We start from the raw sequence: 56,996 nt of genomic DNA, 5'->3' as shown, positions 1-56,996 counted from the left end.
GACTTATTTCACCGTCTAAGCAGGAAAATAATTTATATAGAAAGTTTACAGAAAAAGAAGTATGGCGGTTACAAACGATTATTTCGCTTCGGGAAGCAGGCATGTCCGTTGCCGATATTCAAAAAGTATTCCTAGAAATTGATGCAGAAGACAAAGAGCAGCTTCAATATTATTTAGAAATGCAACGTTCTGTTGTTTTTGCTCAATGGCTGGAATTCAAACAAATTATCGAAACGACAGATACCATGATTGACCTTCTGAAACAGAACAACTCACTTCCGTTAGATGATATTTTCACACTCGCTGAGGGTTCTAAACGACTTCGAGAAATGCGCAAAAATTGGAAAGATTCTTGGAACTTCGATCAACAAGCTTTGACTCATGATGAACGGGTTTTACATAATGACAACGAATATAATGGGTACGAGCAAGTTCTTGATCTAACACTTCAATGGGTAAAACCGAGGGTTGGTGAAAAGGGACTCGATATTGGCACAGGTACAGGTAATTTAGCACAACGTTTTCTGCAAAATGGCATTCTCATGGCTGGTGTAGATCAATCCAAAGAAATGATGAAACAATGTCAAAGTAAACATCCGCAAATGGAAATTAAACTCGGGAATTTCCTGGCCATTCCCTACATGGATAACCAATTTGATTTTGTCGTTTCATCGTTAGCTTTTCATCATATTTCCAACGAACAGCAGCTGCTAGCGCTGGATGAAATGCGCCGCGTACTTAAATCCCACGGAAGAATTTGCATTGCAGATTTAATGTTCGAGGATGAGTTAGCCAAAGAACATTACTTGAATAGACAGCATGAGAACAGGGGAAAAGATCTCTTAACCACGATGCAAGATAAGCATTATGCTTTCTGCACCTCCCTGCTAACTTGGTTTGACGAAAATGGTTACATTACAAAGCATGCGAAACTCAACGATTTGCTGTATATCGTATATGCGGTTCCCATTAAACCTAAGTAAACGATGTCTTGACCTTCTCCTTACGTTACACATTATGATGACAATGTCTAACATTATCTTAAGGAGGAAATAACCGTGCCCCATCATGCAGACATTTATGCCAATCAAGCTGAGATGTATGAACGACTCGTTTCCAAGCAAGCAAGCTTATTTGAAACTATCCAAGCAATCATCCCCGTTGAAGGTCTAGACATCATAGACATGGGAGCAGGGGCGGGGAGATTAACCCGTATTCTCGCTCCACAAGCAAAGTCCATAATAGCTTTAGATGAATCCGAATCCATGCTGCGAATTACGGCAGATCATCTTCAAGAGGCAGGACTACAAAATTGGCGAACACAAGTTGCCGACCATAGGAAATTACCTATCGAAGATCAAAGTGCCGATTTAATCGTTTCAGGATGGAGTATTTGCTATCTTGGAAATTCTGATGTCGATCATTGGGAAGCCAATATTCACCAAATTATGGGCGAAATCAGACGAGTTCTACGCCCTGATGGTACGATGATTATTCTCGAGAACTTTGGAACAGGCTTCGAATCACCCAATCCGCCTGATTTCTTGTTGAATTATTATAGGCTATTGAAGACCGAATATGATTTTTCTCATACATGGATACGGACCGATTATACGTTTGAAAGCGTAGATGAAGCGGAGATGCTTACGAGATTTTTCTTTGGAGACGCGATAGCCGATAAGGTTGTCAGTGAGCAATTGATTGAGTTGCCTGAGTGTGCCGGTGTTTGGTGGCTAAAGGTGTAGCCGTCGTTGGTTCCCTTTGCTCAACTTATAGTTGGAAAATGGCTCAGCATTGAGAAAAACCTTCTGAACTTGTGGGTGTGTTTACCACACCCACAAGTTCAGAAGGTTCATTTTACTTATTTTTATGCCTCGACCTTATCATCACACGGCTCAGGTGTTCCTTCATAATCCGCTGGCTTGAAGGAAGATCCGCACCCACACGATGCTACTGCATTCGGGTTGTTGATGGTAAAACCGCCGCCCATGCCTTTGTCTTCAAAGTCGATTTGGACGCCGTATAAATACTTAGCGCTTTCCTCGTCTACAACGACCTTCAGGCCGTGAATGGTAAATTCTTTATCGTCAGACTTTTGATCATCATCAAAGCCCATTCCATAGGAAAAGCCGCTGCAGCCTCCAGCTTTCACGCCAAGACGTAAGAATAGCTTTGGTGATTCTTCAGAAGCCAAAAGTTCTTTAATTTTCTCACTTGCTGATTCACTTATGTTAATCATAATGGAAATCCCTCCTTGGTTTTTCCCTACATATTTACATACTTAGGAAAACTGGCATTGGTATACGAAGTGCTTGCTATAAGTATACTCCTAATCCAACCGATGCTCAAGGGCAGCTGTTCACTGTTTAGTACGTCCTGTGGCATAATACTGCAATAGCAGCTGGTCCAGATCACGACTGCATTTCTGCACGTCAGGATGTTGGAAACCATAGGAGGTTCCCAAACTAACCATTTTGCCTCGAAGCTGTTCAATTTTGATATGAAGTCGTTCCTGCGGTTCGGTCACGAATAATGGTAGCACGATTATTATCACCTTTAGCCCTTACGTAATCACATTGCAACAGTATACAGGAATTTGCTAATATTGGGAATAACATTTCGCCAATTTCATCGAAAAAATATTGCACACGCATAAGATTGTCGATTTATCTTCAATGTTCCGATGTTGCCCCTCCTAACTAGGAGGTTTATAATAAGAGGGATAGATAGCTTGTATCGTTATAAAACTAGGTGTGAATTCCTTAACCGAACTGGTTGACAGGTACGCGAGCAACTCACACCACCAACGCAACTGCTTATAGATTCTGGCTGCGTCGTTTCATTATGCAGTTAATTATATGTTCATAGGAGGCATGGGAGCATGAGTATTACGACAGTAGACCCGCTCAAACGGATGGCTGAGATTGCTGATAAAGTTGAGAACGGCGAACGTCTGACCATGGAAGACGGGCTGTTCTTATATGAATCTGACGACCTCTTAACCATTGGTCAATTAGCTAATAAAGTGAATACACGTTTGAATGGAAACAAGGTATATTTTGTACAAAATATGAGTCTGTACTTCACGAATGTATGCGAAGAGCATTGTTCTTTTTGTCATTTCCGCCGCGACGAGGGCGAAGAAGGTTCCTACACGCTAACGCCTAGTCAAATGTTAGATTATATTGCTGAAAATTTTAACCCTGAAATTAAAGAATTCCATATCAGTCAGGGGCATAACCCTCATCTGCCTTTCGAGTATTATGTCGATTGCATTCGTCAATTGAAACAAGCCTATCCGGACGTTACGATTAAAGCTCATACGGCTGCTGAAATCGAATTTTTCTCCCGTATTAGCGGCTTAAGCTACCGTGATGTGCTCAAAACATTAATGGATGCTGGACTTTCCACCCTTCCTGGCGGCGGTGCAGAAATTCTAACGGAGCGTTACCGTGCCAAAATGAAGGTTGAAAAAGCATCAACGGAAGAATGGTTGGATGTTCATCGCCAAGCTCATCTTCTTGGTATGAAAACACATGCAACGATGCTCTACGGTTCGATTGAAACGAAGGAAGAACGGATTCGCCATATGATTCTGCTGCGTGAGCTGCAAGACGAAACAAACGGTTTCCTTGTATTCATTCCGAATTCCGTACAGCCAGCAAGTAAGAATGCTGGTCTTAAACGACGTGTTCCTGCTTGGGACGAGCTGAAAACCATAGCAATTAGCCGCTTAATGCTGGATAATTTCCCGCACATTAAAGCTTATTTTATCAATATCGGAACCAAGCTTACGCAGCTATCCTTTACTTTCGGCGCTTCAGATGCACACGGTACGATTGTGAAAGAAAAAATTTCACATGCCGCTGGCGCACTTTCCCCAGAAGGTCTTACGCGCGATGAGCTCGTATGGCTCATTCAAGGTTCCGGCCGCGTCGCGGTTGAACGCGACACCTTTTATAATGAAATCAAAGTGTATGAGAGATAATAGAGAATAGATCAGATCATCGTTCAGAAGAAGGGATATTGGTTGGCTATGAAAAAGTTTGTCATTCTAGGAGGAGGCTATGGCGGTCTGACCATAGCTTTAAATTTGTTGGAAAAAGATTTACCAGACGACACAGAACTTATTATGATTGATCGAAGTCCATTTCAAGGCTTGAAAACCGAATATTATGCGCTCGCTTCTGGCACAATTGCTGAAACTCATATTCGTGTTGCCTATCCGGATGATTCGCGACTCCAGATTGTGTATGGTGAGGTTGCTGGCGTTGATCTCGGGACGAAACAAATCAACTTTCACGACAAAGAACCCCTTTCCTATGACTGGCTAGTCATTGGACTTGGTTGTGTGGATAGTTATCATGGCATTGTCGGCGCACAAGAGTTTTCCTCCAGTATCCAAACACTGGCGCAAACGCGTGCAACCTATCAGAAAATTAATAATATAAACCCTTATGGGCAAGTTTCCATCATTGGCGGAGGACTTAGCGGCGTTGAGATGGCTTCAGAGCTGCGCGAAAGCCGCCCTGACCTGAACATCCGATTAATTGATCGTGGTCCAAGTCTACTCTCAGCTTTCCCAACGAATCTACAGCAGTACGTGCGTGAATGGATGATCGAGCATCATATCGAGCTGCGAACACAAGTAACCTTAGTTCGATTAGACGGTGGCGATTTGTACAATCAAGATGAGATTATTCGCACAGATGCGACGATCTGGACGGCCGGTATTCAGCCAACACCTATTGTGGAAGCTTTGAATGTACCAAAAGATCGCCAAGGGCGTATTCTGTTAAATGAATACCATCAAATTCCAGACTTTGAGGAAGTTTTCGTAGTTGGTGACTGTGCATCATTACCCTTCTCACCAAGCGCTCAAGCTGCACAAGCGCAAGGTAAGCAAATTGCAGAAGCGATTCAGGCCATTTGGAAAGGCGATACACCTCGACTTGGCAAAATCAAGCTAAGAGGCACGCTCGGTTCACTTGGTAAAAAGAGCGGCTTCGGCATTATGGGAAAACGTACGTTAATGACAGGTAAAATTGCTCGTATGCTGAAAAGCGGCGTGTTATGGAAATCCAAACGCCACTTCGGTTAGGATTACGTTATCTGCTTATTCACTAAGTAAGTCGTACATGGCTTCGATCTCTTTGATTTTTTCTAAAATGCGAATATGGAGGCTCTCCGCGCTTTCTGCGGCAATGATTTCGCCGTTAACTAAAGCGTAAGGCTCCATGTAGCATTGGCCGCAGTTGCCCAGACAGCCGTATTCCATGACATCGAATTCCGGATTTTGTTCGAGGTCTTTCATCACTTTATCTGTTCCTGTGTGCATGTTGCTGGCACAAAATTCAATAATTGGTCTCATGTAAAAATTCCACCCCATGTTGATAGTTTCAAGCCCTTAACCATTTTCATTTAATGCGTATTGTACTATAATAGTTAAAGAAAGGAGATGAATCAAATGACAGAAAAAACCAAAGAAGCGATTTACGATGAAGTTCTTGAGGTTTTAGATAAACTTCGTCCTTTTCTACAACGTGATGGCGGTGACGTCGATCTAGTTGATGTGGAAGACGGAATTGTTAAGCTGAAACTTATGGGTGCATGCGGAAGCTGCCCAAGCTCAACAATCACACTGAAAGCTGGTATTGAGCGTGCATTGGTTGAAGAAGTAGAGGGCATAACAGAAGTCGTACAGGTATTCTAGTAACGACTATATCATAAGAAAGAGCTTACCTCTAGGGTAAGCTCTTTTTGCTGTTTAAGGTTCTATGTCGTTCTTACGTTGTTTGAGAACCGGCAGAGGCTGAATGGGATCCAATGCGCCTGAGATATCCATAATATTGCCTGTGATGAAATCAGAATTCGGTGAGCAGAGGAAATCAATAACTCGTGCCACATCCTCCCCCGTTCCTGGTCTTCCTACCGGCGTTTCCCCGTCTACTTCTAAGCGCGCTTCTTCCATCGTGCGTTCTTTGTTCTGTCCGCGAATATCACCTGGACAGATCATATTCACCGTAATGCCATGCGCGGCTTCTTCCTCGGCTAATGTTTTGGTAAAGGAGACCAACCCTACCTTGGCAGCCGCGTAAGCAGCCCGATGCGTCCATCCTCTCGCTTCAGCTGCTTTGCCGAAGCCGAAATGAATAATGCGCCCCCATCGATTCTTTCTCATATGCGGCAGCACGAGATGATCTAGCTCCATTACACCAAGCAGATTCCCACGCACTAAATAGTCAATTTCGTCCATATTATAGTCTGCGAAAAAGCGACGTTCACGAACAAAAGGCCCTGCATTGTTCACAAGTATATCAATCGGCCCTAGCTTTGAGACCGTTTCTTCCACCATGCGGATAATATCCTCGCGTTTAGCTACGTCCCCTTGTACAGCGATGCTGCGAACACCCATTTCAGTCAATTGATGAACGAGCTCAGCAGCTTCCTTCTCACTTGTTACATAATTGACAGCGACCTGACAGCCCTTCTTGGCTAGGGTCAATGCCGTCATTTTGCCTAAACCCTTGGCACTGCCTGTAACAAGCACTGTTCGACCTCTTAATGGCATGGTCCCCTACCCCTTTGTCACATATGCCGTAATATAAGTAAATGCTATTGTTAAGGTTCGGCATACCATGTCAAATCCCTGCTGCAAATCGGACAAATTAAGCTTCACATTCTCAATATGAATGCGTTCTCCAAGCATCGGTTCTTTCTGCAAAAGATCGTCCAGCATCTCAGCATTAATATAATGAATTTCCATATTACGTAAATTACGCAGTCGATCTAGCGGAGCTTTATAGTCCATTTTGAGCGTATAGAGCTGCAGCTCTAACGAGCCATGGATTTGCTTCTCATGCATGTAACGGAGCACGGTGAAATACGAAAATCGCGATTTTAATGTTTCCGTTTTTAATCCGAAGAGATCATTCATGAAGGTCCCTAGTTTATCTAAAATGGAAAATAAGCGAATAAACGCATTTTTGTAGAAATACACAAATCGTTGATAAGCCTCGGTCTCTTGGGGATTCATTTCCTCCAAAAAACCTTTTACAATGAGCTCACCGTATCGCTCACAGCAATATTTACTCTGCTCGAGTTCATCTAAAGCGTCGATAAACCCCTTACTCCATATCGCTTGACGATGGAAGATCGAATATCTCGTGGAGAGGTGACTCTGTTCGGTCTCGATGTGTTTCATATAGGCTCTTACTGCATTGCCTGCTTCCAGCAGGAGTCCGCTGTCGATCCGTTTCGGCTCATTAAATAACACACGAAGCATAAGATCACCTCCCTTTATACAATCATGAACTGGTCGTGGTCATAGGCACGGGTGCTCTCTTTGCCCCTGATGAACGATCACGCTGGACGAAATACATCGCGGCCAACACGCCAATGCCGCCAAGATACTGGCTCAGCGAGATCGATTCACCGAGGAAAACAAATCCTCCTAGCGCAGCTGTAACTGGAAGCAAATAGCCATAGGCCGATGATTTGAAAGGCCCTAGCTTAGCCAAACTCCAATTATGCAAGGAGAAACCAACTGCTGTTGCCAGCAAAGAAGTATAGATTAAGCTAATCCAACCCGTCTGCGAGATCGCTGCGAAGTACGCACCATCCGCCCGCAATAGCACGAACGGTAGTAAGGATAGGGCACCCGCTGTCATTTCAAGTGAGATTAAGATGGGAAGAGGATATTTCACGACTAATCGATTCATCCCAATGAGATAAATGGCTCCCATAAAACTGCGCATAAGCAGCAGGATATCGCCTCGAAATGTCTCACTGCCCAAGTGAAAGCCTTCAGCTCCCCCTGAGACAATGAGGATCACACTGCCAAGCGCTAGAGGAATTCCGATTAAGATTCGCCATGATACCCTCACCTGGCCTGCAATGACGGCTATGAGCACCGTGATAACGGGCATAAAGCCTCGCCCGAGCACGGCACCATTCGCAGCGTTGGAGAACTGTAAAGCATACTGTAGCAGTGCCTCCATCCCTACGGCATTAAGTATCCCTAACCCACAGATGAGCAGCAGATCTCGACCCGCAATTTGGAAGCGAAGCGACCGTGAACGATAATAAAAGTAAGTATAGACCCATAGAATCGGAATCATACTTGCGAAGCGTAGACCATTAAAGACGAGACTATCCCATTCTCGGCCCCCAATTTTGAGTGAAGCTAAATTAATCCCCCAAAGCAGGTACACAAGAACAAATCCGAGATGCGGATAAATAGCTCGCAAACGTCCCGAGCTCATCACGCGAAGTATTCCTTCCATCTGCGGTCAACTAGCTCTACTATATCTTCGCGTGGAAATAACTCATCTGGGTAGCCTGGCTTCATACGCGCGTCGATCACAATCGGAACTTCATACGCAATATGATGACGATTCACATTAGACTGCGCGTACATATCACTTGCAGGGTTAAAGCGTGTGAACACCGTCCATAGGAATTTCGTTTGGTCATTCGCAATGTCGCTGGCATCATCGACAAGGATGACCAGCGGCCATTGCTTCAATCGGTCAGCAGCATTCGCAAGCAGACGCTGTGGCAGCTCAGGCTCAGCTGCATAGGAAGCCCCAGAGACGAGCAGGCAGCCGCCACAGTACACAGCGATATCATGGATCTCAGGCAGTTCGCCTTCCGTGTAAGCCCTTGGCAGCTCGCGTACAGGGTCGCCTGTGCCGAGCAGAACGGCTTTGGAGCCGTGGTTGAGCTGACCACCGGTATAATCCAGCGTATCATGTGATGTTTTATTGAAAATAAATAGATCCCGAGCCGGATCGAAACGTTCTAATACGGTTTCTAGCAACTGCGAGAAATTCGCTAAGGTTGTTGGCTTGTCCGTCACGATCAGGAACTTCGTGAGGGACAGCTGTCCCTCGCCGAGGATACGGAACGCCGTACCGAGCGCTTCACGGCTATAGCTTTCGCGGACGACAGCGGCTGCGAGCGGGTGAAACCCGGTCTCGGCATACGTCCACAGGTCTTTCACCCCTGGCATCGCCATCGGGAACGCGGGCTCTAGCAGTCTTTGCAAGAATTCGCCAAGGAAGTAATCCTCTTGGCGGGGTTTGCCGACGATCGTCGCCGGATAGATCGCGTCTTTGCGGTGCCACACATGATTCACGTTGAAAACGGGGAAATCATGGATGAGTGAGTAATACCCGAAGTGGTCGCCGAACGGCCCTTCGGGACGTCTCAGATGCGGCGGTACGGAGCCGCATATCGCGAACTCCGCCTCGGCCACGAGGCGGTGCCCCCCATGGGGATTCTCCACCATGGGCAGCTTCTGCCCGAGGATGAGCGAAGCGAGCATCAGCTCGGGCAGGTGCTCGGGCACCGGCGCAATCGCCGAGGCGATGAGCGCAGGCGGGCCGCCCAGGAACACGGTGACGGGCAGCGCTTGGTTGCGTTTCTCGGCTTCGTGATAATGGAAGCCGCCGCCTTTGTGGATTTGCCAGTGCATGCCGGTCGTGAAGTCATCATACACCTGCATGCGATACATGCCCAGGTTATGATGACCGCCGTCGGGATGCTCGGTGTATACGAGCGGCAGCGTGACGAACGGGCCGCCGTCTTCTTGCCAGCTCGTCAGGACGGGCAGTCCTGCCATGGGGTTGTCCTTCTTCAAGCCGCCGAGAATCGGCGCTTGATTCGGCGCAATCTTCTTCGTCCCGACCTTCATCAGGTCGAGAATGAGACCTCTTTCGCCCCACAGCGCTTTGGGTGTAGGGGGCATCAATGTGCTAGTTGCATTGATAACCGCTTTCATGAATTGCTCCGGCTTCGGACCGAAAGCCAGATCAACCCTTCTTGTTGTGCCGAACAGGTTCGTCACGACAGGGAATGCGCTGCCTTTTACATTGGTGAAAAGTAAAGCTGGTCCTTGCTCGTCGATGACGCGACGATGTATTTCCGCAAGCTCGAGATTCGGATCCACCGGAGCGGTTATTTCGATCAATTCATTTTCGCGGCGTAAAATCTCAAGAAATGCTCTTAAATTTGTTGGTACCATAGGAAATTCCACCTTATCTGTAAAATATATAGTCATCATTCGTTAGGATGAAAAAGAAAAAGGAAATGGCCTTCCGTCAGAAGGCCTTCTTGTGCCACAGTTAGCTGCTAGGCTTTGCGGTCATATAGGGTAAGCACACACAAATAACATAAGAATCCAAACATACAAGCCACAATAATGGCATGAATCATACCTGTAAATAGATAAGCGACTTCATTTCCTAACGACCATGTGACCACAGCACCGCTAATGACTTGAAGCGAAACGAGAATAAGCGCCCATTTGCTCCCAAACCACAGCTTGTCTGTACGCTGATAATGACGTCGCGCTTGGAGATACAGAAATAATATACAGATAAACAGCAGCAAAGCAGCGATTCGATGGGTAAAAACAATACCTGTGGCACCGCTGAGCTCTGGAATCACTTCGCCATTACACAAAGGCCAGCCCGAGCAACCGCCTGAAGAAACGGTATGTCGAACGAATGCCCCAAGATAAACAACCACATAGCTGTAAATGGCGGTAAACCAGACAATCACTTTAAAGCTTAAGTGGATCGACGTCGTCCGCACAAATTGTCCCCAAGGCGTAAACACGAGAGCAAGCAACAAGGAAAAAGCAAAAGCAAGTAAGGATAAGCCGAAATGTAGTGCCAAGACAAGTGAGGATTGCGGCCAAACAACGGCTAAAGCGCCCATGACTGCTTGAATCAGCGTCATCACCACGGTTGCTGTGATAAAGAATTTAGCATCTCTACGTTTCACATAGCGAAAAACTAAGAAAAATGTTGCTACAAGAATGAGCGTTACAATACCTACAACTAAGCGATGACTATACTCAATAAAAGAAGAAATGGTATGCGCCGGAATGAATTTACCATTACACAACGGCCATTCATCCCCGCAGCCTCGACCTGCGTCAGCCTTGGTGACTAAGGCACCCATTGCAAGAATAAGAAACATGCCGATGGCGGATAAATTAGCGAATCTTTGGATCCATTTTTGCATGATTGCACCTACTTTATGTCATATCTATTGAGGATCATGTCGAATACTGTTGTTCTGCTTTCAATTATAGCTTTATTATGAAGGCATTTCCATTCGCAAATGTTACAAAGCTCCGAAACCACATGGAATCAGCTGTTCGCTCCTATGCTAATGGCCTCTCCAACACTTGGAAAAAACATTATAGTGTGTGCAGTGTTGGCGCATTTATTCGGAAATTATTTGCTCAAATTCAGGGGATTTGAATATCTAACGAACATAGACGCTTCTATTTTTTAGAATTCAGACAAATTTGGCGTCATATTGCCCAAATAACGGCTCAAATGTCCGTTAGACGATGGGATTGGCTTTGCCTGGAACGCAATGCGAGCCTCCCTTTTGGGGAGGCTCACCAATGCAAAGTGGAGTTGATCTATTCATTCTAAGGAGCTAGCGCGTTCGAAACTTCAAGCGCACGATCGAGGAATTGCTCGATTTCTTCACGGGTTTTGCGCAGCTTACTTACGAAGCGAACCAGTTCTTGGCCGCCACGGAAAGCAATAAAGCTTGGAATGCCTAAGATGTTCAATTGTTCACACAAATCCGGGAATTCATCGCGATCTAGTTCAATAAATGTGATACGACCATCGTAGGCTTGCTCCACTGCAGGCATAAAAGGATCAATATAATGGCAATCCTTACACCATGTTGTTTTGAAAACAGCAATCGTCACGCCTGGTTGGGAAATTTGTTCTTGATATTGTTGTTCAGTTGTAACTTTACGCATAGGGACACCTCTTCACTTCTGGAATTTACTCTCTTATAGCATGCGTGAAAATGAGTGTCAAGCGTTGACCGTTCTAGCGTACGTTTTATGACAGAGTTCATTTACAATTAAAGTAAAAAGTGATATCATATAAATATCAAAATAATATACTGGTTAGGGAGGCTTTACACCCATGAACGAAATTAAAGCATGGTCATTCAATGGCTTTATTGGCTTACTCTTATTTTTCTCCGCTCTTGGACTAGGCATTTACAGTCTCACACAAGAGAACTTTTTGATTGGTTTTATTTTGATCGTGGTTAGCATCATCTCTTTGTCGACAACGACTGTCGTTCAGCCGAATCAAGCAGCGGTCATTACTTTTTTCGGGAGCTATCTAGGGACGATTCGCAAAAGTGGTATGTGGCTCGTTATTCCCTTCTCTTCGAAGAAGAAAATATCGCTGCGGGTTCGGAATTTTAACAGTGTCAAATTAAAAGTGAATGATATCAATGGGAATCCAATTGAAATTGCTGCTGTGATTGTGTTTAAAGTCGTAGATACGTACAAAGCATTGTTCGATGTAGATAGTTATGAGAAATTCGTTGAAATTCAAAGTGAGACTGCGCTTCGTCATGTGGCCAGCAAGTATCCCTATGATCATTTCGATACGGAAGGCTACTCCTTAAGAGGAAATGCCGATGAGGTTGCAGCCGAGCTTAGCACGGAGCTTCAGCATCGTCTTTCTGTGGCTGGTGTTGAGGTGATTGAGTCACGCCTGACTCACCTTGCCTACTCCACGGAAATTGCCAGTGCGATGCTGCAGCGTCAGCAAGCCTCTGCGATTCTATCCGCCCGTTCAATCATTGTAGAAGGCGCCGTTGGCATGGTTCAATTGGCTGTCGAGCAATTGGAAGCCAAGGGTTTACAGCTTGACGAGGAGCGTAAAGCTGCCATGATCAACAATCTCCTAGTTGCGATTGTATCTGATCGTTCAGCGACTCCGGTCATTAATACCGGTACGTTGTACTAACGGAGCCATGGTATGGCTCCTAAGAAAAATTTTCCACTTCGACTGGATCCCAAGCTGCATCAAGCTTTGGAGCAGTGGGCTGAGGATGAGTTCCGAAGTGTTAACGGTCACATTGAATACTTACTCCGCGAAGCGCTCCTCCGTTCGGGAAGGCTCCCCAAATCTAATGCCACTCAGCTTACGAAGGAAGACTTGGACACATGAAAAAACATCTTACATGGCACTTATATCGCCTGTAAGATGTTTTTTTTCATTACACAGTAATCGTAATTACCGGCGCTGAAATTGTTGGTTCTACGGTAATCGAGGAACTCGTTGTTGAGAAGTCAGCAACTTCAACTTCGCGAGAATCAGGGGTTGTACATTCTTTTATTTCTCCAACTCAATTCCTTGCACAATTAAATTGACAATTCCATTCTGATCCTTTCGCTGAACCTCAGCCTGATAGATCACATTCCCCGATTGCAGTTCAACAATCGCAGCGGAAATATTTTGGCTACCAAACAGTAGATGTATACGATCATTCTCCAACAAGGTATACCGCGCTCCGCCCCATTCCTTTTGAATGGCATGGAGGGGGAGTTGAACATCCCTAATCACTTTATTCTCTGCTATGTTTACAAGCATGACATGCGAATCTAATTTTTCGGAGATTGCGACTAGGGATAACTCTTGATTGGCGTGCCTGATCCGCATTCCCATCTGATGATCCTCCATCAGAAACGTATGCAGAGGCTCACTCTGAAGGGTCTGCCATTGTCCGCTCCAAATATTGTATACAAGAAGCTCACGATTGACTAAACCTTCTTCTACCTTATCGCCCTCTTTATCACCCTTATCTTTGATCTTATGTTCAGTTCGATCGAAGATCGCAAACCCATTAGGCCCGAGGAGATCACTCCCCCACACATATGTTGTTTTTGTTCGCATGGCACTTGCTTGTGTAGTAGCAGGCATAAGCTCCTCTACCGTCAACAAGCTTTTACTCACTAGATCAATGGTATACATATCGTATCCCGTATCCTGAAACTGCGGGTACTTGAAAGCTTGCTGACGATTCACAAGCACTTTCATGACACTATCTTTCACCTGCACATCGTCGATACGCATAAATTCATCGCTTCTCTTCTCAGCACGAAGCTCGAAGGTAACATTCTGTGTGCTAAGCTTCTCCTTGAATGAAATCGTTAGGAGATTCGATTGCTCCTTGGCATCATTGCGAGGCTCAGCTGCCACATAGGCCAGGACCTTGTCATCCTCGTAAAAGGCATTAACTTCCCTTTTTCCTCGCATGAAAGAACGATGCTCCTTAAGTAATTTGTTATACTCCTCCTGAAAATACATATTCACATCGAGCTTTTCGAAATAGGACAGGTGATCCGCTTCGGATTCACTTCCCTTTGTAGATATCTTGATGGGATCTACATCCATTTGCCCCAGAACACGCAACCCTGCTCCATCGCTTTCTTGCCCCTTGATCGTTTTCAGCACAAAGTCTGGCTTCTGAACACCTACACCTGACACATAGTACGCACCTATGGCTAACACACAAAAGAGTATCAGCATGGCTAGCAGCCAGTATCGTTTCATGTGCGCACCTCCTTTGCAATGTATTTAAAAACTTTATACCGTCACTTTTTTTCGCAGCAATAATGAGCTAAACCCTACTGAAATTGCAATGATACAGAGGCCGATAAAAATCCGGAGCAGTACTATTTCACTTGGAAATAACGGAAAAGACAACCAGAGTCCACTTATTTCACTTACTAAAGGCGGCGAATTAACTAAAAGTAGAGCAGATCCACTATACAAAACTCCGGCAATAATACCTCTCCATCGATAGCTTCTTTCTAGCAGTATCCCGGTAAACACCACAATCACGCCCATGATTCCCGCTCCATAGTTCAAAATAAATTGGATAAATGACGGGGGCAGAAACAGATTCAGTAAAGAATCACTACGAATCAACTCTACCATAGTCACTGCTTGTCGTAGCTCTTCCGGAATCATCGCACGAAAAGCCGCTAATTGAAGAGGTATCACCACGAGCTGCAATGCGACAAAACCGAATACAAACAATAGGATTGCACTTAATTTAGCCATATACACGTTCATCCGCGATGTTGGTAGCATGAGTAGTCGGTATGCAAACGTATTGCGGCCGAACCACTCTTTATACCAAATCATAAAAACATACAGCACCAGCACGATCGCACATAAAGAGATGACGCCCTCGAACCAAACCGAATTGTACATTTGAATAAGATTTGCTCTATGATAGCCATCAGGGTATCCCCCCTCCGTCCCGCCATTTCTGTCCATCCACGTACGAACGGCGCTGAGATAGGATTGAGAAGAGAGCCAAATTCCTGCAAATTGTGTTACCAAAAGTAAGAGTGCTAAGGCACCATATAACTTAGAGAAGCGCACAACTTCCCAATTCAAAAGCTTTCCGAAGGATTTCAATTCGCATACACCTCTCTCATGACATCCACGACTGATTTACCTTCTAGTGAGCGAAGCTCCTCCGGAAGGAACTGCTTCCGAACCCGACCCTCATCCAGCAATATCACCTTATCAATTAAATGTTCAATATCTTGAATTTCGTGGGTGGTTATGAGAACACCGCGATCTTCCATGAGATGACTAGTAAAAACACCCGTAATTTGTTCACGACTGAACATGTCGATACCAGAAAAGGGCTCGTCCATTAGCAAATAGTCGGCATCCAGGGAAAGTCCAAGCAGCAGATTGGCTTTGGCCGAATTTCCCTTCGACAAGGAGGAGAGTCGGTCTTCTCCCTTCAATTTGAAAAAGGTCAGGAGCTCTTCTGCTCGAGCTTCATTCCAATTCGCATAGAAATCATTCATAAACTGCATGGCTTCCCTTATCTTCATGTGCGAGGGCATCGTCAAGGTGTCTGGAATGAACACAACCTGCTCGTACGCTTTCGTTGTCAAGGGCTGTCCATCCACTTGAATCTTCCCGCCGTGAATTGGTGTGAGCCCCATGATGGCTTTCATAATGGTTGACTTCCCAACTCCGTTAATTCCAATCAAGCATGTGATTTGGCCTTTCTCTGCCGTAAAAGTAACCTTGTCTAACACATTCTTCCTGCCATACTTCTTAACGAGCCCCTCCACTTCGATCATCTGGAGACCCCCTTCGCACGTTCCTCTTCATACTTTTCTTTAACAAAACGTAACAATTCATCGGTTGGCAAGCCAATATTGCTTATCGATTGAACGAATACCCCAACCGCTTCTTGAATAAGTTCTTCACGAATGGTATTCAAAATTTGCTTATCCGTCGTTATCCGACTCGGGGAATTACCTGCAGTTGTGATCAAATTCTGCTCCTCCATTTCTTTATAAGCCTTTTGTGCGGTGTTTGGATTAATCTGGAGTAATCCTGCTAGCTCACGCCTCGATGGGATTTCTTGCCCACCTTCAAGTCGACCAGTGGCAATTTCTTCCTTGAAATAGCGAACAACCTGCAGATAAACGGGATCGCGATTATTAAATGTTATGTTCATCTTCCCATCTCCTATGTTCCTTTCTAGGTAAAACTGGAATTATTTAGTGTGTGTACTAACTGGTTCATACACAATATGTGTACTATACTACTCATACACTATTCCTGTCAATATTTGGTTTTTTAAGAACACTCCCTACATTTTTATTCCAGCCTTTGTCATACCCGAAAGCTAAGAAGCAAATAATAGAAGGATGGAATTCGCTCTAATAAGGAGGCCGTGATGAGAGTCAATCTGCCACCAGAAGACAAAGACAATACGGGATTTTACGGAAGAATGAGGGGATTGCCCGGTGCGATTGTTCAGTTTGTTAAACAGCAAACCACTAAGTTGATTACTTCCTCTGAGCTAGCTCATCACGGATCGTCGCCACAGAGCATTGAAATCTCCCCTATCGCGAAAGTGAGAATTGAAAAAGCTCTACACCAACAGCTAGCTTTGCAGCAAGGAGGCGTCATTCCCCCCTCCCCTACCGCTCTGGAACAACAGATTCTTCAACAGATCATCGCCAAAACCCAGACAGATAATCGCAATAATGTGACACGGACACAAGCCTATTGGAGGTGCTATCGTCACTTTCCGGAGCTGCATTGGGCGTTATTAGCTCATATGGTATCACGCAATGGGGGGTGGTGTATGACAGACTTACGCGGGGAACTGTTGCCTCACTTAATGAGCAATAAAGCCACAGATCACTTATTTTCCTTTCTGGAGCGTGCAAATGCCCTTATTTTCCAAGATGCTTACCCTCAAATGCTGCTATATGCCGAAAGTAAACGGAGAAAGGTTAGTTTATTTCATCTTCTCCCTCATTTGCATATATCCGCTTGGATGCTCCCGATCTGGCAGGACTTCTGGCATTTCCAAGATGCCGGCCTTCTTACCCTAGGTCTGATTGTCAATGAGCAGAGCTACGTCGAAGAACGTATTGTTCACAATCCTATTTACCGACAAACCGTATTAGACACGCCTCTGTTCAAAACACAGGCTTGGCTGCAGCTTAATCATGTTGGCTTCCCCTTTCAATCCACCGCGATGGATGCACCTTTCCCTCAACCGCATCTTGCTGGCCTTATACTTGAAAATTTCAAGAATCTAACTGAACGCATTGAATTCGGCAAAAGCTTGTATGCGATCCTGTATAGGGCTCCAGGTGTGCTTCAAGGCGTCCTAGCTTATGCAGCTTCAACTCCCCATACGGGATCACGTTCCGACTATTGGCCGCATCTATATGCACCCATACGAAAAACCCCTCCTGATCGCAAGTATCAGGAGAGGCTCGATGGCTACAGCCTTAAGAAAGGTGCAGCGCCGTTCTATAGTCCTCCGCTTCACTCGGCTTGGCCTGACAGGCCGCTAGCGCCGGTAGAGCGAGGAGACTGGTTCACAAGTGTGGAGGAACCGCTAACGCATATGCAATCCATTACGGTTCCGTATGATTACGATTTGACTCAGGACATGTGCCTAGGTCTGAGCAAGGTTGAATTAGCTGTCATTGGCGCTCAAGCGATTAAGAAATTCATCCCCTGAAGGGTGAATGGTTTCGTGCTAGTTGCTGCTCACTAACTTTTTAGGATCGTTTCAACACACGACTCACTCTACCAATCAGCTTCTGAACCGGTGACGGAAAGCTTTTCACATCATCCTTCGTCACCACACGTGTTACCATCAGCAAGATTGGATACAACGCCACCGTAAATCCGCAAATCAACACCGCTTGGATGCCTTGATTTAAGCGGAACCAAGGCGTTGGCAGCACATACGTATGTGTCAGCCATTCCGCTGCAAAGCCAAGAACACCAATGACAATGATCGTAACAATGAGCCCACCGAAACGACGTCCCAGAATCGTGAATGTTACTTCTTTACGAAGCGATCGAAGGTTCAGCCATGACATTGCGATGAAGCATAGCCCCGTAGAGATTATGATGCCATAGATGCCCAACCATTGCCCTAACACGAAGCTGCCTAGCAGCTTGATAGCGATGCCGACAGCCACATGTGCCATCAATGGCTTCATTCGCCCCATGCCCATGAGAACAGCTCCTGAGGTCTGCATGATGATCTGGAACATCGCACCTGCTGTCAGCAAGGAAATCATGGCAGGTCCATGCGCAATCCCATAGGCGGAATCCTCAAGGCCAAACAAGAAGAAGTCGAGCGGCCTAGCAGCTATGCTGATCATCAACACCGCAGGGAGACCAGACAGAATCGCGAGTTGAAGCACACGTGTCGTCTGCTGTCCTACAGCTTTGAGATCTTTGCGCGAGTATGCTGCCGAGATAATAGGCACGACAGATTGACTTAACGCAATGGCCAAAATGATGGGAATTCCCGCGAGCGGTTGCGCGCGTCCGCCAATGACCCCAACCAAGCCTAAGGCTTCTATGGCTCCGATTGAATCTTCAAGCAATGGGATAATCATCGAGGTATCGATGGCGTACACGAGCGTAACCGTAACCGAGAAAACGACGATTGGGATCGAGAGCTTCAGCAAGCTTCGATAAATATCCCGGTATCTGAACATTTCCGTTGGTTGATCTCCAATCCGAGTAGCACCGGTCTGCTCTGCAGCGGCTTGCGAAACGGCTGTGACTGCTTGGCGCGTTTGCGCATCATTTCGTTGCAGCTTCCTAGCGTAGTATAGCATCACAGCAAGTGCAGCAATCCCCCCGACAACACCACCAAAGGAAGCACCCGCTACACCCCAACCAAGCGAATAATTGAGCAAGAAAAACGCCAATGCAATCGATGTGATCAATCGGAATATTTGTTCCACAACTTGCGAGATCCCGTTCGGCATCATATGTTGTCTACCTTGGAAGTAGCCGCGCATGATGGCGATAAGTGGGAAGAACAGCATCGCGGGTGCAATCGCTCTTGTAGCTAGCGTAGCATCTGGTCCACCGTGCGAAATATGTTCCGCATAAAGGGGTGCGAAAACAAATAACAGTAACGTCATCCCAACCCCAGCAATGACAGCGAACCAAATCGCAGCCCGATAGATCCTTTGCGCTTCATGCGGTCGACCGATGGCGTACTTCTCGGCAACCATTTTACTTAATGCACTCGGAATACCCGCTGTTGCGATCACAAGCAGGATCGAATATAAATTAAAAGCAATGGAATAACTGCCCATTCCTTGCTCCTCAAGCAAGTGAACCAGCGGTATTCGCTGGAAAACGCCGAGAAACCGCGCTACAAGCGCGGCCACGGTGAGAATGAGCGTCCCTTTTACAAGGGAATCTTTGGTTACCTTCGTCAAGTCCGTTCCTTCTCTCTCTTACAATTTACAAACGTCCTTCTAGGCCTTAAAAGACCCAGATGAAAAAAATAATAATCATGGCCAGCTGTAAAGCAATTTTCACGACAGAGCTGGCAAAAAAACCGAGCACAGAACCTATTCCTGCGCGTACGGCATTTTGCCAGGAGGTTCCGATTATCAATTCGCCCAATATAGCACCAATGAACGGACCCAGGATGATCCCGAATGCTGGTATTACGAAAGGGCCAATAATCAGACCAACGGTGCTGCCGATGATTGCCGCTTTGGAGCCGCCAAACTTTTTGACCCCTAATGCACTAACCGCATAGTCCGCCACGATAATAATGATGACGATCAGGGTTTGGATCAACCAAAACCAGAAGCCGAAGGGCTCCCAGCTGATCAGCCAGCCATAGATGAAAAAAGCAGCATAAATGGCCAGTACACCTGGCAGTATCGGATACACAGCCCCCACCATTCCGACAACAAATAAAAGAATAACGACAATCCAACCTAAGGTAATCATGCTCAGTTACTTCCTCCATTCAGGAGTGTCATTTAGGCAAGCATGTAGGTGCGAATGACTTGTGCGACAGCATGCTCATCGTTGGTCACGGTCGTGATATCGGCGATTCGCTTCACTTCATCCTGCGCGTTCCCCATGGCAACACCAAGTCCTGCTTCACGGATCATCGCGATATCATTTTCACTGTCACCCATGGCGATCACCTCGGACATTGAAATCCCTAGATATTCACAAACCGCTTCAACACCGCTTGCTTTACTAATGCCAAGCGGATTCATCTCCAGGTTCGACGGATGTGAGTTGGTGATTTCAAGCGTTCCCCAGCTCGACACCACATCGCGAATTCGTTGTAATTTCTCCGCATTGTCTGTGAAGTAGCCGAATTTAAGCCATTCATGCTGATTGATATCAAATCCTTCACTTTCACGATTGAACACACCTTCTACGGAGTAAGCCCACCACCAACAGTCATTTTCCACCGCTAACTGATGTAATTCGCGTATCGTTTCAATCGGTACAAGCGTTCGTTTGAGCAATGTATCCGGCGACGCCCACACTTCACTGCCGTTCACCACAACAAGGGGAGTTGAAAGCCCCAGCTCCTTAATGTAAGGCATGGCGCTTATCGCACCGCGACCAGTAGACATAATCACCACTTTGCCTTGAGAAGAGGCTTCTCGAATCGCAGCTTGATTCTCAGCAGATATTTTCTTCTCTTCATTCAGCAAGGTTCCATCCATGTCGAGCGCGATTAATTTATAAATTCCCAATTGTATCAACTCCCATCTCTATGCCGCCATTGGTTTGTCGACCTAGTAAGCAGTTAGTACCTTCTTAGGCAGCTCTTCCATGAATGTTTTGTGCCAAAGTGCAAAGATATAAAGGGTCCACAAGCGTCTTGCGAAGTCCCCTTGACCAATACGATGCTTATGAAGCATTTTCTCAACAGCACCAATGTCGATGTAATCTTCGATTCCACTCGATTTGATTTGCTCCATGACCATATCGCCCATGGCACCCTTCATCCAATCGCGCAAAGGCACTGGAAAACCAAGCTTCGGACGATTCAGAATCGGATCTGGAATAATGCCTTCCATCGCTTTACGGAAAATGTACTTCGTTGTCCCATTCGCAATGCGATATTTGGCTGGAATGCGGCGGGCCACTTCGAACAATTCTTTATCCAAGAAAGGAACGCGCAGCTCCAGGGAGTGCGCCATTGTCATTTTGTCGGCCTTCATCAAAATATCGCCAGGCATCCACAAATTCATGTCGATGTATTGCATCCGGCTAACCGGATCTAGGTGTTTCGTTTTGTTATAGTAATCGCCGGCGATTTGAACGGGATTTTTGTAGGCGCGCAGCATCTCGCTATCGAGACGCAGTACTTCCGCCTTCATATCCTCGGAGAAGATTTTGGCGTTCCCGAGGAATCGTTCTTCTAGCGGAGTCGTCCCCCGCAATACATAATTGCGGCCCTTCACGCCGCTTGGCAGTATGCGTGCGAAGCGGTTCAGCATGCGCTTCACGGAAGTCGGAAGCTGATCCAGCGGTTTGAGCGATTGCGGCTCGCGATATATGCGATAGCCACCGAACAGCTCGTCCGCGCCTTCGCCGGACAGCACAACAGTCACGTGCTCGCGCGCAAGCTGCGCCACGTGGTAGAGGGCAATGGCCGAAGGATCGGCGACAGGCTCGTCCTGGTGCCAGATCGCCTTCGGCATGGTCGCGAAGAAATCATCCTGCGTGATGATTTTGTCGTAGTGCTCTGTCCCGAGCGTTGCTGCGGTCTGAGCAGCGATCGGCGTCTCATTGTTGGCACCTTCAAAGCCAACGGAGAACGTGCGGATCGGTTCGATATTCCGCATATGCGTAGCAATTGCCGTCGAGTCGATACCGCTCGATAAGAAGCATCCGCGTTCCACGTCGCTGACCATGTGAAGCTTGACGGACTCTTTCAGCCCTTCACGGATCTGCTCTACGTAGTGATCGAAAGGCTTGTCTTCTGGTTCAAACATCGGATCCCAATACTTATGTAGTGTCATTTTACCTTCAAAGGTGATTGTAACCGTATGAGCAGGCGGCAGCTTATAGATGCCTTGGAACATGGTATTCGGCTCTGGTACATATTGAAAGGTCAAATAATTCAGCAAGCTGTCCGTATGGATTAACCGATTCATGCCTTCCGCCGCAAGCAAGCTCTTGATTTCCGAGCCGAACACAAATTGACGGTCACTCACATGATAATAAAACGGCTTAATGCCGAAGTGGTCTCTCGCTCCGAACAGCTGCTTTTTCTTGCGATCCCAGATCACAAAGCCAAACATACCGCGCATGTGCTTCACGCAATCCTCGCCGAATTCCTCATAAAGATGGACGATGACTTCGGTGTCACTCTGCGTGCGGAAAATATGACCGCGCTCCTTCAACATCGTGCGCAGTTCTTTGTAATTATAAATTTCACCGTTGAAAATAATCCACACGGTTTCATCTTCATTCGTTAATGGCTGATGGCCCTCTTTGATATCAATAACGGATAATCGTCTAAAACCTAAACCAATGCGATTCTCTGTCCAGAAGCCGAAATCATTAGGCCCGCGATGCACAATCACATCCGTCATTTGCTTCAAGCTAGCCTCCGTTGGTTCTCTATCTTCAAAATACATAACACCCGTAATACCACACATGGTGAGACTCACTCCTCCGTACTCTCATCATTCTTTCTCTTGGACAACCGATATATTAGTATACCATATCAGCCCGTCATTCAGGAAATACCATGAGCGTACGAGAATAGCTGGATCCTATAGAAAAATGATGGAAATGAGAAGTCGTTTTAACGAAGCAGATAACCGGCTTTTTTTCATGAGATTCGACCACCTTTCCTCTGCACACAAAAGTTGACCTGAGGCAACATTTAGGGTGAAGCAAGTTCAACCCTTGTGATAGGGTATGCGACCATGGCGTAACTGGTGCATGACTGAGTGGTAGGCTTTAAAGCAAAAAAGAGCTTGCCTAAGCAAGCTCTTTTTTGCCATCATTACCACGGCTTCTTCCCGCCGCCAAGCTTCGTTAAAATGCCATCGTTCGCCGCGTCATACGCTTCGAAGATTTTCGCGGCAATTGGAGATGCCCCATAGCGTCCGAACCCACCTTCCGGTACAACGACAGCAATCGCCAGCTTCGGATTCTCAACAGGTGCGAAAGCGATTAACACGGCATTTTCTACTTTTCCGCCAGCCACATCCTGCGTGGATGTTCCTGTCTTCCGAGCGACATTGAATGGTAATTCATCAATGCCTTGAGCGCCGCTTTTCATCCCATGTATGATCGTATTCCAATCCGCTTGCGAGAACTCTTTGGATACATCTTCAAGAACCTCAGGCTCAATCTTTTTCACTAATTCACCTTGATAATCACGAATTTCATCCACGAAGAGAGGCTTCATCCGTTTTCCGCGGCTTGCTAAAGTTGCTGTATATTGCGCTAACTGAAGCGTAGTCGTCTTCTCATTCTGTCCCCATGATGCGTAAACCATCGCGGATTGGTAACTATCTTTCTTAGCATTCGGGATAAAGTCATTGGAACCCACAAATTCACCTGGCAGTCCGCTTCCCGTCTTCACACCCATCCCAAACTTGGCCAGATACTCGGCCCATTTGGCTGTCACATTCGCGTTCTCTCTCCCGTATTTATTCCAAAAAGGGATACCTACCATCGCCGACATATACGTATTCGAGGAAACCTCAATGGCGGACGACGCGTTTAAGCTGCCATAAGCGTGTTTGTCGGAGTTCGAAATGGCGCTGTTGTTATCTCTACCGAAGGTGAATGTGCCTGTATCATAATACGTCTGCGTCGCTGAAAAGAGCTTTTCTTTCAATCCAATTAATACGGATAACGGCTTAATCGTCGAACCCATGAAAACAATGGAAGAAGGATGCTTTGCGTTCTCTTTCTCATCTGGATATTTCGCTTTGGCATTCATAATCGTACCATTCGAAATAAAGGTACTTATGTCTTTATAAATGGCAGGCGAAATACCACCAGTCCAAGCATTTGCATTATAATCCGGATAATTAGCCATCGTGACGATGCGACCAGTGTCCACTTCCATGGCAACCGCGAAGCCCGAGGAAGCCTTCACCCCAAATTTCAAATACGGATCATTCGCATTGGCAGGCGTACGTAAATATTGAATATGATCCTGTATGAATTTCTCCGTCGTCTTCTGAATGTCCTTATTGATCGACAGGTACAGATTGTTCCCCTTGATCGGTGCCGTAACTTCTGCTCTTCCAATAATTTTCATGGCCGCGTTGACGGGATATTTCTTACTGCCATTCTTGCCGCGCAGCTCATCCTGATACATCCGCTCAATGCCATCGAAGCCGACATTCTCATTGCTTAAATATTCATCACTATTCGGATTATCCTTATAGATTTCTTTCGCTGTCTGGGTCGAAAATGCATTCGTATAACCGACCAATTGCGTGGCAATTGTCGTCTTGTTGTCATCATCCATTTCATAGGTGCGGATACTTTCTTCCGTCACTTCCAACCACTTAAATTCATCGCGATGCTCGAGTAAATAAGCAATTTCACCATTGGATAAATCTGCTTTAATGCGACGTGGAACATAAAAGTAGCTCGGATCTTTCACTTTATTCTTATTAATGTCATAGCCCAGATCCATCGCAAGAACGATCTCTTCAGGGGTAGGACTCACTGTATTCGGTTTGGCAAATTCGTCAAAAACTTCGGTTTTGAGTCGATGAGCTAAATCAATAATCGCATCCTTATCCTGCTGGCCTGGTTCAATACGGAAAAATAAGGACTGTACGGGAATCGTATACGCCAGCGGGGATTTCGTTGAATCATAAATATTGCCGCGAATCGGGGCGATCTTGTTGGTTTGATTCGTATTGGTATTCTCCGCAGCCTTCAGATCCTTGGCTTGAACAAATTGAAGAATCGCTAACCTCACAATTAGCACGGAAAACAGTAAAAAAGTAACGAAGAAAAATATATTGATCCGAAACGAAAAGTGCCGTTTTTTTGTAATTTCTTTTTTCTTCGGATCATCCATAATGGATGACTTCATGCTGGTTCATATCCTTTCTCATTCTCACTTAGGTCGTACATCGCCGACAGGCGCCCCAATCAGTTCGAGCAGGGAACGGATCCCATCTCCCGTGTGATAAGGGTACCGGATTATACGAACCGCATCGATTCCTACTTGATTAGGGGCCCAAATATCATTCGTCTCATGATCCCCGACATACAGCACATCCTCGGCCTCAACACCTGCCATTTGTAAAGCAAGCTGAAAGATAGCAGGATCCGGCTTCTCCAAGCCAACTTCGGTTGAAACGAGAACGGGGTCAAAATAATGTAAGACCCCTTTTTCCGCCAGAATGGCTTTCAGTGTAGGGGCAAAATTAGAGATGATTCCGATACGAAAGCCTTGTGTTCGCAGTTCTTCCAGAAATGGCTTCACGTCATCAAACAAATCATAATATTCCGGTGCGGTGAAAATTTCATACAGCTCATGACAGCAATTGAAAATTTCTTCCTCTGTCCAATCTTCATGAACGCCTAGCTTCTGCAGGACATAGTGGTATAGGTTAACCCAGAATTCACGATCTGACTCTGGACTGCACACCACGAAGTTATCTTTTTTCTCCACATAATAAAATAGACGAAATGCTTCGGTAAAAAGTTCATGAATATGAGCTTCATCTCTGTCAACGGCGCGCAATTGCAAGTATTGCTTCAAAATGGTTTGTGCTGCAGGAATGGTTACTAACGTGTCACCCGCATCTAAGTAAATCATCTTGTATGACTTTAACTCTTTTCGCATATCGTCTCCTCTAAACGTCTCTCACGTGAGTTTGATCAAAATTCGGGGGATTAAACCAATTCGCTCCGCTAGCAACCCAAGTAGAATCCAGAGGCACCCAGTTATTGGTTTCCTTGAGATACACTTCATTCCAAGCATGCGGACCATATCCACCCTGTCCATCATACCCTAGCCCCGTGACAACCTTCACATCAAGTCCAATGGCCCTTGCCATTTGCGCATATAACCTCGAATAATCAATACAAACGCCCTCTTTGGTATTGAATGTATCCTCTGGCGTTTGCTCCTTCCAAATCCGCTGTTCTTCATATAATTTCACTTTGTTCCAATCATACTTGACTCGGGTTCCCACCCAGCTGTACAGCAATTTAGCTTTCTCTTCATCCGTCTTTGCATTCGCTGTAATTTCTTTCGCCGCATCTGCAATATTGCCCGGGATTTTGGCATCGAGTACTTCATATTTCCGTTGTAAAATATTCGTGAATTCCTGCTCCACTGCACGTGTGAAAACAGGCGCCTTCTCCGCAATAAAATCACCTGTAAACGGTGAAATGACTTCTTGAGCTCCTTTTTGATACATATGTGAGGACTCAATATAGGGGGTTATCATCGAGTGCGGGAACAGTGAGACATAAATAAATAAAATTGCGATTAACATAAGAGCTCTAACAAATCCAGCTATGGAACCTATGGCCCCGCCTGAAACGGAGCTCAGTAAGGAATGACCCTGATTAGGCGCGGAATAACGTTCTGCCAGCCAACGCCCCAGCCATACATCAACCAGGTGATTCAAGATTTGTTTGATAATAACATAGCCTAGGATAAATAAAACTCCGAAACGGAGTAGTGGGAAATCACGCAAGCTAGTGATGACGGTATAGTAAGCTTGTTTCAGCGCGCTTATGTCGACGGCCGGAATTTGTAAATCCTGTCCCTTCAACCACGTTTGAATCCATGGTGAAACCAGTTGCACGCCTTTCCAAGCAATAAACATGGACAAGATGGCGAGCCCTGCTTCCACCAACATAGCTGCGAAATGTCTGGCCGAGCCGGAGCCACCACGGAAAAAGCCTTGCAGCACCGAAGCTGCAATCGTGAGAACGATCAAGATGGATATGAAATTGATTGAAGTGGCCTGCAGCCACGAATTATCCGTCATGCGTGCGCACCTTCCCTTGATAGGCTATACCCGCTACTCGCTAGCCATTTTTCCTTGCTTGCTCAATGAACGCTTTCACAGCAGCATTCGAATTCATTTTAAAGGATTTCCCAAGGAAGGTGATCTGAACCTCATCCGATCCTGGTTTACCTTCCACCTGCAAGCTTTTCGTCGTAATCATAAAGGAACCATCTGCGTTGGCCTTAAATTTGGCTTCTTTGGCCTCGGACGTCAAGGCACTAACTGCTTTATCCTTGATCTCATCACTGACTTGGGAAACAACACTTGCCCCAATATCCTTTATTTTATCCTTATAGTTGGCTCCATAAACGATAAGCGCTCCAACAATGGCAAGGACAAGCACCCATTTCACCACGGTTTTTACAATCCCAATCACAATAAATAGAACAATAATAGCCCCTACAATTAAATACCAACGATCCTGTGCAAACGAAATCCACTGATCCATCTTTAACCCCTCCTTGTTATGCAAAAGTCCTTCCCTATCATACTACATGGACTCTCTAATCTTCATCTCTTTTTTTCCTTAGCTGTGCTAGCTTCTGCTCGATTTCTTTGGTTTTATCGATACTTTTTCCTGTTCTACGAAAAGATTGTCTTAAACGAAAAATAAGAAAAATACCAACTGCGGCCAAAAGTATAAAAACAATTGGGTCCATAATTCCTCCTACGTACGAAATTGTGTCATTTGCCCCGAAAGGTCATATCTGTGGGACGAGCGGCGTAAAACTTAAGAAGAGAAACTTAAATGATCGAGGTGGTGAGACCGTGCGGACAGCCATATGGTTGTACTTATTTATGTTTGTTGCATTCTTTGATTTACACGCGCAATACCCGATTTTATCCCCTTTCGCCTTATCACTGGGAGCTGCTCCCTCTTTCATAGGGCTCATCATGGGCGTATACTCGCTTACACATCTACCTGGCAATCTCATTGCTGGATACGGTGTAGACAAGTTCGGCAGCAAAATGTTCATCGTCTTTAGCTTAATTGTAGCAGGGATCATCTTACTATTTCAATCCAACGTCAAAGATCCTTGGCATCTGCTTTACATTCGTTCCATTAGCGGATTTGTACTTGCCTTCCTATCTCCGGCATGTTTATCCTTATTGGCTCGTATTGCGCGCGATCGCATTCATCAGAGCAAGCTCATGGCGGGGAATGGACTCGTTCACACGCTTGCATCCGTGGTCTCTCCTGCGGCAGGTGCTGTGTTAGTGGCCAAAATTGGCTTTACAACCGCATTTTCCGTGTTAGGCTGGGTCCTTATTATCACAGGAATCCTTGCCATCTTCGGCGTTAAGGAGAAAGAGCTATTAGCAGAACAGGGGAAGCACGCTGGTCAAGCCGTCGTATTAGACCCTCATGGTCACAATCTAATGCAGGATAATAACGAGATTTCGGATGGTGTCTCTATCCCATGGCTCTTCTTCCTCATCCCCATGGCACTCTCCTGCTCACAGGGGATTTTGTTCTTCGAGCTTCCTCTGATGAAGTCTGCACGGGAGTCGATCCTTACGTCTGGTGTCTTTTTCACATTGGTCAGCTTAGGTGCGCTGCTTAGTATCTCTTTTTGGTTTTTGAACAAAATATCACCCTTTATTCGGACGATTTGCGGTAGCATTGGACTGGCCGCCATTTTCTTCGGATTAGCCGTCAAGTGGCCGATTCCACTCTCGGTTTCTCTCTTCTTAGTCGGTATGGCCAAAGGTGTCATTTATCCAGCACTTGCAGCGTTACTTGCCAGTATAACCAGCAGTTCTCGATACGGTCGCATCTTCTCCTTACTATCGATTTCTTATTCCGTTGGTGCCTTTATCGGCCCAATGATGGCTGGTCAGCTTCGCGATCATATTTCCTCGTACTTTATCGCGTTCTTCATTCTCATGTTGGCTCTATCGCTATTGCCGCTTCGCACATTCAAATCGCCCGTAATCACTTCATAAGATAGCTTCACGAAAAGGCTTGATGTCGACCATCAGGCCTTTTTCCTGCTGTCACACATTGTAAATCCTTGTCATTTCCCAGGAAATAACATAGCCTCGAGACACTTGGATCACCGCTCCAAACAGGGTATACTACTCTAAAAAGGAATGAAGGTGATCCTATGTCCATTGCCATTATTGTTGAGGGAAAAAATGATAAAAGCCGTTTGAAACGCGTGCTTGATGATTCGGCTAGCATCCATTGCACCTTCGGAACTCCCAGTTCCATTACCCTAGATGCGCTTCGAAAAAAAGTTGGCGATCTACCCGTTTATATCTTCACCGACAATGATGCATCCGGTAAAAAAATCCGTTTCTTGCTGCGTGATACGTTTCCAGACGCTGAACAGATTTATACTCGCAAGGGTTATGCTGGGGTAGAAGGAACGCCTGAAGAGTATATCATCCAGCAATTAGAAAAAGCAGGACTGGACGCGTATATTATCTACCCTGCGCCCAACCCTGCTTATGAATAACGACTTGCGAATTATTTCCCTTTTGAAAGGGTCACGACATCCTTGACGATATGATCCGCATCCAGCTCCGGATCGACAACATAATAATGTCTTAACTGACCCTTTGGGTCCACCAACAATATGGCATTGGCATGCGTGAAATTACCGTCCTTCTCTTTGATCACCATGATCCCGAAGTCCTCAGCAAGCTTATGAACCTTCGCTTCCTCACCTCGGAGGAACGTCCATCCGCCTGGAATCGGCTTCGATTCGAAGCGATTTCCGAATGCTTTTAACACCTCAGGTGTATCCCGCGTCGGATCTACCGTAATCGACAAAATCTCCGCTTTAGAGCCAAGTAAATTCTTTTCCTTCAATTGATCCTGTACCTGAGAAAGCAAGAAACTCGTCGGAAAGCACACGTCTGGACAATAGGAGAAATAGAAATACACGAGTCTTACCTTACCTTCCATATCTTCGGAGGTAACCGTCTTACCATCTAAATCCTGAAGTTGAAACGAAGGCGCTGCCTTCATGGCCGTTAGCCTTGTATCCGGCTTATTCTCATTCGCCCACAATTTATAAGCAAAAGAGGCAATCATCGCGATTAATATCGCACCTAGTGCAAGCTTAAACCAGTTTTTCTCGAAAAACGTCCCCATTCGTTTTCTGTCCCCCAAACTAGCTGATTTTCGCTGTTGTATCAATGACCATCAAGATCGATAACAGCGTTAAATATAGAAGGGAGAACAAGAACATACGCTTTGCCCATACAATTTCCGCTTCCCCATTTGCTTTGAACCCTTTGACACTCATGAATACCCACATTAACCCAAGAATCGTGGATACAATCAAGAATACCGTCCCTACATAGCCATATGCCGTTAACATAACGGTAACAGGTACTAAAAGCACGACATAACGCACCATGCTAATTTTCGTAACGAAAGTTCCTTTGACAACTGGTAAAAGTGGAAAGCCCGCTGCACGGTACTCTTCCATACGGCGAATACCCAATGCCCAGAAATGCGGCGGCTGCCATAGAAACAAAAATAGGAAGATCAAGATTGCCCCTAAATCTACCGTCCCGCTAACCGCACAGTATCCGATAACGGGTGGTGTCGCACCCGAGAAGGCGCCGACGAATGTGCTCCAGACAGATGTCCTTTTGAACCAAGCCGTATAGAGCCAAACATATAAAAACAACCCAAGTAAACCGATCAATGTTGCTAAAGGTGACTGGGCTCCAAAGTATAGGACACCCAAACCGATTGTGCCTAAAATAATACCGTACCAGAGCACGAAATTAGCGCTGAGTCTTCCGCTTGGAAGTGCTCTATTCTGCGTACGCTCCATCTTCGCGTCCATCTCACGGTCCAGATAATTGTTCAGTACCGTACCTCCAGCCATCACCAGTGCTGTACCCAGCATCGTCATAATAAGATGGATCCAGTCCACATCCCACTGAGCAGCTAGCCAGTAACCAGCAAAAGCCGTCATGAGATTCGAATAAATAATACCTGGCTTCACCAGGCGGTAAAATTCTTTCAGGGTCACAGGTTCTGCCGCACCTTTGGTAAGGTTAGCTTCTATAGAATCAGTTCCAACGGACTCTTGGGACGAGCCTTTCGAAACGGTTTCGTAGGTGACTTGATTTTCCATGTATATTGACCTCCTCTATGTTGAAATTTCCGATCCTACTTCTAAATGAACATTCTCATCATACCAACCCCTACATCATTTGACAATGAAGCGCGGGCAGTTGTCATCATATTGTCGATTCTCCTTCCAGTATGCGTGGAAAATGGGCTTACCATTCGATTCCATTTGGAGAATACGTGAAAAAGTTGTAGGGAGTAACGCGTGGGACACCTTAACGCCCTTATCGATGCTCTCATAAAGGAACCTCTCACTACTATCCCCTTCGCTCAGGTCAGGCTCAGATCAGGCTCAGGTCAGCAAGAGTCGTTCCATCTTCTGAGCTAATGGGATAGTGCCCATAAGATTAGGCGTTAAAATATATCCCCCCCGGTGCCACATAAATAGGAAAAGGAAGCAGCATACTTGCTGCCTCCTTTTCCTATTTATTCACCAACAATGGCGTTAACTCAAATAAGCTGCGGCGAATCTGATGCCATGCCTTCGTCAGGATATCTTGCAGCTCCCAAGCGTGCCTTCCCAAGACATTCACAACGAGTCCGTGCTTATACGTAAGACTCGCTCCCATACGAACCTTGCCGCCTTCCAGTTGGCTCAGTTTCTCCACAATCGCCTCCAGATGTCGCTGTTTGAGGCGATCAGAGAAAATATACAAATTCCCCATGTGCGTCTCCCCCTCCCAGCAGCCTGGGGAAGTGAGCAGCATAGTCGCGGGCTCGATTCGCTGGTTTTGGTAAAAAATCAGCTCCCCCTCATACCAGACCTTCATCCGGTTCACATACCGCGCATACTGAAATATTTCCCCTCGCTGCGTTCGACCAGGGCAGATGACATCAGCGAATATCAACGCTGATCCCTTTGATAAATGAGCCTCTGTTTCCGCGAATAAGTCGGCGTCCTTATACAGCATCAATGGCTCAGGAATATACTCTAGCATCGCGTCAGCTTCCAGACGAAGAATTTGATGCTGCGTGCTTCCTTGCCCCACCACTGAAGGATGAACCTTCGTGAACGACTGGTTCGTTAGAAAAACACGTGCGCCCTCTTCAAGGCGCACGTTAATTTCGTAATGATCACCTGACATGAGACCAGGTGAACAATCCATCATATAGACGCCCAACTGATCCTTGGGCGCGGTATCCTCCATGCACGTTTCGTTCTCATAACGAAATGTTTTGGCGATTTTGAGCGGGGAGGCATGATATTTGTGAACGAGCCGCGTCTGGCCGCTGCGTACCGCAAATTGTGCGGCTATCTCCCCAGTCAGCTTAGGCATGACTGAACTCCGTCTCTATCCAGCTCACGATGTCATCCAACCCAGTACCGCCCATCAGGTTAGAGAAAATATATGGGCGTTCGCCGCGCATTTTTTTCGTATCGGAATCCATCACTTCTAGGCTAGCGCCTACATATGGGGCAAGATCAATTTTGTTGATGATCAGCATATCCGAACGCATGATGCCTGGACCGCCTTTACGCGGGATTTTCTCCCCTTGGGCCACATCAATGATATAGATGAAGCGATCCACAAGCTCCGGACTGAACGCAGCCGCCAAATTATCGCCGCCACTCTCAATGAAAATGATATCGAGATTCTCAAACCGCTTCTCCAGCTCTTCAATCGCTTCGAAATTCATCGAAGCATCCTCACGAATCGCCGTATGCGGGCATCCGCCTGTTTCGACTCCGATGATTCGCTCCTCTGGCAGCGCTTCAGAGCTAATCAGAATACGCGCATCTTCCTTCGTATAAATGTCATTCGTAATAACCGCAATACTGTAGCGACTGTTCAGCTTCCGTGCTAAGCGTTCTACTAGCGCTGTTTTGCCTGAGCCTACGGGACCGCCGATACCAATTCGCATAGGGCGATTGCGATCCGCTGCAGGTTTCTCCCATTCGTGATGATGATGACCGTTACCTTGACACATCGTCATTCCTCCTCGGATATATGTTTGGATTTCTTTCTAAGACATGAATAAACGCGAGTATAGGATTTCATGCTGCATCATGGCTAAGTCCGCAGCTGGTGAATTCGTGTAAGCATCCATCGGATCCATATGTGAAACCCGCTGCCATTCGCTTCCAGTCATTGGAACTAACTTCGCTAGCAGCATCTGACCTTGCGTTTGTCCAATAGACATCAGCCTCAGCGCGCTATTAATGCATGTCATAATACAAGTGTAGAGATACCCTTCGGCTGCTTGATTCAGCGGAACTCCCAAATGGTAGCTCACCCAACCGTGAACAACAGGATGATTCGAACTGCATTTCCCCGCGCTCACAGCATCATCGAAAGGCTGCCAATCCAGCTCTGGATACAGTGAACGTGCTAATTGGAGCAGTCTGCGTCCCATTTTCTGAACACCGATCCGCGTCTCACTCCCTACCCGCTGTACGTGGAGCATATGGTCAAGTTCCCAAAGCTGCCCCAATTCCCCTCGAGGAATATACTGATAAGCCGCCTTAATGACCATGGCATCCGAGGATGCCCAACTGTTAGCAAGCATCGAACGAATGTAAGCTTCTAGCTCCGAGACCGTCGTCAATCTCCCTTGTTGGACCAGTGTCTCCAAACCAAACGAGTGCGAAAACCCGCCAATCGGAAGCGCAGAATCCAAGAGCTGCTGATAGGCTAACCAGTGAAATGGTGGATGTTCTGTTACTGTCATTGTCGTCACCTCAGTCAGGACTTCCTTCAATTACATTATTAAAACAAGAAATACAACTGAGTCATCGGCAATTCCGACGCCGGCTCGCAGGTCACAGCCATCCCGTCAACTTTCACCTCGTAAGTTTCCGGATTTACTTCAATAGATGGCGTCCCGTCGTTATGGATCATATCTTTCTTTGAAATGCTGCGGCAGCCTTTTACCGGCTCGACCCGCTTGTGCAAACCGAATCGTTCCGCGATCCCGCTGTCATACGCAGCCTGAGAGACGAACGTAATCGAGCTTTGCGTCAACGCTTTCCCAAAAGCAGCGAACATCGGTCTTCCGAAGACAGGCTGCGGCGTTGGAATCGAAGCATTCGGATCGCCCATTTGTGCATACGCGATGCTGCCGCCTTTGAGGACCAGATCCGGCTTCACGCCGAAAAACATCGGACTCCAAACGACCAGATCTGCAAATTTACCGGGTTCAATCGACCCGACAAGATGCGAGATACCATGCGTAATGGCTGGATTTATTGTATATTTCGCCATATAGCGCTTAATGCGGAAATTATCATTATCTGCGTTATCAGGAACAAGCGGACCGCGTTGTTTTTTCATTTTATCCGCCGTTTGCCACGTACGAATAATGACCTCACCCACTCGCCCCATCGCTTGGGAATCGGAGCTCAGCATACTGAACACGCCGAGATCATGAAGTATATCTTCCGCTGCAATCGTTTCAGGGCGAATCCGAGAATCTGCGAAAGCGACATCCTCCGGAATTCGACTATCCAAGTGATGACACACCATCAACATATCCAAATGCTCTTCAATCGTATTAATCGTATAAGGCCGTGTCGGATTGGTCGAGGAGGGCAGGACGTTCAGTTCAGCCGCTGCGCGGATAATGTCAGGTGCATGCCCGCCTCCTGCCCCCTCGGTATGATAAGTATGAATCGTACGTCCTTTAATCGCAGCTAGCGTGTCTTCAAGAAACCCCGCTTCATTTAATGTATCCGTATGAATCGCCACTTGAACATCATAGCGATCTGCCGCTTCCAAACACATGTCGATGGCTGCCGGCGTTGTTCCCCAATCTTCATGAAGCTTCAAGCCGATGGCGCCCGCTTCAATTTGTTCCGTCAGAGGCCCCAGGAAGGAAGAGTTCCCTTTGCCGGTAAAGCCCAGATTCATCGGAAACGCTTCGGCCGCCTCCAGCATCCGTTGCAAATGCCAAGCACCCGGTGTGCAGGTTGTCGCGTTCGTTCCCGTTGCCGGCCCCGTCCCACCGCCGATCATCGTCGTCACGCCAGAGGAAAGCGCAGTTTCAATTTGCTGCGGACAAATAAAATGGATATGCGCATCGATGCCGCCAGCCGTTACGATTTTACCCTCGCCCGCAATGACCTCCGTGCTTGCACCTACGATCATATTGGGATGCACTCCATCCATAATATCCGGGTTGCCTGCTTTTCCAATGCCAACAATATGACCATCTCGAATACCGATATCGCCTTTGACAATACCCCAATGATCAATAATGACAGCGTTCGTAATTAATGTATCTAAGACACCCTGCGCTCGGGTCGCACCGCTAGACTGCCCCATGCCGTCACGGATCACCTTCCCGCCACCGAATTTGCATTCATCTCCATATACGGTGTAATCATGCTCGATTTGCGCCCAAAGCTCTGTGTCTGCCAACCGAATGGCATCGCCAGTTGTAGGGCCAAACATCAGTGCATAGTTCTTACGATCTATTCGACTCACCGAGCATCCCCTCCCAAGCCTGCCATCTTTCTTTCGTTTCTGCCGACATTTTGTCTTTTTCCGCTAAACCTTGACTCAAATTATTAAGTCCATAAGACAGCTTCGCCCCGCCTAATTCGACAAGTTGCACCGGCTTCTGCTCGCCAGGCTCGAAACGGACAGCCGTTCCTGCCGGGATGTCTAAGCGCATGCCAAAGGCTGACTCTCTCGGGAAATCCAAACCTCGATTGACTTCAAAAAAGTGAAAATGGGACCCTACTTGAACCGGTCGATCTCCTGTATTGGTAACGATGATTTCAATCGTCTGTCTGCCTACATTCATTTCAATAAAGCCTTTGGCTGTTCGATATTCGCCGGGAACCATGCGCTCGCCCCTTTCACAACTATTATGTAATAGGTTCATGTACGGTAACTAATTTGGTCCCATCGGGAAACGTGGCTTCCACCTGCACTTCATGAATCATTTGAGGCACGCCCTCCATCACCTGATCTGCTTTCAAAATAGTCGTACCAAACGCCATAAGCTGCGCAACCGTCAAGCCATCCCTAGCCCCTTCCATGATTTCGGAAGTCAATAACGCAATGCTCTCTGGATAATTCAGCTTTAACCCTCGAGCTAGTCTTCGTCTAGCTAAGTCTGCAGCTACGGTAATGAGTAACTTCTCTTTCTCTCTTTCCGTTAAATGCACGTTTCTCACCTCTCCAAAAACCGAATAATGGTAATCCTTTACACTCATTATATTCGTGTATTTATCGAATGTAAATCTTTTATGTCATATATACTTACATTAAAAATGCAATTTTTAAATACATTTTCGTTTTCATGTGATTTTCACAAGATTTTCACTCATCTTTGTGCATTATAAACAAAAAACATTCTATACGTGTCATATATATTGACATTAACTTGTGTCGCCATTTATCATAAGCCATGTATTCCAAATCTTGTAAGGCAAGGGAGTGGGACGTAAATGAGAGAGATAAGAAACAAAGGTAAGCTTACAGTTGCACTTAGTATGGCCTTGATGTTAGTTGCGGCCGGCTGTGCGAAGACAGAAACTACCACCTCTACGACGACTGTACCTGCGGCTTCAACAACAACGGGGGACACCGTACCAGTGGGAATTCTTCACTCACTAACAGGTACAATGTCCATCAGTGAGGTATCTGTTCGAGATGCTGAGCTCATGGCGATTGATGAAATTAATGCAGCTGGGGGACTATTGGGCAAAAAGATTAAACCCGTGATCGAAGATGGGGCATCGGATTGGCCAACTTTTGCAGAGAAGACAAAGAAGCTCCTGCAAAAAGACAGCGTAGTAACAATTTTCGGTTGTTGGACATCGGCTAGCCGTAAAGCTGTGCTTCCGGTTGTCGAGCAAAACAAAGGCTTACTGTGGTACCCGGTTCAGTATGAAGGCGTAGAATCATCCCCTAACATCTTCTACATCGGTGCAACAACGAACCAACAAATCATCCCCGCAGTAACTTGGCTCCTGCAAAACAAAGGCAAGAAATTCTTCCTCCTCGGTTCCGATTACGTCTTCCCTAGAACAGCCAACAAAATTATTAAAGAGCAGTTGAAAGCAGATGGCGGAACACTTGTTGCGGAAGAATACACACCACTTGGACACACCGACTACAATACAATCATTAGTAAGATTAAAAAGGAAAAACCAGACGTTGTCTTCAACACATTGAACGGTGATAGTAATGTTGCCTTCTTCAAGCAGCTGCAAGACGCAGGCATAACTTCCAAAGATTTAACAACCATGTCCGTAAGTATCGCCGAAGAAGAAGTACGCGGTATCGGTGCTTCCGTTCTCGATGGTCACTACACGGCATGGAATTACTACCAAACAACGGATATTCCAGAAAACAAAAAATTCGTTGAAGCTTACAAAGCCAAATACGGCAAAGACCGCGTAACGGACGATCCGATTGAAGCAGGCTATACAGCTGTATATCTATGGGCTGAAGCTGTGAAAAAAGCTGGCTCCTTTGATGTAGAGAAAGTAAAAGCAGCTGCGAAAGGCATTGAATTTAATTCACCTGAAGGTAAAGTTACGATCGATGGTGAGAACCAACATATTTTCAAAACGGCACGTATCGGTCAAATCACGGCAGATGGCCAAATCAAAGAGATTTGGAACTCAGGCAAAGCTCTCAAACCTGATCCATTCCTCAAAACATATCCTTGGGGCGCAGAAGTAACGAAGTGATAAAGATGCTTCTCATTCAGAAACCAGGACTGCCTAACCGCAGTCCTGGATTTCCTTATTTCAATAACAGAAAGGAGAGGTTGCCATGAGTTTACTTCTGCTTCAATTATTTAACGGACTCAGCTTAAGCTCCATTCTGCTCTTAATCGCAATCGGTCTCGCCATTACCTTCGGCCTCATGAATGTCATGAATATGGCTCATGGTGAATTTATTATGATCGGCGCTTATATGGCTTATCTCGTACAGAAAGGGTTCCAATCCTATATGCCCGCTTCTGCATTCGGTTGGTACTTCGTCGTTTCACTTGGCGTTGCTTTTGTCGTCGCCTTCGCCATAGGCTGGCTGCTCGAAGTTGTGCTCATCCGCTTCATGTACGGCAGACCGTTGGATAGCTTATTAGCTACCTGGGGAGTCTCTCTCGCCTTACAACAAATTGCCCGATCCATCTTTGGCGCTCCTAACGTCGCTGTTAAAGCCCCGCAATGGCTGGAAGGCGGATGGCATGTCACGGCAGACTTAATTCTTCCCTATAAGCGACTCTTCATCATTGGGCTTGTCGCACTCTGTATCCTCATCATCTACATGTATCTGTATCACTCTGCTGGCGGCAGACGGATGAGAGCCGTTATGCAAAATCGTGAAATGGCTTCTTGCTTGGGTATATCTACGCGTAGAGTGGATGCACAATCCTTCGCCTTTGGCTCTGCCATGGCGGGTATCGCTGGCTGCGCCCTTTCCTTACTCGGACCAATTGGACCTACGATCGGCACGTATTACATTGTTGATGCCTTTATGGTCGTCGTGCTCGGCGGAATTGGCAAGCTAATAGGCACAGCAGCTGGCGCATTAGGAATCGGGGTATTCAATACCGCCTTAGAATATACGACCAGCGCTACGCTCGGTAAAGTACTTGTCTTTACACTGATCATTGCCTTCTTACAATGGAAGCCGATGGGACTTGTGACGATGCGTTCAAGATCCTTAGATTGAAGAAAGGATGTGACCTCTTCTATGCTCTTTGCAAGACAATCTAAGATCAAACTATCTATTTATGGTATTTGTATACTACTCATCGCGCTTGCCCCCCTATTCTTGTCTGACTTTCGTTTATCCTTACTCGGCAAATTCCTGGCTTATGCCATTATCGCGATCGGAATTGACTTAATCTGGGGATATACCGGCATTTTAAGTCTTGGTCATGGCGTTTATTTCGGACTCGGCGCTTATTGTATGGCCATGCATTTGAAGCTGGCTTCCACGCCCAATCAATTGCCTGATTTCATGTCCTGGAGCGGTGTCAAAAGCTTGCCCTGGTTCTGGGTACCGTTTCATAGTGCCACGGCCGCGTTCCTGTTGGCGCTTATTGTACCGATGATTGTCGCCTTCATTCTCGGATATTTCACATTCCGTAATCGCATCAAAGGCGCATTCTTCTCCATTTTATCCCAAGCATTAGTCATCATTACGGTGACACTATTCGTCGGGCAGCAAGGCTATACAGGCGGTACCAATGGACTGACCAACTTTACAACCTTTCTCGGTCTGAATCTGCAACTCCAATCAACGAAACTGCTATTTTTCTATCTCACCCTAGCCGTCGTGATTCTCGTTCTGATCCTCAGCACTATACTCGTGACCAGCCGACTAGGCAATATTCTCACTGCGATTCGTGATGGCGAAAATAGAGTACGTTTCATCGGCTATAATCCCGTCACTTATAAAGTTTTCATCTACTGCGTCTCCGCAGGATTAGCCGGACTTGCCGGCGTACTCTTCGTACTTCAAGAAGGGATTATCTCACCTGCACAAATGGGTATCGTGCCATCGATTGAAATGGTTCTATGGGTAGCTATTGGCGGTCGTTCAACCATTGGCGGCGCTATTCTTGGAGCATTAGTTACGAATACAGCTAAAACAACCTTTAGCGAAGCTTATCCTGCTTGGTGGCCCATCATGCTAGGAGCCATGTTCATTATTGTCGTTTTATTACTGCCGAAGGGAATCGTCGGAACATTGGTCCATTATTTCTCGAATTGGAAAAAAACCAACCTCCCTAATCAGATCTCGACATCGCAAGAAGCAATAGAAACATGAGCTCCGCTTATGTTAAACGGAAAGGGGAACATTTCAATGCTAGGACAATTAGCGAAACAACAACCGACAACTGACGAGACCATCCTGAGCGTCAAAGGACTTGAGGTGAACTTCGACGGGTTCAAAGCCTTGCGAAATCTAGATTTCTCGTTAAAATATGGCGAACTTCGCTTCCTAATCGGCCCTAATGGTGCTGGCAAAACAACGCTGCTCGATGTGATCTGCGGCAAAGTAAAGCCGTCCCAAGGACACGTCTTTTTCAAGGATTCCATTGATCTCACCAAGCACCAAGAGCACCAAATTGCCCAGCTTGGCATTGGACGTAAATTCCAAGCGCCTACCGTTTTTTCCACCTTAACGGTTTTTGAAAATCTGGCACTTTCAATGAAACAGCAGCGCGGACTCCTCAGTGCGCTCTGGGCCAAAACCACAAGTGAACAAAGAGATCGACTCCATCTCAGACTTGAAATGATCGGCCTTCAAAGTAAAGCCAACGAACGAGCAGGCTCTCTCGCCCACGGAGAAAAGCAGTGGCTCGAAATCGGCATGCTCCTTATGCAAGAGCCCGATCTCTTGTTGCTCGATGAGCCTGCCGCTGGTATGACCGACAATGAAACAGAGAAGACCGGTGAGCTGCTGCATGAAATTGCAGCGAATCAAACCATTATCGTCGTTGAGCACGACATGGCGTTCGTGCGCCAGTTCGCCAGAACAGTAACCGTTCTTCACGAAGGAACTGTCCTGCGAGAAGGCTCCATGCAAGACATTCAGAATGATGACAAAGTAGCTGAAGTATACCTCGGAAGGAGAGTTGAACGCGGTGCTTAAACTACACAATATTGAATCCGGCTACGGAGAAAGCATGGTCGTCCGGGGCGTTAACCTCGCGGTTAAGCCTGGCCAGATCGTTTGTCTGATGGGACGTAACGGGGTTGGGAAATCAACATTGATGAAGAGTATCATGGGACTCATTAAGTCCAAATCCGGCAAGATCCAGTACATGGATGCAGACATCACTTCGTCCTCACCAGATCGCCGCGCCAAGTCAGGTATTGGCTATGTCCCGCAAGGCCGGGAAATATTTCCTCAACTCACCGTCGAGGAAAATCTTTTATTAGGCCTAGAGGCCGCATCGGATCGTCGCAAGAAACTGCCAGACACACTTTTCGATACGTTTCCTGTTCTTCGCGAAATGCTTCATCGTAAAGGAGGGGACCTCAGCGGCGGTCAGCAGCAGCAGTTAGCCATCGCACGGGCATTAGCTTCTGGACCGAAGCTCTTGCTTCTGGATGAACCTATGGAAGGGATACAGCCTTCTATCGTCATGGAGATCGAGGCGATCATTGAAACGATTAAGCGAAATCGAGAAATCGCGGTGCTTTTAGTCGAGCAGAGTTTAGAATTTGCCACAAGCATTGCTGATTACTACTATGTTCTCGACCGCGGCACCATCGCTGCCGAAGGGATCGCGGAGCATTTAAGCGAAGATCTCGTTCGAAAGCATTTAACCGTATGATTGTTCGCTTCCCTCAACCTCCTACCACAAAGAAGCTAACCAACTTGACCTAAGGAATTAGGATTCAAGTAGCGTACAGCTTCTTTTTTTTACTGGAAAACAAGTTAAAACTGGACGTCACAAAATGGATAGGATAACATGTCATATAGATAGGATCGATTATTGCGCACGGCATATCGAGCACCTAGCCTTTTAAAGGAAAAGGAGGGGACCTGTATGTCAAAAATATTAATCATCGAAGACGATTTAAGTATCGGTGAAATGATGGCCATTTACTTATACGAAGATGGCTATGAAGTGAAGCGTGCGGAGAACGGTCGGCAAGGCGAGGTCTTATTCCGAGAATTTCAGCCTGATATGATCGTTCTTGATCTCATGCTGCCTGATATGGATGGCATTCAGTTGTGTACGACGATTCGTTACACCTCGACCATTCCGATCTTGATGGTATCCGCTAAGAACGAAGTTTCAGATCGTGTGAAGGGCCTTCAGACTGGCGCTGATGACTACCTGTGCAAACCATTTTCGATGAGAGAGCTTTCGGCAAGAATACAAGCTTTACTTCGGCGTTCCAACGCTTTTCCTCCACAGGCTCCATCATCTTCAGACATGTCCAATCAACAGGGGATCCACTTAGAATTGGAGACTCGTTGTCTATATGTTGGCGGCAAAAATATTGAAACCACGTTCTCCGAATTTGAAATTATGAAGCTTTTTTGGCAAAATCAAGGCAGGGTTTACAGTCGTGAAGAGCTGTTAAATCGGGTTCGCGGCTTTGATTCTCAGGTAACCGAGCGTGCGATCGACGTCCATATTGCCAACCTTCGTAAAAAAATAGAAGATGATCCCAAAGAACCCAAGCACATTAAGACCGTGTGGGGTGTCGGTTATAAATTTCTACTCATGTAAAGCTCCCTTGGGAGCTTTTTTTGTTTGCTAAATTCGTCACCAAATAGGCATTCGCACAATATGATGATTAAGGAAAATGACTTTCATTTAAGAAGAATGCTTTCGTGTTGAAAGCTCAAGGAGGAAATCATCATCATGTTAAACAATCCATACAAAATAGGTAATCAAGCAATGCCGCAAGTTCAGTATGGCAACCCATATCCTGCGTACCCGGTCCCTACAAACATTACGAACAAAATCGTCCCACCTACACCAGCGGGATCTGTTCTCACGCCACCTGGCGGCTTACAAACAGGTGTGAATGTACTCCCTCCAATCGAAGAATCCTACATTGAAAATATTCTTCGTTTAAACCTTGGTAAAATGGCAACCATCTACATGACATACGAAAACAACTCCGAGTGGAACGCCAAAATTTTCAAAGGTAGACTAGAAGCGGCTGGCCGTGATCATATCATTATTAGCGACCCCGTGACTGGCATGCGTTTCCTATTACTTATGGTGAATTTGGATTACATCACATTTGATGAAGAGCTTAATTACGCTTATCCCTTCCGGGGCGGAGTCTCCAGATAAATAGCTGATTCGCATGCGAAAACCGTTGCCCTGATTAGGGAGCAACGGTTTTTTGTTTAGGCAAACTTAGTTGCCGAGAAGTGCCACATATGCAGCTTCTTGATACCGCCTTGGATCCACTGCTCCCAATCTCCCTGCTGGCCATCTCCCAGCCCCTGTTCCAAGCGTTCCTGCTTCATACTCAGATAGTCCTCATAGGTAACTTCATGCCAAATTTCTACATAAAGTCCCTCCTGATCCGTTCCCTCCAATAGCTCCAAATGCCCTTCCCGCCGCTGAAGTTCTTGCATATAGATGAGAAATAAAGCACGATATTCTGGTTTTATGGCATACTCTACAAAAACTTTAGACATTTTTAGATCTCCTTCTGATTTATTTTTTACTCTAAAATGGTAAACTAAGAACAAGATGTCTTACGACCCGTCACCCCAGATACAGAAACCTAAATCTGTACAGAAACACTTAGGAGGAAAACCAGTTGGATACAGGTACTCATCTCGTCATTGGCTTAGGATTAGCAGGACTATCGCAAATCGATCCGAGTATTTCCGCAGATACAGCAGCAACGACTGCTGTTTTTATTGGAACTGTTGTAGGGTCTCAGATTCCTGATATTGATGGACTCCTCCGTTTCAAAGGAAATGCTCTGTATATTCGCAATCACCGCGGTCGCTCACATTCCTTACCTGCCATTCCCTTATGGACGCTGTTGATAACTGGGGCACTCGCGCCATTCTTCCACGGTATTTCCTTCATGCATCTTGCCATGTGGATCGGCATCGCCGTTTGCGTTCATGTTTTTTCCGATTGTTTCAATACCTACGGAACGCAAGCCATTCGACCCTTTTCAGAAAAGTGGGTATCGTGGAACATCATTCACATCTTCGATCCCATTATATTCACTAGTCATATCGCGGCGATCTTCATGTGGTCCTTTGATCTAGCGAGGCCACAGCTGATTTTCCCCACCTTATACGGCTTACTCGCGCTATATTACATTTGGCGAACACTCGACCATGCCATTATCGAAAAAGGGCTGTATCGGAAAGATGCCACCTATCAGCCTGGCGATAACTATACACTTATTGTAACATTCAACCTCTACGTCTGGAATGTTGTGAAGGAGCGAACCGATGGGACGTATCAGTTAGGCGAGCTCAAGAACGGCAAGCTGAAGTGGTTGGACACCGTTACCTGCTCCGACCACCCAGCCATCGAGATTTCCAAGCATAACGAAGACATTCAAGCGTTACTCTATTTCTCCTCCTTCACCGCTGCCGAAGTGAAAGAACATCATTGGGGTTATGAAGTAAGATGGGCGGACGTGCGCTATCGTCATCGCAAGCAATTTCCATTCGTCGGCGTGATCCTTATGGATCACAATTTCCAAACGCTCGATTCTTACGTCGGCTGGGTAAATGATTCCAAGCTCGGTAAGAAGCTGAAGGTTGATCTGTATTGAGAAGTCGTCGAGGCCTACGCATAAACTGCATGGGTCTTTTTTTTGTATCACGTCGTACGACGCACGCACCAAAAGCCCAGGAGCTATTTAGGCTCCTGGGCTTTATTATTACATAGTTCGGGTATGCTAGTACGGAGACAAGTTATCTAGTTAGCGATAACTAGATCCAGATTGCCCCGCGAGCGTTTGCTCGGCGATTTGTACCAACCGGCGAGTAATGGCACCACCAATAGATCCAGTGTCACGGGTTGCCATGTTTCCATAGTAACCATCTTGAGGAATTTGAATGCCCAACTCCTGAGCTACCTCATATTTCAATTGGTCTAAAGCTTGATTGGCTTGCGGAACTACCAGTGTGTTGCTGCTACGAGATTGTGCCATCAGGATCGTACTCCTTTCAGTCAGCTATAATCTTTGATGTATTTGCAAGCTTGCAAAGATAGTATGTGGAGGAAATGAATTTATATGCACAGCGCTCAAAAAAGTTTAAAATAAGAAGATGCTAGGATAACACCTTGAACAATCTTCTAGAAAGTAGGTCGTCACCAGTATGAGTAAACCACTTGCTCTCCTATTCGCAGTTGTTGGTACGCTGCTGCTCGCTTGTATCTCCCTTTTCATCGCCCTTCGAGAGCCTTGGATGGTGCTCGCTTGCACGATCGTTTCGTTAGGATTTATCGGATATGGCTTCGCAGTGAAAGCCAAGATGCGTCGGAAAAATACGCCTTCCAAGTGAACAAAAAGCTCAAATCCCCGCATGTAGGGATTTGAGCTTTTTTTGTTTGTAAACGATGAGCTTAGCGAACAATAAAGCCCATCCGTTTCTTCACCTCAAGCAGCGTTTGATTAGCCACTTCAGCAGCTTCGTCAGCGCCTTTTTTCAAAATATCAAAGATTTCTCCTGAACTACGAATCTCATGATAACGTTGCTGAATCGGCTCTAATACAGCCACAAGGTGTTCGGCTAGATCTTTTTTGAATGGACCATATCCTTGACCTTCGTATTTCGCTTCAATTTCCACGAGACTCATCTCTGCAAAGTGTGAGTAGATCGACATCAAATTACTAACCTCTGGTTTGTTCTGAGGATCATATTTCACCTCACGACCTGAATCCGTAACCGCGCGACTTAATTTCTTACGAATCACATCTGGCGTATCCAGCATCGCGATGAAACTTCCGGCATTCGGACTGCTTTTGCTCATCTTCTTAGAAGCATCGTCTAGTGACATAATTCTGGCGCCCACCTCTGGTGTATAGGGCTGTGGCATTACAAACATATCTCCGAAACGGTTATTAAAACGGTTAGCCAAATCACGCGTCAGCTCCAAATGCTGCTTCTGATCGTCTCCAACAGGAATTAGATCTGCGTTGTATAACAAAATATCAGCAGCCATCAGCGACGGATATGTGAACAACCCTGCTCCAACAGATTCTTTCCCCTCTGATTTATCTTTAAATTGTGTCATGCGCTCTAGCTCGCCCATATGCGTCAGCGTCGTCATAATCCAGCCTAACTCGGCATGCGCATGAACATGAGATTGCAAGAACACTGATGCCTTATTTGGATCTAGCCCTGATGCGATATAAAGCGAAGCGATGGACTCCGTTTGTTCCCGGAGCGCCGCTGGATCTTGCGGTACGGTAATGGCATGCATATCAACCACCATGAAATAGCAGCGATACAACTCCTGCAGCTTCACAAAATTACGAAGTGCGCCAATATAATTGCCAATTGTCAGCTGACCGCTGGACTGCATACCAGATAGTACTCGTTTCATTTCAAAAACCTCCTATAAATTTGGTTACTTACGCGATTCATATACCGAAAAAAGACAACAAAAAAGCCTCCCTCCGCAAGGGACGAGAGACCGTGGTACCACCCTAATTTGTCTACCAACATAACCAAAGTTATGTGCATGTAAACCTTCAGGCTCTGATAACGGAGAGCTACCGTTTAGCATAATTAACTGTGTGGCTTATTCCGGCCTAGGTTCCGGTAAATCTTCACAGTGTTCAGCTTCAAGCTCAAGGATCCATTCGGTTTGCTTGTTTCACCGGTTCGCACCAACCACCGGCTCTCTGAGAAACGCGAGACAAACGTACTTGTTCCTATCATCGCAATTGATTTTCTATTATTATACACCCTTAGTGATCAATGTCAATCAAGGACATTGTCCTAGATTGACCAGCATGTACATAGGATAGTTACATACCAATCCTTCCGGCAAAGGGGTGTCAACGCATTGTCCTCAACTCTGTACCGCTGGAGCCTTCCCGTCTCCACGGTGATTTGCGCGTTTCTCTTGTTTCTGATCGTGACAACAAGACTACTCCCCGGGGCGGGGATGATCATGGAACCAGTCAGTCATGTGTTCATGGCTTTTATGGACATCTTCTTAGATGCCCTACCGTTCATGATTCTCGGCGTTCTGCTATCTACGATCGTAGAAAACTTCATTCCTGAGGGCGTCATCCAGCGAATGACCCCCAAACACCCTCTAGGTGGCGTGTTGTTTGCCTGTGTGCTGGGCATAATGTTTCCCCTCTGTGAATGTGGCATGATCCCCTTCGTGCGCCGCCTGATGCGCAAAGGGATGCCTGTCTACATCGCCGTCATCTTCATCCTCGTCGGGCCTATCCTTAACCCGATCGTCTTTGCCTCCACTTGGATGGCTTTCCGCGGCAACCCGGCGATGGCTTATTCACGCATGGGGCTCACCTTCGGTGTTGCGCTTGTGATCGGCTTCCTGCTCACCCGATTTCTCAAGAGCAATCCTTTGCGGCACCCGATTGAGCCTGCAGCAAGCCAAACACATCAGCACAAGCATGATCACAAACACGAGCATGCTCACGTGCATCATCATGACCACGGACATCATCATCATGACGACCATCATGGTCACACCCATTCCCATGGGGAGAGTCGTCTCATGACGATGGTCAGCCACGGCTCCTCTGAATTGTTCGAGATGAGCAAATACTTAATGCTAGGCGCTTTGCTGACAGCGCTAATTCAGACATTCGTCGCGCAGGATAGCTTGAGCAACCTCGGTCAAGGCGTCTTCATCTCTCATGTGTTCATGATGGGCTTCGCCTACCTGCTCTCCCTATGCTCAACCACAGATGCCTTCGTAGCTGTCTCCTTTGCCAAATCATTTTCACCTGGCTCCCTGCTCGCCTTCCTTGTATTCGGCCCCATGATCGACGTGAAGAGTACCCTCATGATGCTTTCGATCTTCAAGGCCCGTTTTGTTTTGACGCTTTCCATTGTTGTTGCGATAACAGTTTTGAGCGGCTCTCTTCTGTTTATGCATTTTTTTCTGGCTTGATTCCCTGCACTCTTGATTCGTACGATGTATTTCAACTCTTCATCAAGGATCGGGACAGCTAAATCTATGCCACTATCCCTTTCGCTCAGGTTGTCGGTTCAACGAAGGCTGAACTGAGCTTAGGGGATAGTGATCATAGCATGTCTCGCATCCAATAGTTGTACAAAAAGCCCTACCCGACACAAGTCGGATAGGGCTTTTATCTTGTAAAAAATTAAATTTTCAAAATCGCGCCAGCACTTGCGTTCGTTACCATTTTGGTATAACGGGCCAAGTAGCCAGTCGTAATCTTCTGTTGGAATCCTGCCCAAGTCTCACGACGTTTCGCAAACTCTTCATCGCTGATTTGCAATTCGATTTTGCGTCCATCCATATCGACGTCGATGATGTCGCCGTCATGTACGAAAGCAAGCGGTCCACCCTCAGCAGCTTCTGGGGACATATGTCCAAGCGAGATCCCGCGGGATGCGCCGGAGAAACGTCCGTCAGTGATCAAGGCTACTTTCGCGCCCAGACCCATACCTACGATTTGGGACGTTGGTGCCAACATTTCTGGCATACCAGGTCCACCCTTTGGTCCTTCGTAACGAATGACAACAACGTGTCCTTCTTTTACTTTCCCATTGGCGATACCATACAAAGCTTCGTCTTGAGAGTCGAAACAGATTGCTGGACCAACGTGACGTCCACCAACGGACTTATCAACGGCACCGACTTTAACGATACTGCCTTCAGGAGCCAAGTTACCGAATAGAACAGCTAGACCGCCGCGCTCACTGTGCGGGTTCGTCAACGGACGAATAACGTCGAAGTTCTGAATCTCACGACCAGCTACGTTCTCGCGAAGTGTTTGTGCCGTTACGGATAAGCAATCTCCGTTGAAAGCACCTGGCTTTTTGAGCAACTCATTGATTACCGCACTTACTCCGCCAGCCAAATGCACATCTTCGATATGGTAATCGGAAGCTGGCGCGATTTTCGCAAGATGAGGAACGCGTTCTGCTACTTCGTTAATACGAGCGATCGGATACTCGATACCCGCTTCTGCCGCGATCGCCAATGTGTGAAGAACCGTGTTCGTGGATCCACCCATCGCCATATCCAAAGCAAATGCGTTATCAATCGCATCAATCGTAACGATATCACGCGGCTTGATGTCCTTCTCAATAAGAACCATCAGCTGCTTTGCACAATCTTTAACGAATTGTTTACGCTCATCTGCCACAGCAAGAATCGTACCGTTACCTGGCATTGCTAGTCCCAGACCTTCAGCTAGACAGTTCATGGAGTTCGCTGTGAACATACCGGAACAGGATCCACACGTAGGACAGCCGTATTGCTCTAGCTCTTCCAGACCCGCTTCATCCAATTTACCCGCTTGGAAAGCACCAACGCCTTCAAATACGGAAGAAAGGGAAATGGATTTACCGTTTTTATCTTTACCAGCTTTCATCGGTCCACCGCTTACTAACATCGTAGGGATGTTAACGCGTAGAGCGCCCATGATCATACCTGGTGTAATTTTATCACAGTTAGGAATACAGACCATACCGTCGAACCAATGCGCGTTAACTACCGTCTCCAAGGAATCGGCAATAATCTCACGGCTTGGCAAGGAATAACGCATCCCGATATGACCCATCGCAATACCATCGTCAACCCCGATTGTGTTGAACTCGAAAGGAACACCGCCTGCTTCGCGAATCGCTTCTTTCACGAGCTTACCGAATTCTTGCAAGTGAACATGTCCAGGAATAATGTCTATATAAGAGTTACAAACCGCGATAAACGGCTTGCCGAAATCTTCCTCTTTAACGCCGGCTGCACGTAGCAAGCTACGGTGTGGAGCGCGGTCGAAGCCTTTTTTGATCATGTCACTACGCTGTTTTGGATGTGCCATTCTTTATTCCTCCTAGAATACATTTCAGTAATGAAAACAATGAAACTATCATACCACACTTCTCGCAAAATTTCTTCCTTTAGTGTGATAACGCATCAACGTGCGAGTAAAACAACTTTAATACTTTTCATCTATTTACATGTATCCCCTTACTTCCTGCCAAAATCCGCCTTAATTTCGCCCCACTTTTTTGTATCCCATTTGGCGATTTTATTGGCGTATGTATTCGTATGCAGCCATTTCAAGGCACGATCCACCAAGCTCCAAATTTCTTCGGTTGACGCATCTCGAACTAAATTCGTAGATACATCCTTCTTGCGAATCCAGCTCAGCGCTGTGACCGAATCGGTATAAATGGTTTGTTTACTGCCTTTTTTCTGCAGGTAAGCAAGTCCGTGAACAATGGCTAGAAATTCACCAAGGTTATTCGTTCCCTTCGAGATCGGTCCTTGGTAGAAAATGATTTCACCAGTTCGCGTGTCCACGCCTTTATATTCCACGATCCCCGGGTTTCCTGAGCAACCGACGTCCACGGAAATACTATCATAATCCACCTCAGGCGCTGACTCAGGAGTCGCTGTTTTTTTGCTAACAGCTGGACCCCCAGTGCCTTTACCGGCAAAATTAAGTGATTTCTGCCAGCCCCTCTCCAGTGCTTGACGCGCTTCACCTTCGGATTCATAAGACTTGAATTTCGCTTGCGGATACCCGTTCGTCTGCGCCTGACATTCCGCCCATGAACGGTAAACACCAGGCTTGTGCCCTACCCAAACGACATAAAATTTCACTGATGACGCCATATTATTCACTCCGTATTTTAAGTTGTAATTGCTCCACCAGCTCTTCGACGACCTTCACCGTATCTTGAAAATACGGTCGGTAATCCAAGTCAGCGATGAATCGAAGATATGTTTCACCGATGTCTACTAGTTGCTTGCGATACTCTGTGCTAGGAATGATATGCTTCTCTAGCTCGCGGTACGAACCGTTCGTTCGCTCTTCAACAGAAGAAAGCTCGAGCTGTTCCTCCGCTAGATGACGCACAACGAAGGAGAAGCCTCTACATTCCGGGTCTCCGCAGCCGCAAACGAAGAACGGCATTCGTTCCCATTGATCAGCAGGGGCGAAGCGGTTCGGAGTTGTGTCGTGCAGCGCACTATATAATAAGGCAGGCAGACCAACATCAATGCATAGGGGTTCTTCAATAATCAAACTATCTTCCACAGACATATGAACATCTGCTTGAATGATTTGTAAATCTTTATCTAAGGACCAGCCTTTAATCGCTAGTTCAAACATGCTCTCTCCCCACTTTCCCGACTTCCATTTTCCCATTATAACAAAGTCGAAACGTTCTTGCTTTTACGCAATAATAAAAGGATTAAATTTCCAATAAAAAAATGAGTAATATTAACAAAACTGTTCATACTACCTACTACTGGAGGTGATATCAGATGGCTACAGGACAATCTCGCAGCAGTAACTCCTTAGTAGTTCCTCAAGCTTCATCAGCCCTAGACCAATTGAAGTATGAAGTTGCTCAAGAATTGGGCATCCAAATTCCTCAAGATGGCTACTACGGTTATATGACGTCTTATGACACAGGATCTATCGGGGGCAGCATCACTCGTCGTCTCGTTCAAATTGCTGAGCAACAACTTGCTGGTACAAGCAATAAATTCAGCAGATAATCGCGATCTCGCTCCACTATACTTAAGCAACAAAAGGGCCTTCATCCGGGTAGATACTCGGAGAAAGCCCTTTTTTTTCATCTCAACCTATTTAATGTCGTAGATCTTGTACAAATCATCCAACATGATGTTGGCCGATCTAACGCCGCCGCCTGTATTCCAAGTTGCATCATTTACTTTGACTAATTTATTTTCTTTCACCACTTTAAGATTTTTCCAAAGCGGATCATTCATCCATTCTTGCTCTTGTTTATTCCCTTTACCGTCGCCGATTTCATACGTAAAGTAGAATACGCGATCCGCGGCATCCAGCTCAGTCAAGCGTTCTTTCGTAATATCTTCGAAGGATTTCTCATTACTTTTGGCATCCGAACGAGCGAAACCAAGTTGTTTGAAGACAACGCCTGAGAACATGTCGTCGTAATAGAATCTCGTTTTGCCACCCATAAATCGGATGACTGCCACTTTTTCCTTCAGCTTATCGCCTGCTTTGGATTTGAAATCTGCAATTCGGTTATCGAAGCTTCCAATTACTTTGTCGCCTTCGGCTTTCTTATTCAATGCATCAGCATACAGACTGAAGTTGTTTTTCCATTCTCCGCGCAGCGTCTCTGAGAAAACGGTCGGGGCAATAGCTTTTAATTGCTCATATATTTTTTCTTGACGAAGCTTATTCCCAATAATTAAATCTGGTTTTAGGGATGCGATGACTTCCAAATTCGGTTGTCCCTCAACACCTAGCGTAGTAACACCTTGCATATCTGCTTTAAAATGGTCATACCAAGGGTTGCCATAGAAAGATTCAACAGCTCCAACTGGTTTAACCCCAAGTGCGAGTAAAGCTTCTGTTCCTTCATTCGTCAAAATAACAACGCGTTTGGGATTCGCAGGTACTACGGTTTCACCCATAGCGTGTTTAATTGTACGTGGGGCTTCTGCTTTCGCAGTTTCTTGCGGCGCTGCAGAGGCAGCCGACTTTGTTTCTGATTTAGCTCCACATGCCGTTACGATCATACTAAAAACAACGAGACATGCAACAATAGCCCACGTTCTTCCAAACGCAAGGTGTTTTTTACTTAACATAATCAATGATGTTCCCCCTAGGTGTCTTTAATTGTGATAACGATTCTCATAACCTAGCACATAATACTCGCATTGAGCCTTCATTGTCAACCTTTTTTTGATAATGATTCTCATACTCGTTGACTTCGCCTAAGGTTAACTTTAAAATATATGAAGCAAGAAAGGTAGGAAGGAAGCAGGTAACCATCATGCATACATCAACGTCAGAACGCCTCTCTCATTTTTATAAAAGTATCGGATTATTAGCAGCCATCTGTATTCTCCTTACATTAATACTAAGCAGTGTCCGCTTCGGTCTCCATACCTATTCTTGGGATCAAATCATGACATCCTTTAATCCTTCTGATAAACCTACGAATGAGTCGATTATCATTCAAACTGTACGTATACCTAGAGCTTTGATTGCCGCACTCGTTGGCGGCAGTTTGGCCATAGCAGGCGCATTAATGCAAGCGATGACTCGAAATCCACTCGCTTCGCCTAGCATTTTCGGAATTAACTCTGGAGCAGCTTTTGCCATTGTTGTAGCTGTTGGATTTTTCGATGTGTCCAGTCTTACGCACTTTACATGGATTGCTTTTCTCGGTGCCGCTATCAGCGCATCACTGGTCTATGGGCTCGGATCACTAGGCCGCGACGGCTTAACACCAATGAAAATCACACTCGCAGGTGCTGCGATGACAGCCTTTTTCGCTTCGCTCACACAAGGCATTCTACTTGGCAATGGCAAAGCCTTTGAACAAGTGCTGTATTGGCTTGTTGGTTCTGTTGAAGGACGAACCATGGCTATGCTGCAATCCGTATATCCCTATATGCTGCTTGCATGGCTCGGTGCAATCCTATTATCCCCACACATCAACGTCTTATCGATGGGTGACGATATTGCCAAAGGACTAGGGCAGCAAACCGTATACATTAAACTAATTACTGCACTCATGATTGTTATACTTGCTGGTGGATCAGTCGCTGTAGCTGGCCCTATTGTATTTATAGGTCTCATGATTCCTCATATTGTCCGTTTTCTTGTGGGCATTGACTACCGTTGGGTTATTCCCTATTGTGCAGTGCTTGGCGGAATCCTCTTGGTTAGTGCAGATATTGGGGCACGCTTCATTATTATGCCGAAAGAAGTTCATGTCGGCGTTATGACCGCTATTCTTGGCGTTCCTTTCTTTATTTACATTGCGCGCAAAGGGGGACTCCTCAAATGAGTGCTTCCAAGCGATATGTTACGATTCGAAGTAAAAGCTACTCTTTTTTAATTAGTACAAAATCCATCCTGATTACACTTGCCCTTCTCGTGGCCGTCATACTTATGATGATTGTGAGTACAGGTATCGGCAGCATTACGATTAAGCCTTATGATGTCGTACGCGCTGTTTTTGGTTATGGGACGGACCCAAGTACAATGATCGTTCGATCATTGCGTTTGCCTCGTGTCATCATGGCTGTCCTGATCGGCGCCGCTTTAGGCGTCTCCGGGGCTATTTTACAAGGAATCGTGCGCAATCCGCTCACATCACCGGACACGATTGGCACAACAGGCGGTGCAACGCTTGGCGCTGTTTCCTTTTTCTTCTTTTGCTCGGATAAACTAAGCATTCATTGGCTGCCAGTCGCCGCTATTCTAGGGGCGTTCCTTGCAACCTTGTTGGTTTACATCTTTTCTTGGAAAAATGGCATTACACCGTTGCGGCTCGTCCTCATTGGGACTGGGCTCACAGCTGCGATGAGCGCAGTATCGTATCTCATGATGCTTACTGGCCCTATCGTACTCGCTCAACAATCACTCACTTTTATGACTGGCAGTATATACGGTGTATCTTGGGCTAAGGCTGTTTATCCCTTGCTGCCTTGGGTTGCTGTGCTAATACCCGTTATTTTCTTGTATACGCGGCATATTACCATCCAATCCTTAGGTGAGGATATTGCACAAAGTGTTGGAAGTCGTGTTCAGCGTCAGCGTTTTCTGTTAATCATGCTAAGTGTCGCCCTGTCGGGTGCTGCAGTCGCTTTTGGCGGAGCCATAGGCTTCATTGGGCTCATGGCTCCGCACATTTCTCGCAGACTGGTCGGTCCTAGCTTCGGTTCTTTGATTCCGGTCTCTGCACTAACTGGCTCTTTACTTCTGCTTCTTGCAGACTTAGCGGGACGTTCGCTATTCAAGCCACTTGATATTCCAGCAGGCGTGTTCACGGCAGCCATCGGCGCACCTATCTTCATCTACGTCCTATATCGCAGTAGAAGTCGCGGATAACCCCCCATGTCTACGAAAAAGGAGAACGAGCTAATGACAAACTTAGACCATGCACTCGAAGCCCGATCGCTTCAATTGACATACGGAGATACAACGATTTTCCAAAGCTTAAATCTGCAGATCCCTAAGGGTAAAATAACCGTTTTTATCGGCAGTAACGGCTGTGGAAAATCCACCTTGCTGCGCTCACTTGCCCGACTTATGAAGCCTGCCTCTGGTAGTATTCTTTTGGATAGCTATGAGATTGCTAAGCTCTCTACCAAAGAGGTCGCCAGACGAATGGCGATCTTGCCCCAAGGACCTACTGCACCCGAAGGGCTCACCGTCAGACAGCTTGTCAAACAAGGACGCTATCCTTATCAAAGCTGGCTGCAGCAATGGTCCGCGGAGGATGAGAGCAAGGTCATGAGCGCTCTCGAGCTTACCGATATGCATGAATTTGCCGATCGCACCGTCGACTCACTCTCCGGGGGACAGCGCCAGCGCGCTTGGATTGCGATGACATTAGCTCAAGATACGCCTACTTTACTCTTAGATGAACCGACCACCTATCTCGATCTTACCCATCAAATTGAGGTGCTGGACTTATTGTTTGAGCTGAACGAGAGAGAACAGCGCACAATCGTCATGGTTTTGCACGACATTAATCTAGCATGCCGCTACGCGCATCATATTGTCAGCATCAAGAAGGGTTCCGTTTACGCAGAAGGAAAGCCTGAAGACATCGTCAATGGGCCATTGCTGCGTGATGTGTTCGGTATGGATTGTCAGGTGACGACAGATCCTATCTTTGGAACTCCCATGTGCATTCCTTATGGCAAGGGTCGCATTTTGCTCCAAAAAGAACCCCAATCACAATTGTGATCGGGGTCCTTTTGATAAAAATAATAGGAGTATGAGTGCTAAATCGTTCTTGCATATGTAGCCATATTATAATTACTCTCAAATTATTTTCGTTCTGTAACATCGTTCCCGTTATTTCATGAGAGCGCTTGAAATCACATTTTCTATAGATTTTAACTGTAATATCGTTCACGATAAAACACACTAATTGACCACATTGCGTGGTCTTTTTTGTGGTCAAGCCATAGCCTTTATAATTTCAAGACATACAGACAACAAGCCTTCTTTTGTTGAACATTTGAGCAAGGCAAACACCCCTTCATCTTCATTTTTACAAAACTATGTACGAGTTGCTTTGCTTATGTAATATTTATTCAACTAGTTGTCCGAATAAAAAAGAACCCCTTTCGGGGTTCCTCTTCGACGGTGAATAGATTGATGGTACTTTTGCCTTGAACCTTACTTGGCTCGGTCTCTACCTCATCACACTAATTGCAGTACATGACTACATTAATGAGCTCACGGCACATCGCCTCGCTTCAATATGGATTCAAAAACAACTTCCCTGGTGTTTTATCTTTGAATGCTCTGCGACACTACACCTCGCTGTTTTCACCGTCGTAAGATATTATGTGCGATCCCTACAGTTTTAATACGTGAATACAAAATGTGTCTAATTTTCTAGCCTCTGCCAGAGCTAAACCACTTCTGTTTGGATGTAATTTCATAAATTCACCCTTTGCAGCTTACATGTACTATTGGGCTTTATTATACAGCAACAATTAAAACAAAAAAAGCCACTCCGTTTGGAGTGACTTTGGATTGTTAAAATGAAAAAGACCCCACAATAATGTGATGTCTAAATCGACGGAGAAATCAACGGATTTCTCATATTTGAATTAAACAGGCAATCCCGTCAACAGACAGGATACATTTATAACTTTATTAAAACACATTAGCAACTATTGTGTTGGCGGAACGATTGTTTCCATCGTCATTCTGAAGAATTAAACAGGGTCTATATTTCTCTTCTTCACTGCCTATTCCTCTGCCAAGATAACAGTAATACACTTCTCCTCTGCGAACAACCCTTGTTCTACTCTGAATAGAGATTTTATCTAAGTATGTTTTCTTTTTAAACCAATCTAAATACTGTTCAAGTCTAGACAATCGAATTGACACTTCATATCGCTCTCCCATATAGTAGTTTTCGACTAGTGTTACTGCTAAACCATACTGTCCGCCAATTGACGGCGTAAGTTGTCCTAACCCTGACGGACAAGCTGTCCAGTCGGTGATTTGAAAAAAGGGAGAATCAAGAACATTCTCCCTGGATGACGCGTTTGACCATGTGATCATCTATGATGCGATGCCCATTCTGAGCTCCGTAGATTAAACTGTGCGTGCAA

62 protein-coding genes and 1 other annotated feature (1 of these 63 running past the window's edge) are annotated in these 56,996 nt (G+C 46.1%); of the genes, 24 read left to right on the top strand and 38 right to left on the bottom strand.

Going from position 1 to position 56,996, the window contains the following annotated elements:
- Positions 1-983, top strand: the 3' portion of a protein-coding gene (locus AC58PQ_RS19405) for a MerR family transcriptional regulator (protein WP_497244363.1). The gene continues 70 nt to the left of window position 1, outside the view; 983 of the gene's 1,053 nt are visible here — the last part of the coding sequence; the start codon falls outside the window, past its left edge; its stop codon occupies positions 981-983.
- A gap of 75 nt (positions 984-1,058) precedes the next feature.
- Positions 1,059-1,745 carry a class I SAM-dependent methyltransferase gene (locus AC58PQ_RS19400; protein WP_497244361.1) on the top strand — a complete coding sequence of 229 codons (687 nt, stop codon included), beginning with the start codon at positions 1,059-1,061 and terminating at the stop codon, positions 1,743-1,745.
- A gap of 122 nt (positions 1,746-1,867) precedes the next feature.
- Here AC58PQ_RS19400 and AC58PQ_RS19395 read toward each other — a convergent pair whose 3' ends face one another.
- Both AC58PQ_RS19395 and AC58PQ_RS19390 read right to left on the bottom strand, forming a co-directional pair.
- A complete protein-coding gene (locus tag AC58PQ_RS19395) occupies positions 1,868-2,239 on the bottom strand; it encodes a HesB/IscA family protein (protein ID WP_477591081.1) in 372 nt (123 codons plus the stop codon).
- A gap of 120 nt (positions 2,240-2,359) precedes the next feature.
- A complete protein-coding gene (locus AC58PQ_RS19390) occupies positions 2,360-2,542 on the bottom strand; it encodes an aspartyl-phosphate phosphatase Spo0E family protein (RefSeq protein ID WP_497244359.1) in 183 nt (60 codons plus the stop codon).
- Positions 2,543-2,881: 339 nt separating this feature from the next.
- Between AC58PQ_RS19390 and mqnE the strand changes: the two genes are divergently transcribed.
- Positions 2,882-3,988, top strand: a complete 1,107-nt coding sequence (mqnE, locus tag AC58PQ_RS19385) for an aminofutalosine synthase MqnE (RefSeq protein ID WP_497244357.1) — start codon at positions 2,882-2,884, stop codon at positions 3,986-3,988.
- Positions 3,989-4,036: 48 nt separating this feature from the next.
- Entirely contained in the window at positions 4,037-5,101 is a 1,065-nt protein-coding gene (locus AC58PQ_RS19380) for an NAD(P)/FAD-dependent oxidoreductase (RefSeq protein WP_497244457.1), read from the top strand.
- 15 nt (positions 5,102-5,116) lie between these two features.
- Here AC58PQ_RS19380 and AC58PQ_RS19375 read toward each other — a convergent pair whose 3' ends face one another.
- A complete protein-coding gene (locus tag AC58PQ_RS19375; protein WP_497244355.1) occupies positions 5,117-5,371 on the bottom strand; it encodes a YuzB family protein in 255 nt (84 codons plus the stop codon).
- 96 nt (positions 5,372-5,467) lie between these two features.
- Between AC58PQ_RS19375 and AC58PQ_RS19370 the strand changes: the two genes are divergently transcribed.
- The gene (locus AC58PQ_RS19370) at positions 5,468-5,713 is read left to right on the top strand and encodes a NifU family protein (protein WP_028558591.1); all 246 of its coding nucleotides are present in this window, start codon (positions 5,468-5,470) and stop codon (positions 5,711-5,713) included.
- A 54-nt stretch (positions 5,714-5,767) separates the two neighbouring features.
- Here the strand turns inward: AC58PQ_RS19370 and AC58PQ_RS19365 are convergent, their stop codons facing one another.
- The 6 genes from AC58PQ_RS19365 to AC58PQ_RS19340 all read right to left on the bottom strand — a co-directional run bounded on the left by AC58PQ_RS19365 (position 5,768) and on the right by AC58PQ_RS19340 (position 11,797).
- Positions 5,768-6,571, bottom strand: a complete 804-nt coding sequence (locus tag AC58PQ_RS19365) for an SDR family oxidoreductase (protein WP_497244353.1) — start codon at positions 6,569-6,571, stop codon at positions 5,768-5,770.
- 6 nt (positions 6,572-6,577) lie between these two features.
- Positions 6,578-7,285 carry a Cthe_2314 family HEPN domain-containing protein gene (locus AC58PQ_RS19360; protein WP_497244351.1) on the bottom strand — a complete coding sequence of 236 codons (708 nt, stop codon included), beginning with the start codon at positions 7,283-7,285 and terminating at the stop codon, positions 6,578-6,580.
- A gap of 22 nt (positions 7,286-7,307) precedes the next feature.
- Positions 7,308-8,264, bottom strand: a complete 957-nt coding sequence (locus tag AC58PQ_RS19355; RefSeq protein ID WP_497244349.1) for a DMT family transporter — start codon at positions 8,262-8,264, stop codon at positions 7,308-7,310.
- Positions 8,264-10,027 (bottom strand): UbiD family decarboxylase, encoded by a 1,764-nt coding sequence (locus tag AC58PQ_RS19350; protein ID WP_497244347.1) that lies wholly within the window; start codon positions 10,025-10,027, stop codon positions 8,264-8,266. The genes AC58PQ_RS19355 and AC58PQ_RS19350 overlap by 1 nt, the downstream gene beginning before the upstream one ends.
- A gap of 107 nt (positions 10,028-10,134) precedes the next feature.
- Complete coding sequence (locus tag AC58PQ_RS19345) at positions 10,135-11,034, bottom strand: COX15/CtaA family protein (RefSeq protein WP_497244345.1); 900 nt, start codon at positions 11,032-11,034, stop codon at positions 10,135-10,137.
- A 418-nt stretch (positions 11,035-11,452) separates the two neighbouring features.
- Positions 11,453-11,797, bottom strand: a complete 345-nt coding sequence (locus AC58PQ_RS19340) for a thioredoxin family protein (RefSeq protein WP_497244343.1) — start codon at positions 11,795-11,797, stop codon at positions 11,453-11,455.
- A 172-nt stretch (positions 11,798-11,969) separates the two neighbouring features.
- Between AC58PQ_RS19340 and AC58PQ_RS19335 the strand changes: the two genes are divergently transcribed.
- A complete protein-coding gene (locus tag AC58PQ_RS19335; RefSeq protein ID WP_497244341.1) occupies positions 11,970-12,809 on the top strand; it encodes an SPFH domain-containing protein in 840 nt (279 codons plus the stop codon).
- 12 nt (positions 12,810-12,821) lie between these two features.
- Entirely contained in the window at positions 12,822-13,013 is a 192-nt protein-coding gene (locus tag AC58PQ_RS19330; protein WP_497244339.1) for a type II toxin-antitoxin system antitoxin, read from the top strand.
- Between the two features lie 165 nt (positions 13,014-13,178).
- On the opposite strand, the gene AC58PQ_RS19325 is transcribed toward AC58PQ_RS19330, so the two are convergent.
- Genes AC58PQ_RS19325 through AC58PQ_RS19310 form a run of 4 tightly spaced genes read right to left on the bottom strand, consistent with a single transcriptional unit; the run spans position 13,179 to position 16,344 of the window.
- Complete coding sequence (locus AC58PQ_RS19325) at positions 13,179-14,399, bottom strand: hypothetical protein (protein ID WP_497244337.1); 1,221 nt, start codon at positions 14,397-14,399, stop codon at positions 13,179-13,181.
- Positions 14,400-14,432: 33 nt separating this feature from the next.
- On the bottom strand, positions 14,433-15,275 hold the full coding sequence (locus AC58PQ_RS19320) for a hypothetical protein (protein ID WP_497244335.1): 843 nt from the start codon (positions 15,273-15,275) through the stop codon (positions 14,433-14,435).
- Positions 15,272-15,961: an ABC transporter ATP-binding protein gene (locus AC58PQ_RS19315; RefSeq protein WP_497244332.1), complete on the bottom strand. Its 690-nt coding sequence runs from the start codon at positions 15,959-15,961 to the stop codon at positions 15,272-15,274. Before AC58PQ_RS19315 ends, AC58PQ_RS19320 begins: the two co-directional genes overlap by 4 nt.
- Positions 15,958-16,344 carry a GntR family transcriptional regulator gene (locus AC58PQ_RS19310; protein WP_497244330.1) on the bottom strand — a complete coding sequence of 129 codons (387 nt, stop codon included), beginning with the start codon at positions 16,342-16,344 and terminating at the stop codon, positions 15,958-15,960. Before AC58PQ_RS19310 ends, AC58PQ_RS19315 begins: the two co-directional genes overlap by 4 nt.
- A 222-nt stretch (positions 16,345-16,566) precedes the next feature.
- Here AC58PQ_RS19310 and AC58PQ_RS19305 point away from each other — a divergent pair, with 222 nt between their 5' ends.
- Positions 16,567-17,874: a DUF2515 family protein gene (locus tag AC58PQ_RS19305; protein WP_497244328.1), complete on the top strand. Its 1,308-nt coding sequence runs from the start codon at positions 16,567-16,569 to the stop codon at positions 17,872-17,874.
- A gap of 40 nt (positions 17,875-17,914) precedes the next feature.
- Here AC58PQ_RS19305 and AC58PQ_RS19300 read toward each other — a convergent pair whose 3' ends face one another.
- The 9 genes from AC58PQ_RS19300 to AC58PQ_RS19260 all read right to left on the bottom strand — a co-directional run bounded on the left by AC58PQ_RS19300 (position 17,915) and on the right by AC58PQ_RS19260 (position 27,837).
- Entirely contained in the window at positions 17,915-19,609 is a 1,695-nt protein-coding gene (locus tag AC58PQ_RS19300) for a putative polysaccharide biosynthesis protein (RefSeq protein ID WP_497244326.1), read from the bottom strand.
- Between the two features lie 46 nt (positions 19,610-19,655).
- Positions 19,656-20,135, bottom strand: coding sequence for a DUF456 domain-containing protein (locus tag AC58PQ_RS19295; RefSeq protein ID WP_497244324.1), 480 nt, complete (start codon positions 20,133-20,135; stop codon positions 19,656-19,658).
- 32 nt (positions 20,136-20,167) lie between these two features.
- A complete protein-coding gene (locus AC58PQ_RS19290; RefSeq protein ID WP_497244322.1) occupies positions 20,168-20,905 on the bottom strand; it encodes a Cof-type HAD-IIB family hydrolase in 738 nt (245 codons plus the stop codon).
- 42 nt (positions 20,906-20,947) lie between these two features.
- Entirely contained in the window at positions 20,948-22,822 is a 1,875-nt protein-coding gene (gene asnB, locus AC58PQ_RS19285) for an asparagine synthase (glutamine-hydrolyzing) (RefSeq protein WP_497244320.1), read from the bottom strand.
- 353 nt (positions 22,823-23,175) lie between these two features.
- Positions 23,176-25,239: a peptidoglycan D,D-transpeptidase FtsI family protein gene (locus AC58PQ_RS19280; RefSeq protein ID WP_497244318.1), complete on the bottom strand. Its 2,064-nt coding sequence runs from the start codon at positions 25,237-25,239 to the stop codon at positions 23,176-23,178.
- Positions 25,240-25,263: 24 nt separating this feature from the next.
- Positions 25,264-25,998, bottom strand: a complete 735-nt coding sequence (locus AC58PQ_RS19275; RefSeq protein ID WP_497244316.1) for an HAD-IA family hydrolase — start codon at positions 25,996-25,998, stop codon at positions 25,264-25,266.
- Between the two features lie 10 nt (positions 25,999-26,008).
- Positions 26,009-27,157 (bottom strand): transglutaminase domain-containing protein, encoded by a 1,149-nt coding sequence (locus tag AC58PQ_RS19270; protein ID WP_497244314.1) that lies wholly within the window; start codon positions 27,155-27,157, stop codon positions 26,009-26,011.
- Between the two features lie 40 nt (positions 27,158-27,197).
- Positions 27,198-27,626 carry a hypothetical protein gene (locus tag AC58PQ_RS19265; protein ID WP_497244312.1) on the bottom strand — a complete coding sequence of 143 codons (429 nt, stop codon included), beginning with the start codon at positions 27,624-27,626 and terminating at the stop codon, positions 27,198-27,200.
- A gap of 55 nt (positions 27,627-27,681) precedes the next feature.
- Entirely contained in the window at positions 27,682-27,837 is a 156-nt protein-coding gene (locus AC58PQ_RS19260; protein ID WP_477590343.1) for a hypothetical protein, read from the bottom strand.
- Positions 27,838-27,946: 109 nt separating this feature from the next.
- Here AC58PQ_RS19260 and AC58PQ_RS19255 point away from each other — a divergent pair, with 109 nt between their 5' ends.
- Together AC58PQ_RS19255 and AC58PQ_RS19250 are read left to right on the top strand one after the other, a co-directional pair.
- Positions 27,947-29,125 (top strand): MFS transporter, encoded by a 1,179-nt coding sequence (locus AC58PQ_RS19255; protein ID WP_497244310.1) that lies wholly within the window; start codon positions 27,947-27,949, stop codon positions 29,123-29,125.
- Positions 29,126-29,286: 161 nt separating this feature from the next.
- Positions 29,287-29,640 (top strand): toprim domain-containing protein, encoded by a 354-nt coding sequence (locus tag AC58PQ_RS19250; protein ID WP_497244308.1) that lies wholly within the window; start codon positions 29,287-29,289, stop codon positions 29,638-29,640.
- A gap of 11 nt (positions 29,641-29,651) precedes the next feature.
- On the opposite strand, the gene AC58PQ_RS19245 is transcribed toward AC58PQ_RS19250, so the two are convergent.
- From AC58PQ_RS19245 to AC58PQ_RS19210, 8 genes are all read right to left on the bottom strand, one after another.
- Positions 29,652-30,281 (bottom strand): SCO family protein, encoded by a 630-nt coding sequence (locus AC58PQ_RS19245; protein WP_497244306.1) that lies wholly within the window; start codon positions 30,279-30,281, stop codon positions 29,652-29,654.
- 19 nt (positions 30,282-30,300) lie between these two features.
- Entirely contained in the window at positions 30,301-31,281 is a 981-nt protein-coding gene (gene cyoE, locus AC58PQ_RS19240) for a heme o synthase (protein WP_497244304.1), read from the bottom strand.
- A 418-nt stretch (positions 31,282-31,699) separates the two neighbouring features.
- Positions 31,700-32,554, bottom strand: coding sequence for an urease accessory protein UreD (locus AC58PQ_RS19235; RefSeq protein ID WP_497244302.1), 855 nt, complete (start codon positions 32,552-32,554; stop codon positions 31,700-31,702).
- On the bottom strand, positions 32,547-33,206 hold the full coding sequence (gene ureG, locus AC58PQ_RS19230; protein ID WP_497244300.1) for an urease accessory protein UreG: 660 nt from the start codon (positions 33,204-33,206) through the stop codon (positions 32,547-32,549). Before ureG ends, AC58PQ_RS19235 begins: the two co-directional genes overlap by 8 nt.
- Before the next feature lie 36 nt (positions 33,207-33,242).
- Positions 33,243-33,947, bottom strand: a complete 705-nt coding sequence (locus AC58PQ_RS19225) for an urease accessory protein UreF (protein WP_497244298.1) — start codon at positions 33,945-33,947, stop codon at positions 33,243-33,245.
- Positions 33,948-33,985: 38 nt separating this feature from the next.
- On the bottom strand, positions 33,986-35,701 hold the full coding sequence (gene ureC, locus AC58PQ_RS19220; protein WP_497244296.1) for an urease subunit alpha: 1,716 nt from the start codon (positions 35,699-35,701) through the stop codon (positions 33,986-33,988).
- Positions 35,682-36,065 carry an urease subunit beta gene (gene ureB / locus AC58PQ_RS19215; RefSeq protein WP_497244294.1) on the bottom strand — a complete coding sequence of 128 codons (384 nt, stop codon included), beginning with the start codon at positions 36,063-36,065 and terminating at the stop codon, positions 35,682-35,684. Before ureB ends, ureC begins: the two co-directional genes overlap by 20 nt.
- Positions 36,066-36,087: 22 nt before the next feature.
- Positions 36,088-36,390, bottom strand: a complete 303-nt coding sequence (locus AC58PQ_RS19210; RefSeq protein ID WP_056613424.1) for an urease subunit gamma — start codon at positions 36,388-36,390, stop codon at positions 36,088-36,090.
- 282 nt (positions 36,391-36,672) lie between these two features.
- Here AC58PQ_RS19210 and urtA point away from each other — a divergent pair, with 282 nt between their 5' ends.
- From urtA to gerQ, 7 genes are all read left to right on the top strand, one after another.
- On the top strand, positions 36,673-37,923 hold the full coding sequence (gene urtA, locus AC58PQ_RS19205; protein ID WP_497244292.1) for an urea ABC transporter substrate-binding protein: 1,251 nt from the start codon (positions 36,673-36,675) through the stop codon (positions 37,921-37,923).
- 85 nt (positions 37,924-38,008) lie between these two features.
- Positions 38,009-38,914, top strand: a complete 906-nt coding sequence (gene urtB / locus AC58PQ_RS19200; RefSeq protein WP_497244290.1) for an urea ABC transporter permease subunit UrtB — start codon at positions 38,009-38,011, stop codon at positions 38,912-38,914.
- A 21-nt stretch (positions 38,915-38,935) separates the two neighbouring features.
- Positions 38,936-40,018, top strand: coding sequence for an urea ABC transporter permease subunit UrtC (urtC, locus tag AC58PQ_RS19195; RefSeq protein WP_497244288.1), 1,083 nt, complete (start codon positions 38,936-38,938; stop codon positions 40,016-40,018).
- 36 nt (positions 40,019-40,054) lie between these two features.
- Positions 40,055-40,846, top strand: a complete 792-nt coding sequence (urtD, locus tag AC58PQ_RS19190) for an urea ABC transporter ATP-binding protein UrtD (RefSeq protein WP_497244286.1) — start codon at positions 40,055-40,057, stop codon at positions 40,844-40,846.
- Positions 40,839-41,534 (top strand): urea ABC transporter ATP-binding subunit UrtE, encoded by a 696-nt coding sequence (gene urtE / locus AC58PQ_RS19185; protein ID WP_497244284.1) that lies wholly within the window; start codon positions 40,839-40,841, stop codon positions 41,532-41,534. The genes urtD and urtE overlap by 8 nt, the downstream gene beginning before the upstream one ends.
- A gap of 216 nt (positions 41,535-41,750) precedes the next feature.
- Positions 41,751-42,443: a response regulator transcription factor gene (locus AC58PQ_RS19180; RefSeq protein ID WP_497244282.1), complete on the top strand. Its 693-nt coding sequence runs from the start codon at positions 41,751-41,753 to the stop codon at positions 42,441-42,443.
- A gap of 135 nt (positions 42,444-42,578) precedes the next feature.
- A complete protein-coding gene (gene gerQ / locus AC58PQ_RS19175) occupies positions 42,579-43,019 on the top strand; it encodes a spore coat protein GerQ (RefSeq protein ID WP_497244280.1) in 441 nt (146 codons plus the stop codon).
- 56 nt (positions 43,020-43,075) lie between these two features.
- Here the strand turns inward: gerQ and AC58PQ_RS19170 are convergent, their stop codons facing one another.
- The gene (locus AC58PQ_RS19170; RefSeq protein WP_497244278.1) at positions 43,076-43,372 is read right to left on the bottom strand and encodes a hypothetical protein; all 297 of its coding nucleotides are present in this window, start codon (positions 43,370-43,372) and stop codon (positions 43,076-43,078) included.
- A 125-nt stretch (positions 43,373-43,497) separates the two neighbouring features.
- Between AC58PQ_RS19170 and AC58PQ_RS19165 the strand changes: the two genes are divergently transcribed.
- Positions 43,498-44,481 carry a metal-dependent hydrolase gene (locus AC58PQ_RS19165; RefSeq protein ID WP_497244276.1) on the top strand — a complete coding sequence of 328 codons (984 nt, stop codon included), beginning with the start codon at positions 43,498-43,500 and terminating at the stop codon, positions 44,479-44,481.
- A gap of 150 nt (positions 44,482-44,631) precedes the next feature.
- Here the strand turns inward: AC58PQ_RS19165 and AC58PQ_RS19160 are convergent, their stop codons facing one another.
- Positions 44,632-44,862 carry an alpha/beta-type small acid-soluble spore protein gene (locus AC58PQ_RS19160; protein ID WP_497244274.1) on the bottom strand — a complete coding sequence of 77 codons (231 nt, stop codon included), beginning with the start codon at positions 44,860-44,862 and terminating at the stop codon, positions 44,632-44,634.
- Positions 44,863-45,031: 169 nt separating this feature from the next.
- Here AC58PQ_RS19160 and AC58PQ_RS19155 point away from each other — a divergent pair, with 169 nt between their 5' ends.
- The gene (locus tag AC58PQ_RS19155) at positions 45,032-45,217 is read left to right on the top strand and encodes a DUF5325 family protein (RefSeq protein WP_477590378.1); all 186 of its coding nucleotides are present in this window, start codon (positions 45,032-45,034) and stop codon (positions 45,215-45,217) included.
- Between the two features lie 61 nt (positions 45,218-45,278).
- Here AC58PQ_RS19155 and trpS read toward each other — a convergent pair whose 3' ends face one another.
- Complete coding sequence (trpS, locus tag AC58PQ_RS19150; RefSeq protein WP_497244272.1) at positions 45,279-46,262, bottom strand: tryptophan--tRNA ligase; 984 nt, start codon at positions 46,260-46,262, stop codon at positions 45,279-45,281.
- A 75-nt stretch (positions 46,263-46,337) separates the two neighbouring features.
- Positions 46,338-46,609 (bottom strand) — a binding site (T-box leader).
- A gap of 226 nt (positions 46,610-46,835) precedes the next feature.
- On the opposite strand from trpS, the gene AC58PQ_RS19145 reads away from it, so the two are divergent.
- Positions 46,836-47,813, top strand: a complete 978-nt coding sequence (locus AC58PQ_RS19145) for a permease (RefSeq protein ID WP_497244270.1) — start codon at positions 46,836-46,838, stop codon at positions 47,811-47,813.
- Between the two features lie 214 nt (positions 47,814-48,027).
- Here the strand turns inward: AC58PQ_RS19145 and ilvD are convergent, their stop codons facing one another.
- The 3 genes from ilvD to AC58PQ_RS19130 all read right to left on the bottom strand — a co-directional run bounded on the left by ilvD (position 48,028) and on the right by AC58PQ_RS19130 (position 51,012).
- On the bottom strand, positions 48,028-49,713 hold the full coding sequence (ilvD, locus tag AC58PQ_RS19140) for a dihydroxy-acid dehydratase (RefSeq protein WP_497244268.1): 1,686 nt from the start codon (positions 49,711-49,713) through the stop codon (positions 48,028-48,030).
- Between the two features lie 149 nt (positions 49,714-49,862).
- Positions 49,863-50,513 (bottom strand): ribonuclease H, encoded by a 651-nt coding sequence (gene rnhA, locus AC58PQ_RS19135; protein ID WP_497244266.1) that lies wholly within the window; start codon positions 50,511-50,513, stop codon positions 49,863-49,865.
- Between the two features lies 1 nt (position 50,514).
- Positions 50,515-51,012: a hypothetical protein gene (locus AC58PQ_RS19130; protein ID WP_497244264.1), complete on the bottom strand. Its 498-nt coding sequence runs from the start codon at positions 51,010-51,012 to the stop codon at positions 50,515-50,517.
- Positions 51,013-51,167: 155 nt separating this feature from the next.
- Here AC58PQ_RS19130 and AC58PQ_RS19125 point away from each other — a divergent pair, with 155 nt between their 5' ends.
- Positions 51,168-51,404: an alpha/beta-type small acid-soluble spore protein gene (locus AC58PQ_RS19125; protein WP_056613391.1), complete on the top strand. Its 237-nt coding sequence runs from the start codon at positions 51,168-51,170 to the stop codon at positions 51,402-51,404.
- A gap of 87 nt (positions 51,405-51,491) precedes the next feature.
- Here AC58PQ_RS19125 and AC58PQ_RS19120 read toward each other — a convergent pair whose 3' ends face one another.
- On the bottom strand, positions 51,492-52,487 hold the full coding sequence (locus tag AC58PQ_RS19120) for an ABC transporter substrate-binding protein (protein ID WP_497244262.1): 996 nt from the start codon (positions 52,485-52,487) through the stop codon (positions 51,492-51,494).
- Between the two features lie 188 nt (positions 52,488-52,675).
- On the opposite strand from AC58PQ_RS19120, the gene AC58PQ_RS19115 reads away from it, so the two are divergent.
- Genes AC58PQ_RS19115 through AC58PQ_RS19105 form a run of 3 tightly spaced genes read left to right on the top strand, consistent with a single transcriptional unit; the run spans position 52,676 to position 55,608 of the window.
- A complete protein-coding gene (locus AC58PQ_RS19115; protein WP_497244260.1) occupies positions 52,676-53,698 on the top strand; it encodes a FecCD family ABC transporter permease in 1,023 nt (340 codons plus the stop codon).
- Entirely contained in the window at positions 53,695-54,744 is a 1,050-nt protein-coding gene (locus tag AC58PQ_RS19110; protein ID WP_497244258.1) for a FecCD family ABC transporter permease, read from the top strand. Before AC58PQ_RS19115 ends, AC58PQ_RS19110 begins: the two co-directional genes overlap by 4 nt.
- 33 nt (positions 54,745-54,777) lie before the next feature.
- Complete coding sequence (locus tag AC58PQ_RS19105) at positions 54,778-55,608, top strand: ABC transporter ATP-binding protein (RefSeq protein WP_497244256.1); 831 nt, start codon at positions 54,778-54,780, stop codon at positions 55,606-55,608.
- Positions 55,609-56,532: 924 nt separating this feature from the next.
- Here the strand turns inward: AC58PQ_RS19105 and AC58PQ_RS19100 are convergent.
- Positions 56,533-56,946, bottom strand: coding sequence for a type II toxin-antitoxin system PemK/MazF family toxin (locus AC58PQ_RS19100; protein WP_497244254.1), 414 nt, complete (start codon positions 56,944-56,946; stop codon positions 56,533-56,535).
- Between the last annotated feature and the right edge of the window lie 50 nt (positions 56,947-56,996).

The organism is Paenibacillus sp. J22P143, from assembly GCF_059692035.1.
Note: the sequence above shows the minus strand (reverse complement) of the source record. Positions and strands in the feature narration are given on the sequence as shown.

Coding starts and splice junctions, on each gene's coding strand:
- asnB (WP_497244320.1), bottom strand. CDS start 22,822: ATGTGTGGTATTACGGGTGTTATGTATTTTGAAGATAGAGAACCAACG.
- ureG (WP_497244300.1), bottom strand. CDS start 33,206: ATGTGTCAAGGTAACGGTCATCATCATCACGAATGGGAGAAACCTGCA.
- AC58PQ_RS19155 (WP_477590378.1), top strand. CDS start 45,032: ATGAGTAAACCACTTGCTCTCCTATTCGCAGTTGTTGGTACGCTGCTG.
- AC58PQ_RS19295 (WP_497244324.1), bottom strand. CDS start 20,135: ATGATTACCTTAGGTTGGATTGTCGTTATTCTTTTATTTGTTGTCGGA.
- AC58PQ_RS19335 (WP_497244341.1), top strand. CDS start 11,970: ATGAACGAAATTAAAGCATGGTCATTCAATGGCTTTATTGGCTTACTC.
- AC58PQ_RS19375 (WP_497244355.1), bottom strand. CDS start 5,371: ATGAGACCAATTATTGAATTTTGTGCCAGCAACATGCACACAGGAACA.
- mqnE (WP_497244357.1), top strand. CDS start 2,882: ATGAGTATTACGACAGTAGACCCGCTCAAACGGATGGCTGAGATTGCT.
- gerQ (WP_497244280.1), top strand. CDS start 42,579: ATGTTAAACAATCCATACAAAATAGGTAATCAAGCAATGCCGCAAGTT.
- AC58PQ_RS19100 (WP_497244254.1), bottom strand. CDS start 56,946: ATGATCACATGGTCAAACGCGTCATCCAGGGAGAATGTTCTTGATTCT.
- AC58PQ_RS19245 (WP_497244306.1), bottom strand. CDS start 30,281: ATGGGGACGTTTTTCGAGAAAAACTGGTTTAAGCTTGCACTAGGTGCG.
- AC58PQ_RS19115 (WP_497244260.1), top strand. CDS start 52,676: ATGCATACATCAACGTCAGAACGCCTCTCTCATTTTTATAAAAGTATC.
- trpS (WP_497244272.1), bottom strand. CDS start 46,262: ATGAAACGAGTACTATCTGGTATGCAGTCCAGCGGTCAGCTGACAATT.
- AC58PQ_RS19310 (WP_497244330.1), bottom strand. CDS start 16,344: ATGAACATAACATTTAATAATCGCGATCCCGTTTATCTGCAGGTTGTT.
- AC58PQ_RS19160 (WP_497244274.1), bottom strand. CDS start 44,862: ATGGCACAATCTCGTAGCAGCAACACACTGGTAGTTCCGCAAGCCAAT.
- AC58PQ_RS19270 (WP_497244314.1), bottom strand. CDS start 27,157: ATGACGGATAATTCGTGGCTGCAGGCCACTTCAATCAATTTCATATCC.
- AC58PQ_RS19355 (WP_497244349.1), bottom strand. CDS start 8,264: ATGAGCTCGGGACGTTTGCGAGCTATTTATCCGCATCTCGGATTTGTT.
- AC58PQ_RS19120 (WP_497244262.1), bottom strand. CDS start 52,487: ATGTTAAGTAAAAAACACCTTGCGTTTGGAAGAACGTGGGCTATTGTT.
- AC58PQ_RS19250 (WP_497244308.1), top strand. CDS start 29,287: ATGTCCATTGCCATTATTGTTGAGGGAAAAAATGATAAAAGCCGTTTG.
- cyoE (WP_497244304.1), bottom strand. CDS start 31,281: ATGGAAAATCAAGTCACCTACGAAACCGTTTCGAAAGGCTCGTCCCAA.
- AC58PQ_RS19125 (WP_056613391.1), top strand. CDS start 51,168: ATGGCTACAGGACAATCTCGCAGCAGTAACTCCTTAGTAGTTCCTCAA.
- AC58PQ_RS19260 (WP_477590343.1), bottom strand. CDS start 27,837: ATGGACCCAATTGTTTTTATACTTTTGGCCGCAGTTGGTATTTTTCTT.
- AC58PQ_RS19110 (WP_497244258.1), top strand. CDS start 53,695: ATGAGTGCTTCCAAGCGATATGTTACGATTCGAAGTAAAAGCTACTCT.
- AC58PQ_RS19315 (WP_497244332.1), bottom strand. CDS start 15,961: ATGATCGAAGTGGAGGGGCTCGTTAAGAAGTATGGCAGGAAGAATGTG.
- urtC (WP_497244288.1), top strand. CDS start 38,936: ATGCTCTTTGCAAGACAATCTAAGATCAAACTATCTATTTATGGTATT.
- AC58PQ_RS19325 (WP_497244337.1), bottom strand. CDS start 14,399: ATGAAACGATACTGGCTGCTAGCCATGCTGATACTCTTTTGTGTGTTA.
- AC58PQ_RS19105 (WP_497244256.1), top strand. CDS start 54,778: ATGACAAACTTAGACCATGCACTCGAAGCCCGATCGCTTCAATTGACA.
- AC58PQ_RS19130 (WP_497244264.1), bottom strand. CDS start 51,012: ATGTTTGAACTAGCGATTAAAGGCTGGTCCTTAGATAAAGATTTACAA.
- AC58PQ_RS19280 (WP_497244318.1), bottom strand. CDS start 25,239: ATGAAGTCATCCATTATGGATGATCCGAAGAAAAAAGAAATTACAAAA.
- AC58PQ_RS19330 (WP_497244339.1), top strand. CDS start 12,822: ATGGCTCCTAAGAAAAATTTTCCACTTCGACTGGATCCCAAGCTGCAT.
- AC58PQ_RS19170 (WP_497244278.1), bottom strand. CDS start 43,372: ATGTCTAAAGTTTTTGTAGAGTATGCCATAAAACCAGAATATCGTGCT.
- urtB (WP_497244290.1), top strand. CDS start 38,009: ATGAGTTTACTTCTGCTTCAATTATTTAACGGACTCAGCTTAAGCTCC.
- AC58PQ_RS19180 (WP_497244282.1), top strand. CDS start 41,751: ATGTCAAAAATATTAATCATCGAAGACGATTTAAGTATCGGTGAAATG.
- ureB (WP_497244294.1), bottom strand. CDS start 36,065: ATGGTTCCCGGCGAATATCGAACAGCCAAAGGCTTTATTGAAATGAAT.
- AC58PQ_RS19380 (WP_497244457.1), top strand. CDS start 4,037: ATGAAAAAGTTTGTCATTCTAGGAGGAGGCTATGGCGGTCTGACCATA.
- urtA (WP_497244292.1), top strand. CDS start 36,673: ATGAGAGAGATAAGAAACAAAGGTAAGCTTACAGTTGCACTTAGTATG.
- AC58PQ_RS19265 (WP_497244312.1), bottom strand. CDS start 27,626: ATGGATCAGTGGATTTCGTTTGCACAGGATCGTTGGTATTTAATTGTA.
- AC58PQ_RS19225 (WP_497244298.1), bottom strand. CDS start 33,947: ATGACAGTAACAGAACATCCACCATTTCACTGGTTAGCCTATCAGCAG.
- AC58PQ_RS19365 (WP_497244353.1), bottom strand. CDS start 6,571: ATGCCATTAAGAGGTCGAACAGTGCTTGTTACAGGCAGTGCCAAGGGT.
- AC58PQ_RS19350 (WP_497244347.1), bottom strand. CDS start 10,027: ATGGTACCAACAAATTTAAGAGCATTTCTTGAGATTTTACGCCGCGAA.
- AC58PQ_RS19345 (WP_497244345.1), bottom strand. CDS start 11,034: ATGCAAAAATGGATCCAAAGATTCGCTAATTTATCCGCCATCGGCATG.
- AC58PQ_RS19235 (WP_497244302.1), bottom strand. CDS start 32,554: ATGCCTAAGCTGACTGGGGAGATAGCCGCACAATTTGCGGTACGCAGC.
- AC58PQ_RS19275 (WP_497244316.1), bottom strand. CDS start 25,998: ATGCGAAAAGAGTTAAAGTCATACAAGATGATTTACTTAGATGCGGGT.
- rnhA (WP_497244266.1), bottom strand. CDS start 50,513: ATGGCGTCATCAGTGAAATTTTATGTCGTTTGGGTAGGGCACAAGCCT.
- AC58PQ_RS19145 (WP_497244270.1), top strand. CDS start 46,836: ATGGAACCAGTCAGTCATGTGTTCATGGCTTTTATGGACATCTTCTTA.
- AC58PQ_RS19340 (WP_497244343.1), bottom strand. CDS start 11,797: ATGCGTAAAGTTACAACTGAACAACAATATCAAGAACAAATTTCCCAA.
- AC58PQ_RS19360 (WP_497244351.1), bottom strand. CDS start 7,285: ATGCTTCGTGTGTTATTTAATGAGCCGAAACGGATCGACAGCGGACTC.
- AC58PQ_RS19395 (WP_477591081.1), bottom strand. CDS start 2,239: ATGATTAACATAAGTGAATCAGCAAGTGAGAAAATTAAAGAACTTTTG.
- AC58PQ_RS19305 (WP_497244328.1), top strand. CDS start 16,567: ATGAGAGTCAATCTGCCACCAGAAGACAAAGACAATACGGGATTTTAC.
- urtD (WP_497244286.1), top strand. CDS start 40,055: ATGCTAGGACAATTAGCGAAACAACAACCGACAACTGACGAGACCATC.
- AC58PQ_RS19370 (WP_028558591.1), top strand. CDS start 5,468: ATGACAGAAAAAACCAAAGAAGCGATTTACGATGAAGTTCTTGAGGTT.
- ilvD (WP_497244268.1), bottom strand. CDS start 49,713: ATGGCACATCCAAAACAGCGTAGTGACATGATCAAAAAAGGCTTCGAC.